53 protein-coding genes (2 of these 53 cut by a window edge) are annotated in these 57230 nt (G+C 70.3%); 23 read left to right on the plus strand and 30 right to left on the minus strand.

Annotation, left to right across the window (positions count from 1 at the left end; translation table 11 throughout):
* The 3 genes from QSK17_RS21920 to fbaA all read right to left on the minus strand — a co-directional run.
* Positions 1-921, minus strand: partial view of an adenylosuccinate synthase gene (locus QSK17_RS21920; RefSeq protein ID WP_285706898.1) — the 5' portion only. 363 nt of this gene lie to the left of the window's left edge; the window shows 921 of its 1284 coding nt (coding positions 1-921); it begins with the start codon at positions 919-921; its stop codon lies off the left edge, out of view.
* A 155-nt stretch (positions 922-1076) separates the two neighbouring features.
* Complete coding sequence (locus QSK17_RS21925) at positions 1077-1496, minus strand: DUF3151 domain-containing protein (RefSeq protein ID WP_285706899.1); 420 nt, start codon at positions 1494-1496, stop codon at positions 1077-1079.
* Positions 1497-1841: 345 nt separating this feature from the next.
* Positions 1842-2864: a class II fructose-bisphosphate aldolase gene (gene fbaA, locus QSK17_RS21930; RefSeq protein WP_285706901.1), complete on the minus strand. Its 1023-nt coding sequence runs from the start codon at positions 2862-2864 to the stop codon at positions 1842-1844.
* Between the two features lie 136 nt (positions 2865-3000).
* Between fbaA and QSK17_RS21935 the strand changes: the two genes are divergently transcribed.
* On the plus strand, positions 3001-3678 hold the full coding sequence (locus tag QSK17_RS21935) for a DedA family protein (protein WP_285706902.1): 678 nt from the start codon (positions 3001-3003) through the stop codon (positions 3676-3678).
* 79 nt (positions 3679-3757) lie between these two features.
* Complete coding sequence (locus QSK17_RS21940) at positions 3758-4195, plus strand: hypothetical protein (RefSeq protein WP_285706904.1); 438 nt, start codon at positions 3758-3760, stop codon at positions 4193-4195.
* Here the strand turns inward: QSK17_RS21940 and QSK17_RS21945 are convergent.
* Positions 4167-4709 (minus strand): orotate phosphoribosyltransferase, encoded by a 543-nt coding sequence (locus QSK17_RS21945; protein WP_285706906.1) that lies wholly within the window; start codon positions 4707-4709, stop codon positions 4167-4169. The two genes, QSK17_RS21940 and QSK17_RS21945, sit on opposite strands and share 29 nt — an antisense overlap.
* A 119-nt stretch (positions 4710-4828) precedes the next feature.
* On the opposite strand from QSK17_RS21945, the gene QSK17_RS21950 reads away from it, so the two are divergent.
* Together QSK17_RS21950 and QSK17_RS21955 are read left to right on the plus strand one after the other, a co-directional pair.
* Positions 4829-7597: a zf-HC2 domain-containing protein gene (locus QSK17_RS21950; RefSeq protein ID WP_285706908.1), complete on the plus strand. Its 2769-nt coding sequence runs from the start codon at positions 4829-4831 to the stop codon at positions 7595-7597.
* A gap of 207 nt (positions 7598-7804) precedes the next feature.
* Positions 7805-9205, plus strand: coding sequence for an NYN domain-containing protein (locus QSK17_RS21955; RefSeq protein ID WP_352231826.1), 1401 nt, complete (start codon positions 7805-7807; stop codon positions 9203-9205).
* Positions 9206-9240: 35 nt separating this feature from the next.
* On the opposite strand, the gene QSK17_RS21960 is transcribed toward QSK17_RS21955, so the two are convergent.
* Entirely contained in the window at positions 9241-9873 is a 633-nt protein-coding gene (locus QSK17_RS21960; RefSeq protein WP_285706910.1) for a response regulator, read from the minus strand.
* 3 nt (positions 9874-9876) lie between these two features.
* Positions 9877-14046, minus strand: coding sequence for a HAMP domain-containing protein (locus QSK17_RS21965; protein WP_285706911.1), 4170 nt, complete (start codon positions 14044-14046; stop codon positions 9877-9879).
* A gap of 156 nt (positions 14047-14202) precedes the next feature.
* Here QSK17_RS21965 and QSK17_RS21970 point away from each other — a divergent pair, with 156 nt between their 5' ends.
* Positions 14203-15774 (plus strand): SpoIIE family protein phosphatase, encoded by a 1572-nt coding sequence (locus QSK17_RS21970; protein ID WP_285706912.1) that lies wholly within the window; start codon positions 14203-14205, stop codon positions 15772-15774.
* On the opposite strand, the gene QSK17_RS21975 is transcribed toward QSK17_RS21970, so the two are convergent.
* On the minus strand, positions 15749-17464 hold the full coding sequence (locus tag QSK17_RS21975) for a S9 family peptidase (RefSeq protein ID WP_502889270.1): 1716 nt from the start codon (positions 17462-17464) through the stop codon (positions 15749-15751). The genes QSK17_RS21970 and QSK17_RS21975 overlap by 26 nt on opposite strands.
* A gap of 173 nt (positions 17465-17637) precedes the next feature.
* Entirely contained in the window at positions 17638-18462 is an 825-nt protein-coding gene (locus QSK17_RS21980) for a putative RNA methyltransferase (protein ID WP_285706915.1), read from the minus strand.
* Positions 18463-18714: 252 nt separating this feature from the next.
* Here QSK17_RS21980 and QSK17_RS21985 point away from each other — a divergent pair, with 252 nt between their 5' ends.
* Positions 18715-19452, plus strand: coding sequence for an MBL fold metallo-hydrolase (locus tag QSK17_RS21985; protein ID WP_285706917.1), 738 nt, complete (start codon positions 18715-18717; stop codon positions 19450-19452).
* A 109-nt stretch (positions 19453-19561) separates the two neighbouring features.
* Positions 19562-20437 (plus strand): TolB family protein, encoded by an 876-nt coding sequence (locus QSK17_RS21990; RefSeq protein WP_285706918.1) that lies wholly within the window; start codon positions 19562-19564, stop codon positions 20435-20437.
* 40 nt (positions 20438-20477) lie between these two features.
* On the opposite strand, the gene QSK17_RS21995 is transcribed toward QSK17_RS21990, so the two are convergent.
* Positions 20478-22733 carry an MMPL family transporter gene (locus QSK17_RS21995; RefSeq protein ID WP_285706919.1) on the minus strand — a complete coding sequence of 752 codons (2256 nt, stop codon included), beginning with the start codon at positions 22731-22733 and terminating at the stop codon, positions 20478-20480.
* A gap of 253 nt (positions 22734-22986) precedes the next feature.
* Between QSK17_RS21995 and QSK17_RS22000 the strand changes: the two genes are divergently transcribed.
* Both QSK17_RS22000 and QSK17_RS22005 read left to right on the plus strand, forming a co-directional pair.
* The gene (locus QSK17_RS22000; protein WP_285706920.1) at positions 22987-23448 is read left to right on the plus strand and encodes an NUDIX domain-containing protein; all 462 of its coding nucleotides are present in this window, start codon (positions 22987-22989) and stop codon (positions 23446-23448) included.
* Between the two features lie 40 nt (positions 23449-23488).
* Complete coding sequence (locus QSK17_RS22005) at positions 23489-23743, plus strand: hypothetical protein (RefSeq protein ID WP_285706921.1); 255 nt, start codon at positions 23489-23491, stop codon at positions 23741-23743.
* Between the two features lie 66 nt (positions 23744-23809).
* Here the strand turns inward: QSK17_RS22005 and QSK17_RS22010 are convergent, their stop codons facing one another.
* On the minus strand, positions 23810-24199 hold the full coding sequence (locus QSK17_RS22010) for an alpha/beta fold hydrolase (protein ID WP_285706923.1): 390 nt from the start codon (positions 24197-24199) through the stop codon (positions 23810-23812).
* 89 nt (positions 24200-24288) lie between these two features.
* Here QSK17_RS22010 and QSK17_RS22015 point away from each other — a divergent pair, with 89 nt between their 5' ends.
* Positions 24289-25698, plus strand: a complete 1410-nt coding sequence (locus tag QSK17_RS22015; RefSeq protein ID WP_285706924.1) for an ATP-binding protein — start codon at positions 24289-24291, stop codon at positions 25696-25698.
* Between the two features lie 113 nt (positions 25699-25811).
* Here the strand turns inward: QSK17_RS22015 and QSK17_RS22020 are convergent, their stop codons facing one another.
* The 6 genes from QSK17_RS22020 to pip form a co-directional block, all read right to left on the minus strand.
* Complete coding sequence (locus QSK17_RS22020; protein WP_285706925.1) at positions 25812-26360, minus strand: ATP-binding protein; 549 nt, start codon at positions 26358-26360, stop codon at positions 25812-25814.
* On the minus strand, positions 26357-26551 hold the full coding sequence (locus QSK17_RS22025; protein ID WP_285706927.1) for a DUF5999 family protein: 195 nt from the start codon (positions 26549-26551) through the stop codon (positions 26357-26359). Before QSK17_RS22025 ends, QSK17_RS22020 begins: the two co-directional genes overlap by 4 nt.
* A 143-nt stretch (positions 26552-26694) precedes the next feature.
* Entirely contained in the window at positions 26695-27879 is a 1185-nt protein-coding gene (locus tag QSK17_RS22030; RefSeq protein ID WP_285706929.1) for an acyltransferase family protein, read from the minus strand.
* A gap of 64 nt (positions 27880-27943) precedes the next feature.
* A complete protein-coding gene (locus tag QSK17_RS22035) occupies positions 27944-28687 on the minus strand; it encodes an SAM-dependent methyltransferase (protein ID WP_285706931.1) in 744 nt (247 codons plus the stop codon).
* A 66-nt stretch (positions 28688-28753) separates the two neighbouring features.
* A complete protein-coding gene (locus QSK17_RS22040) occupies positions 28754-29485 on the minus strand; it encodes an MOSC domain-containing protein (RefSeq protein WP_285706933.1) in 732 nt (243 codons plus the stop codon).
* A gap of 91 nt (positions 29486-29576) precedes the next feature.
* The gene (pip, locus tag QSK17_RS22045) at positions 29577-30539 is read right to left on the minus strand and encodes a prolyl aminopeptidase (RefSeq protein WP_285706934.1); all 963 of its coding nucleotides are present in this window, start codon (positions 30537-30539) and stop codon (positions 29577-29579) included.
* A 195-nt stretch (positions 30540-30734) separates the two neighbouring features.
* Between pip and QSK17_RS22050 the strand changes: the two genes are divergently transcribed.
* Positions 30735-31157, plus strand: coding sequence for a hypothetical protein (locus tag QSK17_RS22050; RefSeq protein ID WP_285706935.1), 423 nt, complete (start codon positions 30735-30737; stop codon positions 31155-31157).
* Positions 31158-31265: 108 nt separating this feature from the next.
* Here QSK17_RS22050 and QSK17_RS22055 read toward each other — a convergent pair whose 3' ends face one another.
* From QSK17_RS22055 to QSK17_RS22070, 4 genes are all read right to left on the minus strand, one after another.
* The gene (locus QSK17_RS22055) at positions 31266-31871 is read right to left on the minus strand and encodes a response regulator transcription factor (RefSeq protein ID WP_285706936.1); all 606 of its coding nucleotides are present in this window, start codon (positions 31869-31871) and stop codon (positions 31266-31268) included.
* Positions 31868-33160, minus strand: coding sequence for a sensor histidine kinase (locus QSK17_RS22060; protein WP_285706938.1), 1293 nt, complete (start codon positions 33158-33160; stop codon positions 31868-31870). The genes QSK17_RS22055 and QSK17_RS22060 overlap by 4 nt, the downstream gene beginning before the upstream one ends.
* Before the next feature lie 76 nt (positions 33161-33236).
* Positions 33237-34007, minus strand: a complete 771-nt coding sequence (locus QSK17_RS22065; RefSeq protein WP_285706940.1) for an ABC transporter permease — start codon at positions 34005-34007, stop codon at positions 33237-33239.
* A gap of 43 nt (positions 34008-34050) precedes the next feature.
* Entirely contained in the window at positions 34051-34944 is an 894-nt protein-coding gene (locus tag QSK17_RS22070; protein WP_285706941.1) for an ABC transporter ATP-binding protein, read from the minus strand.
* 127 nt (positions 34945-35071) lie between these two features.
* Between QSK17_RS22070 and QSK17_RS22075 the strand changes: the two genes are divergently transcribed.
* The 6 genes from QSK17_RS22075 to QSK17_RS22100 all read left to right on the plus strand — a co-directional run bounded on the left by QSK17_RS22075 (position 35072) and on the right by QSK17_RS22100 (position 41369).
* On the plus strand, positions 35072-36037 hold the full coding sequence (locus tag QSK17_RS22075) for a TIGR03557 family F420-dependent LLM class oxidoreductase (protein ID WP_285706942.1): 966 nt from the start codon (positions 35072-35074) through the stop codon (positions 36035-36037).
* A 266-nt stretch (positions 36038-36303) separates the two neighbouring features.
* Positions 36304-37188, plus strand: a complete 885-nt coding sequence (locus QSK17_RS22080) for an ABC transporter substrate-binding protein (RefSeq protein ID WP_285706943.1) — start codon at positions 36304-36306, stop codon at positions 37186-37188.
* Positions 37179-38129, plus strand: coding sequence for an amino acid ABC transporter permease (locus tag QSK17_RS22085; RefSeq protein WP_285706945.1), 951 nt, complete (start codon positions 37179-37181; stop codon positions 38127-38129). Before QSK17_RS22080 ends, QSK17_RS22085 begins: the two co-directional genes overlap by 10 nt.
* The gene (locus QSK17_RS22090; RefSeq protein WP_285706946.1) at positions 38126-38902 is read left to right on the plus strand and encodes an amino acid ABC transporter ATP-binding protein; all 777 of its coding nucleotides are present in this window, start codon (positions 38126-38128) and stop codon (positions 38900-38902) included. Before QSK17_RS22085 ends, QSK17_RS22090 begins: the two co-directional genes overlap by 4 nt.
* Positions 38899-40494, plus strand: coding sequence for an N-acyl-D-amino-acid deacylase family protein (locus QSK17_RS22095; RefSeq protein ID WP_285706948.1), 1596 nt, complete (start codon positions 38899-38901; stop codon positions 40492-40494). The genes QSK17_RS22090 and QSK17_RS22095 overlap by 4 nt, the downstream gene beginning before the upstream one ends.
* Before the next feature lie 14 nt (positions 40495-40508).
* Positions 40509-41369, plus strand: a complete 861-nt coding sequence (locus tag QSK17_RS22100; protein WP_285706950.1) for a serine hydrolase — start codon at positions 40509-40511, stop codon at positions 41367-41369.
* Positions 41370-41464: 95 nt separating this feature from the next.
* Here the strand turns inward: QSK17_RS22100 and QSK17_RS22105 are convergent, their stop codons facing one another.
* Together QSK17_RS22105 and QSK17_RS22110 are read right to left on the minus strand one after the other, a co-directional pair.
* Positions 41465-42376 carry a LysR family transcriptional regulator gene (locus QSK17_RS22105; RefSeq protein WP_285706951.1) on the minus strand — a complete coding sequence of 304 codons (912 nt, stop codon included), beginning with the start codon at positions 42374-42376 and terminating at the stop codon, positions 41465-41467.
* Between the two features lie 18 nt (positions 42377-42394).
* The gene (locus tag QSK17_RS22110) at positions 42395-43204 is read right to left on the minus strand and encodes an SAM-dependent methyltransferase (protein ID WP_285706952.1); all 810 of its coding nucleotides are present in this window, start codon (positions 43202-43204) and stop codon (positions 42395-42397) included.
* A gap of 583 nt (positions 43205-43787) precedes the next feature.
* Here QSK17_RS22110 and QSK17_RS22115 point away from each other — a divergent pair.
* Positions 43788-44318, plus strand: a complete 531-nt coding sequence (locus QSK17_RS22115) for a COG4315 family predicted lipoprotein (protein WP_285706953.1) — start codon at positions 43788-43790, stop codon at positions 44316-44318.
* Between the two features lie 191 nt (positions 44319-44509).
* Complete coding sequence (locus tag QSK17_RS22120) at positions 44510-45571, plus strand: quinone-dependent dihydroorotate dehydrogenase (RefSeq protein ID WP_285706955.1); 1062 nt, start codon at positions 44510-44512, stop codon at positions 45569-45571.
* Between the two features lie 14 nt (positions 45572-45585).
* Here the strand turns inward: QSK17_RS22120 and QSK17_RS22125 are convergent, their stop codons facing one another.
* The 4 genes from QSK17_RS22125 to QSK17_RS22140 all read right to left on the minus strand — a co-directional run bounded on the left by QSK17_RS22125 (position 45586) and on the right by QSK17_RS22140 (position 49683).
* Positions 45586-47217, minus strand: a complete 1632-nt coding sequence (locus QSK17_RS22125) for a beta-N-acetylhexosaminidase (protein ID WP_285706956.1) — start codon at positions 47215-47217, stop codon at positions 45586-45588.
* Positions 47218-47272: 55 nt separating this feature from the next.
* On the minus strand, positions 47273-48133 hold the full coding sequence (locus tag QSK17_RS22130) for an N-acetylmuramoyl-L-alanine amidase (RefSeq protein WP_285706957.1): 861 nt from the start codon (positions 48131-48133) through the stop codon (positions 47273-47275).
* A gap of 90 nt (positions 48134-48223) precedes the next feature.
* Positions 48224-48472, minus strand: a complete 249-nt coding sequence (locus QSK17_RS22135) for a hypothetical protein (RefSeq protein WP_285706959.1) — start codon at positions 48470-48472, stop codon at positions 48224-48226.
* A 107-nt stretch (positions 48473-48579) separates the two neighbouring features.
* Complete coding sequence (locus QSK17_RS22140; protein ID WP_285706961.1) at positions 48580-49683, minus strand: LacI family DNA-binding transcriptional regulator; 1104 nt, start codon at positions 49681-49683, stop codon at positions 48580-48582.
* Positions 49684-49883: 200 nt separating this feature from the next.
* On the opposite strand from QSK17_RS22140, the gene QSK17_RS22145 reads away from it, so the two are divergent.
* Positions 49884-50567, plus strand: coding sequence for a TetR/AcrR family transcriptional regulator (locus tag QSK17_RS22145; protein WP_285706962.1), 684 nt, complete (start codon positions 49884-49886; stop codon positions 50565-50567).
* A 199-nt stretch (positions 50568-50766) separates the two neighbouring features.
* Here QSK17_RS22145 and bldC read toward each other — a convergent pair whose 3' ends face one another.
* Complete coding sequence (bldC, locus tag QSK17_RS22150) at positions 50767-50970, minus strand: developmental transcriptional regulator BldC (protein ID WP_013133571.1); 204 nt, start codon at positions 50968-50970, stop codon at positions 50767-50769.
* A gap of 321 nt (positions 50971-51291) precedes the next feature.
* Entirely contained in the window at positions 51292-52164 is an 873-nt protein-coding gene (locus tag QSK17_RS22155; protein WP_285706963.1) for a DUF8083 family protein, read from the minus strand.
* A gap of 204 nt (positions 52165-52368) precedes the next feature.
* On the opposite strand from QSK17_RS22155, the gene QSK17_RS22160 reads away from it, so the two are divergent.
* The gene (locus tag QSK17_RS22160) at positions 52369-53523 is read left to right on the plus strand and encodes a Leu/Phe/Val dehydrogenase (RefSeq protein ID WP_285706964.1); all 1155 of its coding nucleotides are present in this window, start codon (positions 52369-52371) and stop codon (positions 53521-53523) included.
* A gap of 151 nt (positions 53524-53674) precedes the next feature.
* On the plus strand, positions 53675-53905 hold the full coding sequence (locus tag QSK17_RS22165) for a DUF3073 domain-containing protein (protein ID WP_084517936.1): 231 nt from the start codon (positions 53675-53677) through the stop codon (positions 53903-53905).
* 199 nt (positions 53906-54104) lie between these two features.
* On the opposite strand, the gene purM is transcribed toward QSK17_RS22165, so the two are convergent.
* Both purM and purF read right to left on the minus strand, forming a co-directional pair.
* A complete protein-coding gene (gene purM / locus QSK17_RS22170) occupies positions 54105-55130 on the minus strand; it encodes a phosphoribosylformylglycinamidine cyclo-ligase (protein WP_285706966.1) in 1026 nt (341 codons plus the stop codon).
* Between the two features lie 43 nt (positions 55131-55173).
* Positions 55174-56610, minus strand: coding sequence for an amidophosphoribosyltransferase (purF, locus tag QSK17_RS22175; protein ID WP_285706967.1), 1437 nt, complete (start codon positions 56608-56610; stop codon positions 55174-55176).
* Positions 56611-56775: 165 nt separating this feature from the next.
* Here purF and QSK17_RS22180 point away from each other — a divergent pair, with 165 nt between their 5' ends.
* Positions 56776-57230: the 5' portion of a hypothetical protein gene (locus QSK17_RS22180; RefSeq protein WP_285706968.1), read on the plus strand. 2002 nt of this gene lie beyond the right edge of the window; the window shows 455 of its 2457 coding nt (coding positions 1-455); the start codon lies at positions 56776-56778; the stop codon falls past the right edge of the window.

A 57230-nucleotide genomic window follows, 5' to 3' on the forward strand; every position in this document is an offset into this window, starting at 1 on the left:
GCCGCAGCGGCGGTTGCGGCCCGTGGTCACGCCGTACTCGCCGCCGGTGGAGCGCAGCCAGTCGCCCATCTCGTCGGTCAGCTCGGTGGGGAACGGCCCGGAGCCGACCCGAGTGGTGTACGCCTTGAGGATGCCGATGACGCGGGTGAGCCGCGACGGCGGGATGCCCGAGCCGATGCACGCGCCGCCCGAGGTCGGGGACGAGGAGGTCACGAACGGGTAGGTGCCGTGGTCGATGTCCAGCAGCGTGCCCTGGCCGCCTTCGAGGAGGACGACCTTGCCCTCGTCCAGCGCCTTGCTCAGCACCAGCGACGTGTCGGTGATGTGCGGCTTGAGCCGCTCGGCGTACGCGAGGTATTCATCCAGCACCGCGGCCGGGTCGAGCCCGCGCCGGTTGTAGATCTTGGTGAGGATCTGGTTCTTGTCGCCGAGCGCGACCTCGATCTTCTGCTTGAGGATGCCCGGGTCCAGCAGGTCCTGGACGCGGACGCCCATGCGGGAGATCTTGTCGCCGTAGGCGGGGCCGATGCCGCGGCCGGTCGTGCCGATCTTGGACTTGCCCAGGTAGCGCTCGCTGACCTTGTCGATGGCCTTGTGCTGCGGCATGATCAGGTGGGCGTTCGCCGAGATCAGCAACCGGTCGGCGTTGATCCCGCGCTGGGCCAGCCCGTCGATCTCGCTGAGCAGCACACCCGGGTCGATCACGACGCCGTTGCCGATCACGGGGACCACATCGGGAGAGAGCACACCCGTGGGCAGCAGGTGCAGGGCGTATTTCTGGTCGCCGATGACCACGGTGTGGCCCGCGTTGTTGCCGCCCTGGTAGCGGACGACGTAATGGACGTCGCCGCCGAGCAGGTCGGTGGCCTTTCCCTTGCCCTCATCGCCCCATTGGGCGCCTACGAGAACCACAGCCGGCATGGTCTGACTCCTGCACCACAAAACGAAAACCCCTGACGCAAGTACGACAGGGGCCTCTTGCAACCTGAGACTACCTGAGCCGGTCGGAAACCGGGATTCGCGGGTCCTGAACGGGCGGCCCGCCCCTCATGTACGGCTCCGCCGGCTCGGCAGGGTCAGTGTCCGGCGAGCGCCTGGGCGGCCTCGGCGCTGCTGTCGCGCAGGAACTTGGCGCAACGCTCGGCCTCGTCCTTCTCGCCGATGGCGTGTGCGGCTCGGCTCAGCGCGTGCAGGCAGCGGAGGAAGCCCTTGTTGGGTCCGTGGTCCCACGGGACCGGGCCGTGACCCTTCCAGCCGGCGCGGCGCAGCTGGTCGAGGCCGCGGTGGTAGCCGGTGCGCGCGAAGGCGTACGACGTGACGGCGTGCCCGGCCGCGAAGTAGTCCTCGGCCAGCGCCGCCCAGGCTTCGGAGTAGGCGGGGAAGCGCGCGGCCACGTCGGCCGCCTTGGCGCCGGACTCGATCATCTCTCGAGCCTCGGCGTTGTCCGGGAGGAGGGTGGGCGGCGGACCGGCCAGGAGGTTTTCGTGCGTTTCCATGAGCACAGTCTTACCCGTGGAAAGTCCGCACCATCATGAGGGGGCCGGGACAAGATTGGCGAAAATTCTCCGGCAAGCCGTCGCGTGGAACGGAAGGACCCGGTTTCGAGCGGCCGCACGGGCACAGTACGGGCGCAGTGCGTATGGGCACAGTGCGTAAGGGCACAGTGTGGAGCGCAGTGTGTGGAGCGCAGCCGCGCTGGGCGCGGGAACGCGTTCAGCGCGGCTACGTCCGGTTAAGCCGGGTCAAGCCCGGCCTGGTGCGGTCCGGCCTGGTGCGGTCCGGCCTGGTGCGGTCCGGCCTGGTGCGGTCCGCCGGCCCGGCTTGCCCTGGTCAGGATGCGTTCAGCGGAGCTTGGTGCCCGCCGACTTCAGGTGCCGGCAGGCCTCGGCGACCCGCGCGGCCATGCCCGCCTCGGCGGCCTTGCCGTACGCGCGAGGGTCGTAGGCCTTCTTGTTGCCGACCTCCCCGTCGACCTTCAGCACGCCGTCGTAGTTGCGGAACATGTGGTCCGCGACCGGCCGGGTGAAGGCGTACTGCGTGTCCGTGTCGATGTTCATCTTGACCACGCCGTACGCGATGGCCTCGTGGATCTCTTCGAGCAGCGAGCCGGAGCCGCCGTGGAAGACCAAGTCGAACGGCTTGTCCTTGCCGAACTTGGCGCCGACGGCCTCCTGGATGTCCTTCAGGACGGTGGGACGCAGCTTGACGTGGCCCGGCTTGTAGACGCCGTGCACGTTGCCGAACGTCGCGGCCAGGAGGTACCGGCCGCGCTCGCCCAGGCCGACGGCCTCGGCGGTGGCGATGGCGTCCTGGGCCGTGGTGTAGAGCTTCTCGTTGATCTCGCCGACGACGCCGTCCTCCTCGCCGCCGACGACACCGATCTCCATCTCCATGATGACGCGCGCCTCGGCGCACTTCTCGATGAGCTCGGAGGCGATGGACAGGTTCTCCTCCAGCGGTACGGCGGAGCCGTCCCACATGTGGGACTGGAACAGCGGCTCCTCGCCCCTGGCGACCCGCTCACGAGAGATCTCGATCAGCGGGCGCATGAAACCGTCCAGCTTGTCCTTCGGGCAGTGGTCGGTGTGCAGGGCGACGGTCACGGGGTACTTGGCGGCCACCACCCGGGCGTACTCGGCCAGAGCGACCGAACCGGTCACCATGTCCTTGACCGTCGTTCCGGAGAGGAACTCCGCCCCGCCGGTCGACACCTGGATGATGCCGTCGCTCTCGGCCTCGGCGAAGCCGCGAAGCGCCGCGTTCAGCGTCTGGGACGAGGTCACGTTGATCGCCGGGTAGGCGAAGCCGCCCTCCTTGGCCCGGTCGAGCATCTCGGCGTAGACCTCTGGAGTCGCGATAGGCATCGGAAATTCATCTCCTTCTGAGACAGTTACCGGCGGTCGCAAGTATCCCGAAGCGCGTGCCGATGTGTGAAGCAGGCTCCGGGCCACGCCCGTCTTCTATCAGTGTCGCCTCATATCCGACCGGTAAGCTCGAGGCGTGGACGTGATCCTGAATCTTCTTGACCCGCAGTGGTGGCTGACCATGCTCGGCGCCTTCGCGACGGTCGGCGTCATCGCGATCATCTTTGCCGAGACCGGGTTGCTCGTCGGTTTCTTTCTGCCGGGCGACTCACTGCTGGTCGCGGCCGGGATCTTCGCTTCGGGCAAGGTGCTCGAAGGTGTCGAGCCCTTGTCACTGCCCACCCTGCTGGTCGGGACGCCGCTGGCCGCGATCCTCGGCGCCCAGCTCGGGCATTTCCTCGGCGCGCGAGTCGGCCGCAAGCTTTTCGACAAGCCCGACTCCCGGCTGTTCAAAAAGGAACACGTCGAAAAGGCGGAGTACTACTTCGAGAAGTTCGGCCCCGCCAAGGCCGTGGTCGTGGCGCGGTTCATGCCGATCGTGCGCACCTTCATGAACCCCGTGGCCGGCGTTCTGCAAATGGACGCGCGCAAGTTCTTCCTGTGGAACGCCCTGGGCGGCGTGGTCTGGGTCGAGGCGCTGCTGCTGCTCGGGTACTTCCTCGGCAGCAAGGTCGAGGGCATCGACAAGTACATCCTGCCGGGCGTCTTCGTGATCATCGTGCTGTCGCTGGTGCCGATCGTTCGTGAGGTCCTGAAGAACCGGAAGGCCGGAGGCGCCCCCGCCCCGAGGGGCAAGCACCACGCGGGGCGTTGATCCCTTTAGCGCACCAAAGTGTGATTAATCCTCATTTGGGTGCTGTTGGCCTGTTCGCGGAACCGCTACCCTCCGGTATGTGGGACGCCACAGGTCTGATCCGATGGGGATCGCCCGGCTGGTACTCATCGGCCTGGTGGTCCTGCTCGCGCTGGCTGTCGTCGCCGTCGGAGCCAAATCGCTGATGACGGTCCTCGGCTCGGACGACGCCGGGGCCGCCGTCGCCACGCCCCGCGCATCCGGCGGGGCGTCCTCGTCCGCGAGCACGCGGACGGCGACCGTACAGATCGTGTGCAGCGCCGACCGGTGCCCGGTGTTCGTCCGCATCCCCGGCGGAGACGTGCTGATGGACCGGGACATGACCCGGGGCGAACAGGCCTCCTATTTCGAACCCGAGCTCGACGTGGTCCTCGGTGACGCGAGCACGGTCACGGTCCTGGAGAACGGAACCCAGCGTCCCCCGGGTGAGACCGGGGAACGCCAGACGTTCAAGGTGACGAGATCCCCAGATCGCTGAGGCCGTAGGCCGAGCGGTACGGCAGGCCGGTGGCGGCCAGGTTCTCGTCGCCACCGCGGTGCACGATCGTCGCGATGCCCACCACCTCGGCGCCGGCCTCGCGCAGCGCCTCCACGGCGGTCAGCACGGAGCCGCCCGTGGTGGTCGTGTCCTCGACCGCGAGCACGCGGCGTCCCTTCACATCCGGGCCCTCGATCCGGCGCTGCAGGCCGTGCGCCTTGCCCGCCTTGCGTACGACGAAGGCGTCCAGCACGCGTCCCCGGGCGGCGGCGGCGTGCAGCATCGCGGTCGCCACGGGGTCCGCACCCAGCGTCAGGCCGCCGACCGCGTCATAGCCGAGGTCCTCGGTCAGGTCGAGCATCACTCGCCCCACCAGCGGGGCCGCCACGCCGTCGAGCGTGATGCGGCGGAGATCGACGTACCAGTCGGCCTCCTTGCCCGAGGAGAGCACGACCCTGCCGTGCACGACCCCCTTCTTCCTGATCTCGTCAAGCAGCTTCTCGCGGTCGCTCATGGCGCCCAGCCTACGAGGTCGCGACCACCGCTTCGAAGGTAAGGACCCGTCACCGGTTTAGGCAGCGCACGGTCGGCGGAATCATGTGCTGGACGACTCAGCGTAATCGTGAGGTAACAATGAGTGCGGGAATCCGGCAAACCGATGCAGAACTCCTGGACGCGGTGCGGGGCGGCAACGTGTCGGCCTACGCCGCGCTCTTCGATCGCCACGTGGCCGCGGCCCGCTCCCTGGCCGGCCAGATGGTCGAGGGGGACGTCGAGGGGGACGTCGAGGGGAACACGGAGGCCGAGGAGATCCTCTCCGAGACGTTCGCGGCCGTGCTCAACGTGATCAGGAGCGGCGGCGGCCCGGAATCGGCATTCCGTCTCTACCTCCTGACGGCGCTCCGCCGCACGGCCGCGGGCGAGCAGGACGGGGACGAGCTCGGCACGCCCTACGTGGACCCGGCCTACGCCGGGCTGGAGCGCTCGCTGGTCGCCAGGGCGTACTTCTCGCTTCCGGAGCGGTGGCGGATGGTGCTGTGGCACACCGAAGTGGAGAACTGCGGCGCGGCCGAGATCGGCCCCATGCTCGGCCTCTCCGTGAAAGGCGTCGCGGCGCTCGCGTACCGGGCCCGCGAGGGGCTGCGCCAGGCGTTCCTGCAGATCCACCTCGACGGCGGGCCGCTTCCCGGCTGCCGGGCGATGACGGAGAAGATGGCGGCCTACGTTCGGGGCGGCCTCACCCGGCGCGAGACCCGCATGGTGGACGGGCACGTCGCCGACTGCGTCGACTGCCGGACCGTCTTCCTCGAACTCTCCGACGTCGTCCAGGGACTCCGGGTCGTCGTCGGGCCGCTCATCGCGGGGCCATTTCTCACCGGGTATCTCGCCGCGCTCCGCGGCGCCGCCGCCACTGGGCGCGGGGGACGGGCCGGCCTCGCTCGCTGGGTACGGCGGGTGCCCCTCGCGTACTGGGCCGTCGCGGGGGGCACGGCCGCGGCGGCGGCGGGCGGGCTGCTCCTGATCGACGCCATCACCGACGTCGTCACCGGCGGCGGGCATCCGGCCGCACAGGGCGTCCACGACGAGCGGGACGCGCACGGCGAAAGCGGCACTCGCGACGGTGTGCCAGACGGCGTGCCGGGCGGGCGCGGCGCAACCGGTGGGAACGGCGGTCATGACGGCCGCGCCCGGCCGCAGCCGGTGCCGTCTCCGCCGCCGATCTCTCCGCGCGTGATCTCCTCGCCGTTGCCCTCCGCGCTCGTGCCGTTCTCGCCCGGCCGGTCGCCGGGGGCGTCACCGGCGCGTCCTGCGGTGGTTCCGTCCCCTCCCGCCGCGGCGCCCTCGCCCTCGCCTTCACCCTCGCGATCGGCATCGCCTTCACCCTCACGATCGCCCTCGGGATCACCCTCGCGATCGGCATCGGGATCGGCTTCGCCGGAGCCGTCCGGCGGGACGGGCGACCTCGCGAAGGCGGCCCCGGAGCCGCCCGTCGAGCAGCCGCTGCTGTCCAGGAAGCCGGCTCAGGCGCCCGTCCCCAGGGTGGCGCGGCTCGCCGCGACCGTCGAGCCGGTCGGCGCGCTCGTGCGGGCCCGCCGGGGCATCGTCGCCGTACGGCTGCGCAACACAGGGAACGCCGCCTCCCAGGAGGTCGAGGCCGCGGTCGACCTGCCCCGTGGAGTCGTCCCGGCCGCCGCCGGAGGCAGTAAGGGGCGCGCCGCGGCCTCGGCCGAGACATCGGGCGGCTGGGCGTGCCGCACGAGCGGAAGGGGGGTGCGCTGCGCGCACGGCGCGCTCGCGGCGGGGGAGGCCACCTCGTTCTTCCTGCCGGTGACCGTGGCCGGGGACGCACCCGAGGATCGGGGCCCGGCGGTGCGGGTGCGGGCGGGCGCGCTGAAGGTGGCCGCGACCTCGGCCAAGGGGGTGCGCGCGTCCGGCGCCACCGCCCGCTTCGCCATCGACGGGCACGTGACCGGACAGGCTGTGGGGAGCACCCTGCTGGCCTGCCCGCCGAAGCGATCCACGTGCACGGAGAAGGTCCTGGTGGACCTCGACAAGGACCCTTCGACGCGGAGCTCCAGCTTCGCCCGCCTCGCTCTGCCCAGCAGCGGCCGGGTTCTCTGGGCCGGGCTCTACTGGTCGGCCGACGCTGAGGGGACCGCTCCTTCCGGGGACATCCGCGTCCGCGCGCCCCGCTCGCGGCACTACGTGACGGTGCACGCCGCCGAGGTGGCCCGGCGCACCCTTCCCTCGGGGACCGGCTACCTCGCTTTCGCCGACGTGACGCGGCTCGTCCGCGAGGGCGGGCCGAGCGGCGTGTGGTGGGTCGCGGACGCGTCCATCCGAACCGCTGCCGCAGGTTCCCAGGGCACTCCCGGGACTCCCGGCACCTCCGGAACTCTCCCTTCCAAGGGCACGCCCGCCGCGAAGGCCGCGCCCGATTCCAAGGGCACGCCCGCCGCCAAGGCCGCGCCCGATTCCAAGACCGCGCCCGATCCCAAACGAACGTCCGATCCCAAGGCCGCGCCCGATCCCAAACGAACGTCCGATCCCAAGGCCACTCCACGCGCTTCCGCCGACCCGACGGGAAGCGCCGGGTCCGCCGGTCGGGCCGGATGGACGCTGGTCGTGGTCGCCTCCGACCCGCGACAGCCGTTCGGGCAGGCGGCGGTGCTGGAGACGGCGTCGCTGCTCCGGGGCGGGCGGCCGCTGAACGTCACGCTCGGCGGGCTGTCGGCCGGGGGACCGCGGGCACGGCTGGAGGTCCTGACCTGGCCGGGGAAGGCCGGGCCGCGGCGCGACTCGGTGACGCTGCGTGGCGAGAGCCCGGTGCTCAACATCCTGACCAGGAGGGACGCGTTGCTCTTCGGAATCGCCGCGATCAGCGTTCCGGCCCTGCCATGACCCCCGCTTTATGTCGAATTGGGGGGAAGGCAAGACCAGGACAAACTGGTACGGTCTCCGTGAACGCCAAGGCATCGGGGCTGGGGCGCACGAGATCCCCATCGTGTCGGCGAGGCCTGAATCGTGGCGATTCACCCTCGCTGCTCCACCGGCTTGATTACCCTGAGAGCCACGTAGGAAGGGCGGTGTCGCGTGGATCGCTGCGCGTTGTTCGTTGACGCCGGCTACCTGCTGGCGGACGGCGCGCTGGCCGCGCACGGGACCCACCAGCGAGAGTCCGTCTCCTGGGACTACCCCGGGCTCCTCCACATGCTCACCGGCCTCTGCCAGGAGCGCACCGGACTTCCGCTCCTCCGCTGCTACTGGTACGAGGCGACGGTCGAGGGGCGCCGGACGACCGAGCATGACGCGCTGGCCGACCTGCCTGGCCTCAAGCTCCGCCTGGCCCGCATCCGCCCCGGTCGTCGTGAGGGCGTGGACGCCCAGGTGCACCGCGACCTGATGACGCTGGCGCGCAACAACGCGGTCTGCGACGCCGTGGTGCTCAGCGGCGACGAGGACCTCGCCCAGGTCGTCAGTGACGCGCAGGATCTCGGGATCCGGGTGACCGTCATCCACATCGCCGTCGAGGGCGGCTGGGCGGCCTCCCGCCCGCTGCGCCAGGAGTCCGACGACCTCATCGAGATCGGCGGCGTCCAGCTCCGGCCGTACACCACCCTGAGCGCGAGCGCCGATGCGGGGCCCGGCCACGCCAACGGGCAGCAGCCCGCCCTGAACGGCCAGCCCCTGCAGAACGGCTTCGGGCAGCTCGTCAACGGCACACCCGCCAACGGCGGATCGGGTGGCGGCTCGGGTGGCGGCTCAAACAACGGCGCATTGGGCGGTGGGGCGTTGGGGGGCGGTCATGCCGCGCCCACCCCCTCTTCCGGCGCTTCGCACGCCGGACCGGCGCAGCCCGCGTACGCGGGTTACTCGCCGGATCCGCAGCCCGCGCAGCTTCCCGTGCCTGTCCCGACCCCGACTCCGGTGACCGCCGCACCACCCGCGCAGATGCCGATCTCGGCCCAGACGCCCCCGTCCACCCACGGCTCGCCGTCGGTGGCCCCACCGGCTCAGGTCTCGCCGACCCCGATCTCCTCGCTCGCCCCGGTGTCGCCGCCTCCGCTTCCCGCGCCGATCGCGTCGCCGCCCGCGCAGGTGTCACCCGCGAGCCCTTCCACGGCGCAGAACCAGCATTCCGGCAGCTCCACGAACTACTTCGCGCCATCGGCGAGCGCGTACCCGTCGCCCGGCCTGGTGCCGCTGGGGCCGTACACGGGACCGCAGCCCACCCCGCCTCCGTCGCACAGCGCGGGGACCACGACGACCCTCGCGGAGTCGGTGCAGGCGGCGCACAAGGAGGGCTTCGACTTCGGTGAGTCCGTCGCCCGGGACGCTCCCGTCCTGTGGCTGGAGGCGGTGCTCGCCCGCAAGCCCCGGATGCCCTCCGACCTGGAGGCCCGGCTCCTCCAGGGCTCGTCCCTCCCGATCGACTTCCTCCTCCACGAGGAGGTCCGCCAGGCCCTCCGCCGCGGCTTCTGGGATGCCCTGGAGCGGGCGCGACGCTGAGCTGACCGACGAGCGAGTGGGCGGCGGTGAGGTGACTACGACAGCGCGTCGAAGCCGGCTCTGAGGCGGCCGACACGATCGGCGAGGTCGGTCATGGGGCCGATGAGGGGGGTTTCGCCGTTCTTTCCGACGAGTTCACGTACCCGGTCCAGCTCGTCCTCGACGGCGCTGAGCCGGCGTGACAGTTCGGGCAGCACCTCGGCCTGGTCGGCGCCGTTGCCTTCCGGCAGTTCGGAGGTAAGCCGTTCGCGGAGGAGCGCGGCCTGTTCGGCGAGTCGCCGGTTCATGTTGTGGAGCTCGACGAAGACGGCCACCTTCGCGCGCAGCACCCAGGGGTCGAAGGGCTTGGTCAGGTAGTCCACCGCTCCGGCGGCGTACCCCCGGAAGGCGTAGTCGGGGGCGCTGTCAACGACGGTCAGGAAGATGATCGGGATGTTGCGGGTGCGCTCGCGCCGCTTGATGTGGGCGGCGGTCTCGAAGCCATCCATTCCGGGCATCCGCACGTCGAGGAGGATGAGCGCGAACTCGGTGCCCAGCAGGGCCTTCAGCGCCTCCTCACCTGACCTGGCCCGGACGGGGATCAGGTCGAGTGAGCTGAGGATCGCCTCCAGGGCGATCAGGTTCTCTTCGCGGTCGTCGACAAGGAGGATCTTGGCGCGGTCCGACATCGATCAGGTTCCTTCGCGGGTTTCGGAGGTGGCCCCACGGCCGCGCATCAGCCAGCCGCGCAGCCGCTCGAGCAGCCGGTCGACGTCCACCGGCTTGGGCACGTAGTCGGAGGCTCCGGAGGCGATGCTCTTCTCCCGGTCGCCGCGCATCACCTTGGCGGTCAGCGCGATGATGGGCAGGTCGGCGAACTGGGGCATCTGCCGGATGGCCGTGGTGGTGGCCCAGCCGTCCATCTCCGGCATCATGATGTCCATCAGGACGAGGGCGACGTCCTCGTTGCGTTCGAGTTGCTCGATGCCCTCGCGGCCGTTCTCGGCGTAGACGACGGTGGAGCCGTGCCGTTCGAGGACGCTGGTGAGCGCGAAGACGTTCCGGATGTCGTCGTCCACGATGAGGATCTTGGCTTCGTTGAGCGGGTCGTCGCCCTGCCAGTCCTGGCCGTTCGGCATCGGCGCGAGCTGGGGCACCGGCAGGTCGGTCGGCAGCGGGATCTCGGGAAGGAACTCGTCCTTGTCCCTCTCGATGAGCTCGTCGCCCGCGTTGTACACGCCGTTGATCGTGGCGCCGCCGTCGCGGGCCGCGAGCGGCCCCGAGTACGCCATGGGCAGGTAGAGGGTGAACGTGCTGCCCTGGCCCGGCTCGCTGTCGACGTGGATCTCGCCGCCGAGGAGGCGGGCGATCTCCCGGCAGATGGACAGTCCGAGGCCGGTGCCGCCGTACTTGCGGCTGGTCGTGCCGTCGGCCTGACGGAACGCCTCGAAGATCACCTCAAGCTTGTCCGGCGCGATGCCGATGCCGGAGTCGATCACCGAGAAGGCGAGGATGTTGTCCGAGGCCTGGAGCGTCTCGTCGACGTACGGCACGCTCACGGGCGCGTGGCTGACCTTGAGCTTGACCTCGCCCTTGGGCGTGAACTTGATCGCGTTGGAGAGCAGGTTGCGCAGGACCTGCTGCATTCGCTGCTCGTCGGTGCGCAGCTCGCCGGGCACGGTCTGGTCGACCTCGACCGAGAACGCCAGCCCCTTGTCCTGGGCGAGCGGGGCGAAGGCGGCCTCCAGGTAGTCGACCAGCCGGGGCAGCGAGAGCTGCTGCGGGTGGATGTCCATGCGGCCGGCCTCGACCTTGGACAGGTCGAGGATGTCGTTGATGAGCTGGAGCAGGGACGAGCCGGCGCCGTGGATGGTCCTGGCGAACTCGACCTGCTGCGGCGTGAGGTTGCCCTCGGAGTTCTCCGTGAGCAGCTTGGCCAGCACGAGCAGGCTGTTCAGCGGCGTGCGCAGCTCGTGCGACATGTTGGCGAGGAACTCGGACTTGTAGCGCGAGGAGACGGCGAGCTGCCCCGCCCGCTCCTCCAGGGTGCGCCGGGCCTGCTCGATCTGGAAGTTCTGGATCTCGATCGCGCGGTTCTGCTTGGCCAGCAGCGCGGCCTTGTCCTCCAGTTCGGCGTTGGAGCGGCGCAGCTCCTCCTGCTGGCGCTGCAGCTCGTCCGAGCGCTCCTGCAGCTCGATCGCGAGGCGCTGGGACTCCTTGAGCAGGTCCTCGGTGCGGGAGTTCGCGATGATCGTGTTGATCGTGACGCCGATGGTCTCCACGAGCTGCGTCAGGAAGGCGAGGTGCACCTCGCTGAACTGGTTGAACGACGCCATCTCCAGGACGCCGAGCACCTGGCTCTCGAACAGGATCGGCAGGACCACGATCTGGGCCGGGGTGGACCTGCTGAGGCCGGTCTCGATCGTGATGTAGTCGGCGGGGACGTTCTCCAGGATGATCTGCTGGGCCTCCAGGGCGGCCTGGCCCGCGATCCCCTCGCCGAGGGCGAACCGATGACGGGGGCTCGACCCGGGCTGGATGCCGTACCCGGCGATCAGGGTGAGCTCGCCGTTCACCATGAGGTAGCACGCGCCGTGGCTGGCGGACACCAGCGGCGTCAGCTCGCTCATGATCAGCCGGGCGACCTCGATCAGGTCGCGGTGGCCCTGCATGAGGCGGGAGATCCTGGCCAGGTTGGACTTGAGCCAGTCCTGCTCCTGGTTGGCCGTGGTGGTGAGCCGCAGGTTGCCCACCATCGTGTTGATGTTGTCCTTCAGGTCGGCCAGCTCGCCCTCGGCCTCCGCCGTGATCGACTGGGTGAGGTCGCCCCTGGCGACGGCGCTGGTCACGGCGGCGATCGCGCGCACCTGTGTGGTGAGGCGGCCGGCCAGCTCGTTGACGTTCTCGGTGAGGCCTTTCCAGATGCCCTCGACGCCCTCGACCCGCGCCTGGCCGCCGAGCCGGCCCTCGGAGCCGACCTCGCGGGCGACGCGGGTGACCTCGGAGGCGAACGAGGAGAGCTGGTCGACCATCGTGTTGATCGTCGTCTTGAGTGCCAGGATCTCGCCCTGAGCGTCCACGTCGATCTTGCGGGTCAGGTCGCCGTTCGCGACGGCCGTGGTCACCTCGGCGATGTCACGCACCTGGTACGTCAGGTTGTTCGCCATCGAGTTGACGTTGTCGGTGAGGTCCTTCCAGACGCCGGAGACGCCGAGGACGCGGGCCTGGCCGCCGAGCCGGCCTTCGGTGCCGACCTCGCGGGCGACGCGGGTGACCTCGTCGGCGAAGGCGGAGAGCTGGTCCACCATCGTGTTCATGGTGTCCTTGAGCTCGAGGATCTCGCCCTGGGCGTCGACGGTGATCTTCTTGGAGAGGTTGCCCTGTGCGACGGCGGTGGAGACGGCGGCGATCTGGCGGACCTGCGAGGTGAGGTTGTTCGCCATGAAGTTGACGTTGTCGGTGAGGTCTTTCCAGACGCCGGAGACGCCGCGGACCTGGGCCTGGCCGCCGAGCCGGCCTTCGGTGCCGACCTCGCGGGCGACGCGGGTGACCTCGTCGGCGAACGACGAGAGCTGATCGACCATCGTGTTCATGGTGCTCTTGAGCTCGAGGATCTCGCCCTGAGCGTCCACGTCGATCTTGCGGGTCAGGTCGCCGTTCGCGACGGCGGTGGTCACCTGGGCGATGTTGCGCACCTGGTAGGTGAGGTTCTTGGCCATCGAGTTGACGTTGTCGGTGAGGTCCTTCCAGACGCCGGAGACGCCCTTGACCTCGGCGCGGCCGCCGAGCCGGCCTTCGGTGCCGACCTCGCGGGCGACGCGGGTGACCTCGTCGGCGAAGGCGGAGAGCTGGTCCACCATCGTGTTGAGGGTGTCCTTGAGCTCGAGGATCTCGCCTTGGGCGTCGACGGTGATCTTCTTGGAGAGGTTGCCCTGTGCGACGGCGGTGGAGACGGCGGCGATCTGGCGGACCTGCGAGGTGAGGTTGTTCGCCATGAAGTTGACGTTGTCGGTGAGGTCCTTCCAGACGCCGGAGACGCCGCGGACCTCGGCCTGGCCACCGAGCCGGCCTTCGGTGCCGACCTCGCGGGCGACGCGGGTGACCTCCTCGGCGAAGGCCGAGAGCTGATCGACCATCGTGTTCACGGTGTTCTTCAGCTCGAACATCTCACCGACCGCGTCGACCGTGACCTTGCGGCTCAGGTCGCCGCGCGCCACCGCGGTCGTGACGACGGCGATGTCGCGGACCTGCGCCGAGACACGGCCGGACATCGTGTTCACGGCCTCGGTGAGATCGCGCCAGCTTCCGGACATGCCGCGCACGTTGGCCCGGCCGCCGAGCTTGCCCTCGGTGCCGACGTCCCGGGTGACCCTCGTCACCTCCGAGGTGAAGAGGGCGAGCTGGTCCACCATGCCGTTGACGGCCTTGCCGAGCCGCCGCACATCACCGCGGGCGCTCCGCGAGATGTCGATGCGGCGGGAGAGATCACCCTTCGCGACGGCGTCGATGACGTCGGCCGCGCCGCTGACCGGGGTGACGACGGCGTCGAGCAGATCGTTGACGGACGTCACGTTGTCCGCCCACACGCCGACTCCCGGTCCGGGCAGGAGGCGCTCGGCGAACCGGCCCTCCTTCACGACCTCCCGCCGTACCCGTTCCAGCTCGTTCGCGAGATGCTCGCGGCGGTCGGCGATCTCGTTGAGAAGGAGACGAACCTCACTGAGGATCCCCGGAGGCGCGTGCGGGACGCGGCGGCGGAAGTCGCCGTCCCGCCATGTGAGGAGCGTGTCGAGCAACGGCCTGAGGTCGGATTCGGTATAGCACCGCTCCGATTCTGCGGCCTCACCGTTGGCACGCGACATCGAGCCTCCTTCCCCTGCGGGATTTCCCGGTCTGCGGGCACAGCGAGACCGCAGCCGTGCCGAGCACGAACCTCATGCCAGTCTGTCACGTTCCGTGGCATGTAGTCGTCTGGTTCTTTGACGAGGGTCAAGCGGAAGTGTGGTAACACGGAATCGGTGACAACTAACCCACGTGCCGTGCTCGCCGCGTCGTTCGCGCCGGGTGCCGAAGCCGTACCTGCCGCGAAGCGGTTCACGCGTGAAGTGATGACCGCGTGGGCCGCCATGTCCGTGAGCGATGACGCCGAGCGGCTCGCCGGCGACCTCGTCAAGGAGGCCGGCGACGGCCCGTTCGAGGTCATGTGGGTGCACCACGGCGACTCCGTGCAGGTCGAGGTGCGTGAAAGGGGCGACGCCCGCGACGCCGGGGGCGACGCCCGCGACGCCGGGGGCGCCGGGGGCGACGCCCCGCCCGCGAACGCGATCTCCTGGGGGTTCACGTTCACCGGTTCGAGTCGCACCCGCTGGGCGAGGATCGACCTGCCCGGGCGCGTCGGCCAGCCCAGCGAGGAGTGGGTGGGCGAGCCGATGCACGGGCCAGGGTGGCTCGGCTTCCTCGCGGACGCCAGCGACCTGCTCGCCGGAACGCTCGACCCCGACATGGTTCCGGCGATCATCGCCCAGATCGTGGTGCCGCGGCTCGCGACCTGGTGCGCCGTCTACACCGTGGAGCACGGCTCGGGCGACGTGGTGCCCGCCTACCTCTGGCACGCCGACGAGACCCAGCTGGACCTACTGCGTGACGAGCTTTCGGAGATGGTCATGCCGCCGGGTGAGGGACCGGCCGTGCTGCACGCGGGCGAGTGGCAGGCGCTGGCGTTCCCGCTGACCGCGCGCGGGCGGCGGCTCGGCGTCATGTGCGTGGGCCGCGGCGACCGCTTCCCCGACGAGGTCATGCAGCTCGCCGAGGACCTCTGCCGGCGCGCCGCCCTGGCGATGGACAACGCCCGCCTGTACGCGCAGCAGGCCGCGGCGAATCTGGCGCTCCAGCGCAGTCTCCTGCCGCCGGAGGAGCCGCATACGCCCGGCCTGGACTCCCACGTCATCTACGAGCCCGCCGGGGAGACCAACGAGGTCGGCGGGGACTTCTACGACCTGTTCCCGGTGGGGGACGGCATCTGGCGCTTCGCCATCGGCGACGTCTGCGGCACCGGCCCGGTGGCCGCGGCGGTGACCGGCCTCGCCCGGCACGCGCTCCGCCTGCTCGCCCGGGAGGGGTACGGCGTCGCCGCCGTGGTCGCCCGGCTCAACCAGGCGATCCTGGAGGAGGGCGACCGGGCCAGGTTCCTGACCCTGCTGCACGGGGAGATCACGCGCACGGACGGCGGGCTCGACATCAGCCTGGTTTCCGCCGGCCACCCCGAGGCGCTCCGGCTCCGGCCGAGCGGCGTGGTGGAGGCCGTCGCGTCGCCGCAGTCCCTGCTCGGCGTCTTCCCGGAGGCGGAGTTCCACGAGGAGAGCGTCCGGCTGGAGTCCGGTGACGTGCTGCTCGGCGTCACCGACGGGGTGACCGAGCGGCGGTGCGGCTCGCGGCTGCTCGACGACGACGGCGGGCTGGCCAAGCTGCTGGCCGAGTGCGTGGACCTGTCCGCCCGGGCGGTGGCCGAGCGGATCCGCCGTGCCTGCCAGGACTTCGCGCCCGAGCCGAGCGCCGACGACCTGGCTATTCTCGTTCTGCGAGCGCCCTGATCGCGAAGTCGATCTGGAGGGACATCTGCCGGATGTGCTCTTCCACCACGAGGGTGCCGTGTCCAGCGTCGTAACGGTAGACGTCGGTGTCGTGCCCCCGCCGGGCCAGGGCGTCGAGATAGTCCTCGATCTGCCGGATCGGGCACCGTGGGTCGTTGTCCCCGGCGAGGACCAGCAGCGGCGCCTGCACCAGATCGGCGTAGGTGATGGGAGAGGACGCGGCGTACCGCTCGGGCATCTCCTGGGGTGAGCCGCCGAGCAGCGCCCGGTGGTAGGCCCGGAGTCCCTCCGGCTCGTCCTCGTACGCGGCGGAGTGGTCGGCGATGGGCGCGGCGGCGATGCCCGCGGCCCAGATCTTCGGCTGGGTGCCGAGGCCGAGCAGCGTGAGGTAGCCGCCCCACAAGCCGCCGGCGAGGACGAGCCGTTCGGGGTCGGCGACGCCCCGGCCGACCGCCCACTCGCGCACCGCCGTCACGTCGGCCAGCTCGATGTGCCCGACGTCCCCGTGCAGGGCGTCGCGCCAGGCGGAGCCGTACCCGGTGGAGCCGCGGTAGTTGACGCGGACCACGGCGAACCCGTTGTCCACCCAGGCCGCGACGCCGGGCAGGAACGCGTCGTCGTCCTGCGCGGCCGGCCCGCCGTGCAGAAGGAACACCGTGGGGTACGGCGGGACGCCGGTCTCGGGCCGGGAGACGAGCGCGTGGATCCGGCCGCCGGGTCCCTCGACGTCGGCGTCCTCGACCGGCACCGACGCCGGGGCGGCCCGCCCGGGGTTCATGACCACGTGGCCGTTGCTCGACCTGATCACGGGCGGCTGGGACGCGCTCGACCAGGCGTACTCCACTGTGCCGTCGGGGCGCGGGGCCGCCGCCTCGATGACGCCGCGCGGGCTGTCGATCGGGGTCAGCCCGCCCCCGGCGAGGTCGTATTTCAGCAGTTCCGTGCGGCCCCGATGATTGTGCACGATGAGCAGGGCACGGCCGTCGTCGTACCAGTCCGCGGCGATGTCCCCGGGAACGCGGAGCCAGAGCTCCCGCAGTTCGCCGGTCGTGGGCTCCCAGATCAGCGGCTCGCGCCTCCCTCGCCGCTCGTGCAGGACGAGCAGCCGCCGGTCGCCGAGCGACGGGGCGAACCGGACGCCCGTCACGCCCTTGCCGGCGCCGTCGTCCAGCTCGCCGACCGTGTGGCCGTTCGCCCGGACGACCCGCAGGGCCGGATGCCGGGAGTCGCCGTGCTCGCTGTGGCCGATCGCGATGAGCGACCCGTCGAGGGACATCGCGGCCACGGAGGCGTGCTCGCCGTGCTCGTAGATCGTGACCGGGTCGTCCTGGTCGCGGACGAGGAGGACCTGGAAGCCGTCGCGGCCGGAGCGCCCGATCGCGGCGCCGCCCGCGACGGACAGCCCGAGCCCGCCGGGATGACCGGGCGGGGCGTTCACCGGAACGTCGGGGCCGCCGGAAAACTGCTGGCGCATCCAACGGCCGTACTCGTCGCCTTCGGTGTCGGCGAACCACCAGATCCACTGGCCGGTGGGGTCGATGGCCGCGTGCGTGGTGCCGCCGGGACGGTCGGTCACCTGGCGGGTGCGGCCGGTCGAGCGGTCCCAGGCGTGGATCTCCCAGGCGCCCGAGATATCGCTGCGGTAGACGGCGTGATGCGGTGCCTGCCGGGCCCAGATCGGCAGGGTCATGCGCGGCGCCCGGAACCTGGCCGGCCAGCGCTCCTCGGCTTTCAAGCAGCCTCCCCTGGATCGATGCCGGCGGCGTCGCGTCAAGTATGTCCCGCGAATCTGCGGAATCGCCGGAGAACCGGATGATCGTAAAGCGGAATTTCTGGCGAAATGCCCCTTTAGTAACTGCAGTATCAGGAGAGCTGTCGCGTCCATGTGGTGATCTGGAACGACGCGGTCACCCGTACCGGATCGGGCAGGGCGCGGACGCGGTCGGCCAGCGTGCCGGGATCGGTGTGCCAGGCGCTCGGACCCATCCCGACCACGGCCTCGACCGCGGGGTGGGGGAGGGCGAGCGTGATCTCCACATCGTCGCGGCCGGTTCTCGTGAACAGGTCGCCGAGCGCCGCTTCCAGCCGCCGCTCCTTGTCCTCGTCCACGGACAGCAGGCCCAGGCGCTCCACCAAGGGGCGCAGGTGCCCGGCCGCCGGCGTGACCACCACCAGCGTCCCCTCGGGCCGCAGTACGCGGGCGAACTCGGCGGGATTGCGCGGCGCGAACACGTTGAGCAGCACGTCCACGCTCGCGTCCCGCACAGGGAGCGGCCGCCACACGTCCGCCACCACGGCGCCGATCCGCGGGTGCGCCCGCGCGGCTCGCTTGATCGCGTGCCTGGACACGTCGAGCGCGATGCCGGCGGCCCGCTCGGGGAGGGCGTGGGCCAGGTAGTAGCCGGTTCCCGCGCCCGCGTCCGCCACCACGGCGGCGTCCGCGCAGAGGCGGGCGAGGCGGTCGGCGAGCGGCGCGTAGTGGCCGGCGGCGAGGAAGTCCGCGCGGGCCGCCACCATCGCCGGGGTGTCGGCCGTGCCCGGGACCGCCGACCCCGTCAGCATGCTGACGTAACCCTGCCGCGCGACGTCGAAGTTGTGCCCGCGCTCACACCGGACCGTGCCTCCGGCCAGCGTCAGCCGTTCCCGGCACACCGGGCAGATCAGGTGGTCGATCACATCGGCGAGCATGGGTCCCTTGACTTCCTCCCCACGGCTGAAGGCGGGGGATTCCAACCCGGGGGCCGGTGGTCGGCGCCGCACGGACCGCCCGACGGCGAGGTCTCCACGCCCTGTCACCGCAAGCCCGGCGGCGAGTCCGCTTGGTTATCGCGAGCGCCAAAACCCTACCAAGGGGTGGGCCGACCCCACGGCTGACACCGAGGATGCCCGCGCTGGTGGTAGGCGGGACAATCGGGGCGTTTCCTCCATATTGTGGGCGCCATGCCGCATGAGACGAGAATCGTGTCCGGTGTCGAGGTTGTCCCGCTGTGCGACGCCGTCGGGCCGATGGGGACGCACATCCGCAAGCCGCTGCCCGAGATGTTCCCCGGCGGGACGTTCGAGGAGGGCGAGGAGTGGATCCTCCACTTCCACTGCTACCTGCTGCGGACGGCCCGGCACACCGTCCTGGTGGACACCGGGATCGGCGGGACCGAGTCGCCCGCGGCGAGCTGGGCGCCCGTGCCGGGGCGGCTGCCCGAGGAACTGTCCGCCGTCGGCGTCGCCCCCGAGGATGTGGACCTGGTCGTCCTCACCCATCTGCACGGCGACCACGCGAGCGGCTGCGTCGGCGGTGGCGGCCCGGCCTTCCCCAACGCGCGCCATGCCGTACAACGGGCTGACCTGGACTGGGTGCGCGGGCCGATGCTCGACCAGGTCGTCGCCCAGCTCCGCGACTCGCTCCAGATCCTCGACGGGACGACGGAGCTGCTCCCCGGGATCACCGCCGTCCACACGCCCGGCCACACCCCGGGGCACCAGACGGTCGAGGTGGGCGATCTCGCGCTGAGCGGCGACGCGGTGCTCCACCCGATGCAGCTCCGCGACCCCGCGATCACGTACGTCTACGACGAGGACCCGGAGCTGGCGGTGCGGAGCCGGACGGCCCTTCTTGGGCGGGTCTCCGTCCTCGCCACCGGCCATTTTCCCGAGCCCTTCACGCCAACGTCCGCGCGCTGACTTCTCGCGCTCGGGAGAAATCCCCGCAAATCGCGATTTTTCTGGACAAGAGGTGATGTGGATTGCCGGTGGCAGCGGCGATCCGATAATCGTTACGCTTATGCGAATCATGACGGCTCTGTCCGCGTTGGCCCTCCCCCTCCTTGCGATCCCGGCGCCGGCTCAGGCGGCGGCCAAGCAGGTCGGCGGGGCGACCTTCGTGGGGTACGGGGGATCCGCCGCCACGGTCTACACGTACCTGCCGGGCCGGGGATTCACCACCACGACCCAGGTCCGCGGCGCGTTCCAGTTCTCCGCCGCGCCCGACGGCAAGAAGGTCGCCTGGATCGACGACAGCGGACGCCTGCACGTGACCCAGGGGGCGCAGGACACCGTGATCGCCAAGGGTGCGGTCGCCGGCGCTCCGTGCGCCACTCCGGTGTGGTCGGCCGACTCCTCCCGCATCGCGTACGCGATGACCGCCTCGGAGTCCATGGCCCCCATCGCGATCGTCGGCGCCGACGGCAAGAACCGCCGCAAGATCGGCAAGACGTACGGCGTGTGCCACCTCGCCTGGTCCGCGGGCGGCCGCTACCTGGCCGGTTACGCAGGGACCACCGACGGCGTCTTCCTCCTCGACACCACCGACGGGAAGTCCCGGCGGGCGGCGGGGATCAAGCTCGCGAACCACGTCCAGAGCCTGTCGCCCGACGGCCGCCGGGTGATCGTCAACAAGATCGGCGCGAACGCCCCCGGCGGCGACGGGACGTGGCCGCTCGCCTTCCGCCCCACGCTGGTGGACACCGTGACCGGCGCGACCATCAAGCTGCCGGTCAAGGGGAGCATCATCGGCGCCCTCTACCTCACGGACGGCCGGCTCGCGGTCCGCGTCAAGGGCGCCAAGAACAACACCATCGCGGTGCTCGACGGCAACCTGAAGGAGATCCAGCGGATCGCCGAGCCCGCGGAGTCCCGCAAGCTCGGCCTCCTCGGCCTGATCCCGTAGTGCACTGTCCGCTCACCGGGATCGAGGGAGCGGAGCGGTGTCAGCCGACCGGGACGGCGACGCGGTCCCGGTCGGGCGCCGACCGGTCCTCGTCCTCGCCGTGGGAGAGCCGGGGGAGCCACTGGAGCCAGCGAGGCAGGTACCAGTTCCAGTCGCCGAGCAGTTTCATGGTCGCGGGCAGCAGCACCGCCCGCACGATCGTGGCGTCGATCAGAACCGCCGCCGCCAGGCCGACCCCCAACTGCATGAAGGTCAGCAGCGACAGCGTGGCGAACGTCGCGAACACCGCCACCATGATGAGCGCCGCGCTCGTCACCACGGCGGCCGTGCTCTTGATGCCGTGCGCGACCGCGTCATCCGTGCGCATGCCCTTGTCGTACGCCTCGCGGACCCGGCTCAGGATGAACACGTGGTAGTCCATCGAGAGGCCGAAGAGGATCACGAACAGGAACATCGGCAGCCAGTCGGTGATCGTTCCCGTGGAGCGGAAGCCCAGCAGGCTCTCGCCGTATCCCTTCTGGAAGACCAGTACGAGCACGCCGTACGCCGCCGCGACGGACAGCAGGTTGAGCACGATGGCCTTGATCGCGACCACAAGCGAGCGGAACGAGGCCAGCAGCAGGACGAACGCGAACAGCAACACGAAACCGAACACGAGCGGCAGGCTCCGGGTGAGCTGGTCGTTGAAGTCCATCGACCCCGCGGTGTGGCCGGTGACGTGCGCGCCGGGGATGGTGGCGGGGATGACCTTCTCGCGCAGCGTGTGGACGGCGTGCTGGGACACGGCGCCGGTGCCGGTTCCCTTGATGCCGATGGCGATCCGGGCCACCGTCTTGTCCGGATTTATCGAGACGATGAATGGTTCGTTCGCTTCGCCGGTGGCGAATGCCCGCTCCTTGAACCGTGCGATCGCCGAGGTGACCTCGGAGGTCGTCACGTCGGCCGCCTTGAACACGACCACGGCCGGCTCGTTGCCGCCGGGGAACGCCTTGTCGATCCGCTTGAAGGTCTCCGCGATCGCGTAGTCGCCCTGGAGGTCGTCGATGCCCTGCGGGCCGGTCTTCAGGCCGATCGCGGGGACGGCCAGCGCCACGAGGAGGCCGCCGGCCAGAAGGGCGGAGATCGCCGGGTGGCGCAGGACCGGGCCGAGGACCGCGCCCCAGAAGCGGCTCTCACCGCCGCGCACGCCGAGGACGCGCCGCCAGGTGACCCGACCGCGAGTGACGGCGCGGACCGTGCCGTGGATGACGCGTGCGTCGATCTTGTCGCCGATCAGGGAGAGCAGCGCGGGGAGCACGGTCAGCGAGCCGACCACGGCGGTCAGAACCACAAGGATCGTGCCCTCGGCGAAGCCCATGAAGAGGCCGTTGCCGGTCAGGAACATCCCCGCCATCGCCACGATCACGGTGACGCCGGAGACCAGTACGGCCCGGCCCGACGTGGCCGCCGCGATCTCCATGGCCCGCAGCTTGTCCCGGCCCTTCGCCCGCTCCTCCCGCTCGCGCATGATGTAGAAGAGCGAGTAGTCCACGCCGACCGCGAGGCCGATCAGCAGCATCACGTTGGTCGTCATGCCGTCCACGTGCAGGACGTGGCTGGTGAAGGCCAGCAGGCCGGTTGCCGAGAAGATCGCCGTCATGGCCAGCGCGACCGGGACCACTGCGGCCAGCAGCGCGCCGAACGCGGCGAGCAGGATGCCGAGGGTGATCGGCAGCGAGAGCTGCTCGGCGCGGACGAAGTCCTTGTCGATCGCCTCGCCGATCAGCTTGTCGGAGCTCGCCCCGCCCGCCTGCTCGATCCGCAGGCCGGGATGGGCGGCGGCGACCCCTGCCACCGCGTCGAGCACCGGCTGGACCCGGTCCCCGGCGGTGCGGCCCTCGCCCTTCATGTCGAACTGGATCAGTGCCGTCTTCCCGTCCTCGGTGACCGGCGACGGCTCCTTGTCGTACGGCGTGCGCACGTGCTCGACCTGGCCGGTGGCCTCGACGGCCTTCTTCACGTCGACGACGGCATCGCGGAACCGCTGGTCCTTGATGGTCAGCGTGCCGCTCTGCAGGAGGACGACCTCGCTCGCCACATCCGTGAACCCGGCCCCGTCGAGGATCCGCCCGGCCTCGCGGGAATCGCCGTTCGCGTTCTCGTAAGGCTTCATCTTGGCGACGCCCACGGCGTTGCCGACGAAGACCGAGACGATGACGAACGAGGTCCAGATCAGCAGCGCCCACCATCTGTGGCGGGCGCTCCAGCCTCCGATGGAGGCGGCGAGGTTTCTACGGCGATGCGTCGGCGCTTTCACACCTCGAAGGTAGGTATCGATCAGGTCGGGAACCTCCGGCCGGAAGACCAATCGGCGCTACTGCTCCCGGCGGAACAGACGCCGTTCCGCTCCTGCTCAAGACCTACTGGACATCCCCGGGAGCCGGGTAGGGGACGCCCCGCCCCGGTCCGGGGTTCCGCCGCGAATCCGCAGCTCAGGAGTGGTCCACCAACCCCGAGAGGCGGACGACCTAAGCTCGTTCCATGCGTATCTCCTGCCGCGTGGCCCGCTCGTGATCCCGGCCGACGTGTTCTACGCCGGGCTGCACAAGGTGGTCCCGGCCGCCGCCGGGTTCATCACCGACCCCGCCGGCCGGGTGCTGCTGGTCAAGCCGAACTACCGCGATCACTGGGGCTGGCCGGGCGGGCACGTCGACGAGGGCGAGTCCCCGGAGGCGGCCTGCGGCAGGGAGCTGCGCGAGGAGCTGGGCCTGACGCTGCCGGTCGGGCCGCTGCTCGTCGTGAACTGGGTGGATCCGCTGGACGACCGCCCGTTTCCGCTGGTGCACTTCCTGTTCGACTGCGGCACGCTGGCCGACGGCGATGGGATCGTCCTCCAGAAAGAGGAGCTCGACGGCTTCGGGTTCTTCACCGCCGAGGAGGCCGACGCCCTGATGCCGTCCTATCTCTCCGCCCGGGTTCGGGCCGCGCAGACCGCCCGTACGGCCGGCACCGTCGTCTACCTGGCACCCTGAGTCCGATTAGTCCGGTGTGTCGGTGGAATGTCGTTGGAGAATGGTTGACAACGACGGGCGGGAATCGATGAGCGCACCGGAGTACAGAGAGCAACTGGAGCGGGTGGACGCGGATCTGGCGCGGCTGCGCCAGGAAGTGCGGGACATGCGCAGGGAGATCGGCGAGCGCGGGGCCGGCCCCACGGACGCCGCCGAGATGTCGTCGTTGATCACGAACGCCGAGCAGCAGGAGGCGTTGATCGAGGACCTCGAACTCAGGCGCCAGCAACTGCTCCGGCGCCTCGAAGAGGCGTGATCACGTCGATCGCAGACAGTATCGCCGGCGATTCCATCCCTCGACGTATCGCTCCCACCTTCGAATTCATCGGGTTGGATGCGCGGCGTGCCGGGTCAGGAACGCCTCGATGGCGGTCACGAACCCCTCGGCGTCGTCGAGCCACGGGAAGTGTCCGCCGCCCGGCTGCACGACGAGTTCGGCGTTCGGGAACAACGCGGCGTACTCGGCGATCACCTGCGGGGCGGCGCCCAGGTCCACCTCGCCGGCGAGCACCAGCACCGGCGCCGGGAACCCGGCCAGCGCCGAGCGGGTGGCGTCCGGGTCGAACGCGCCCTCGGCGGCGAAGGCCGCCGCGGCCTCCCCGTTCCGCTGCTCGTCCTCGAGAGCCTGATGGGCCTGCGCCACCGAGTCCCACCGGCCGTAGAAGAAGGGGGTGATGGCCTCCCAGTCCTCGTCCGCGGCATCGCCCGCCATGACCGCTTCGAGGGCGGCGGACGCCGCGCGTGAATGCTTCGATCGAAGATACTATCGCTAGCGATACTATTCCTTGCGATACTAACTGCATGGCCGACTTCATCGGGCGGGACGCGGAACTCGCCAGCCTCCAGGGTCTGCTCGACCGGATGAAATCCGGCATGGGCCACGCGAATCCGGGCCAGTGCGTGCTGATGCGAGGCCGGAGACGGATCGGCAAGTCGGCGCTCGCCGAGGAGTTCGTCCGCCGCAGCGGCCTGCCGCACGTGTACTTCACGGCGGCCCGGGGGAGCGCGGAACAGGAGCTGGAACAGCTGCTCGCGGACGTCGCCGCCTCGTCACTGCCCCGTCGCGACCTGTTCGCCGACGCCGCCCCGGCGAACTGGAACAGCGCGCTCCAACTCCTCGCGGACGCGGTCCCCGACGACGCTCCCTCGATCCTGGTGATCGACGAGGTCCCGTACCTCATGGAGCGGGTCGACGCCTTCGAGGGGCTGCTGCAACGCGCGTGGGACCGCTACCTCAGCCGCAAGCCCGTGCTGCTGATCCTCATCGGCTCGGATCTGGCCATGATGGAGGCGCTCAACAGTTATGAGCGGCCGTTCCACCAGCGCGGGACCGAGATGGTGGTGAAGCCGCTCAATCCGGCGGACATCCAGGACATGCTGGGCCTGGACGCGGCCGCCGCCCTGGACGCCGCCCTCGTCACCGGAGGACTGCCGCTGGTGTGCGCCGAGTGGAGACGCGGGGCGACGCTCTGGGAATTCCTCCATGGCGCGCTGACCAATCCTGTTTCGGCCCTGATCGTCTCCGCGGAGAGGTCGTTGGCGGCCGAGTTCCCTGGCCAGGCGATGGCGCGGGAGGTGCTGGGCGCACTCGGGAGCGGGGAGCGGACGTTCAGCAACATCGCCAGGGTGGCCGGCGGCATCGCGCACTCCACGCTCAGCAGGGCCGCCGACCTGTTGACAGCCAAGGGGATGGTCACGTCGGAGCTGCCGCTCTCGACCCGCCCCTCCAAGGAAAGCCGCTATCGCATCACCGACCCCTACCTCCGCTTCTGGCTCTGCTTCGTCGGCCCGCACATCCCCGAGATCGAACGCCGAAGGGGCGATCTCACGCTGCGGCGGATCGCCGCGGGCTGGAGCAGCTGGCGCGGGCGGGCGATCGAGCCCCTCGCACGCGAGGCACTGGCCCGGCTGCTGCCCGATGACCGCCTTCCGGCGGCTGAGGCGATCGGCGGCTACTGGACGCGCAGCAACGACGTGGAGATCGACATCGTCGGAGCCGATCGCGCGCCCATCGCCAGGGAGCTGCGCTTCGTCGGGTCCATCAAGTGGCTGGAAAGCCCCTTCGACGACCACGACCTCCATCGGCTGATCCGGCACCGCGCCGCGCTGACGGACCGGGCGCTCCCGCTGGTCGCGGTCTCCAGGAGCGGGGTCGCCTGTTCCGGCGTGGCGGGGTACGGGCCGGAGGAGCTGGTCGGCGCCTGGCGGTGAGATCGCCCCCGACGTTCCCGGTGAGCTCGGCCAGGCGGCCTTCCTCGGCTGAGCACCGCGGCGTCTCTTCGCGCCGAGGGCCGGGCGTTCTCCGCGCCGGTCCTCTCGGGTCGCTATCGCAGACCGACGTCTGAGCGCGCCGACAGCTCGAACCACACGATCTTGCCGGTGGGGGTGGGGTCGCTGCCCCAGCAGCAGGAGAGCAGCTCCAACATGCTGAGCCCGCGACCTCTCTCGTCGTCGGCGTCCGCCTCGCGGACGCGCGGCGGGTTCCGGTCGGCGTCCTCGACCTCGCAGCGCAGCATGCCCTCCACGTACGAGAGGGAGAGCTGGACCGGGCCGTGGGTGTGGCGCAGCGCGTTGGCGGTGAGCTCGCTGATGAGCAGCTCGGCCACGTCGATCGTGTCCTCCGCCAGGCCCCACGCGGTCAGGCGGGCGCGGGCCACGCGGCGCGCCATGCAGGTCGAGGACAGGCGCTGGGGCAGCTCCCAGGTGGCGGTCAGCTCCTGGGGCGCCGGCTTCGGGTCGGAGGAGGGAGGTGCGGCCACGACTTCGGCCCTGGCCCACTCCCGGTCCCAGTTCACGGCCCAGGTACGCCGGGAGGAGAACGCGGGAGCGGAGAGGGCGTTCCGAACGCCCGCTGCCGCGATGTCGATGGTCATGCCGCACACCCCGAAAGCTTCCGACCGGCCGGGACACTGCGCCCGTCGGGCAGCAGCTCACCGCTGTCATCGAAGACCACCACGCCGTTGCAGAGCAGCCCCCATCCCTGTTCCGGGTGGTAGGCCACCAGGAGCGCGGCCTCGTGGTCGGAGGCGTAGGCGGGAGGGCAGGAAGGCTGATGCTGGCACATGATGTCGTCCTTAGGGAGATCCTCGCTGGCTGTAGCGGCCGGTTGTCGTGGTTTTCTTCCACCATCAGGATGCCGAAGGGCGCACGCGGGTCGTGAGGGGATAAACCCCCGTATGGGTACGTATTCTCCGATACCCACCCGGGCTAAGTGATGGTAATGCGCTCCCGGGCGGGGGTAAGCACGGGAGGACGTCCCTTCGCCAGACGGCGGCCGAGCCGCTGCATCGGCAGCTCGACGAACCGGTACGTCAGCCAGCTCACGCCGCAGATGGCGGCGAAAACGCCGAGTCCCATGCCGAGCTGGACGAGTGGGGGGAACCTGCGCGGGTCGCCCACCATGAAGACGAACAGCCGCAGCAGCGGCATGTGCAGCATGTACACCGAATAGCTCACCAGCCCCAGCCAGGCCAGTGCGTACGGGATCCGGCGGTCCCGCAGGGCGTAGAAGAGCCAGAACGTGCCCCCGACCAGGGCGACGGTCATCAGGTTGGCCATGCCGTTGACCGTCACCGGCTTCATGAAGGGGGTCAGGCAGATCAAGAAGGTCACCCCCAGGACGGGCCAGATCCCCGATCCCTCGCCCCGCTCCCATCGGTAGATCACCGTGCCGGTGAACATGACCCCCAGGACCATCGCCCCCTGCCAGGGAACGCGGCTGCCGACCACGATGAGCACGATGGCGAGGGCGCCCAGGACGAACGCCCCCGCCGTACGGATCCACTTGGAGCCGAACAGCACGCCTCCGAGGCCGGCCAGGATCACGCCCAGCACGATGACGGGCACGACCGGGCCGGTGAGCAGCCCCCGGGGCGGCATGGTGAACGCCACCAGGACCGACAGCAGCGCGAACGACAGGGCGAACAGGCCGCTTCGCCGGTGCACGCCCACCACGAACAGCGCGGTGACGAGCAGGTAGAAGACCATCTCGTAGGAGAGCGTCCACATCGGCTCGGTGAACGCCCACGACCCGGTGACCTCCGTCAGCATCGTGATGTGCCCGATGAGGTTGATGTTCTTGCGCAGTGGCTGGATCGGCGTCATCGCCAGCACGACGGCGATGGTCAGGATGTACAGCGGGTAGAGGCGGAACACCCGGCCGATCCAGAACGCCCGCACGTCCCCCCTGCGCTCCAGTGAGGCGGGGATGATATAGCCGCTGACCAGGAAGAACACCAGGACACCGTAGTTTCCCAGGTTGAACCAGGTCGGCCGGACATCGGGCAGGAAGCGGTAGGTCATGTGCTCCAGGAGCACCGCCGTCGCGCCCAGCCCGCGCAAAGCGTCGAGCCACCTATATCGGGTTATGGGAGGCTGATTGTCAACTGACACTTAGGCCACATTAAACGATGCAGCATGCGCTCGTATAAGGAGTTCCCGGTTCGCTCGAACAGAGCTACCGGGTACGGCGGAGCAGGAGCGAGACGAAGCCGAGGACGCCCCGGTACCCCTTCAGCCACATGTCACGGTGGGCGAGGGCCGCTTCGCGTGCCGCCGCACCGTCGGGACCGGGGTTCTCCTCGGCCCAGCGGAGCAGGGTCCCGGTCCAGGACCACTCGTAGTCGTCCCACTCCCCGCGCTCGCTGGTGTGGGCGTACACGGTGACGTAGCCCGCGCTCTCGGCCCGGGCCACGGTCCCGGCGAGATCGGCGTAGTCGTCCGGATCGTCGACCAGCTCCGCGAGCGCCTCGGGGGTGGGCGGCACCTCCCAGAAGCCCTCGCCGACGAGGGCGAGACCGCCGGGGCGCAGGAACCGGGCGATGCCCTCCATGGTCGGGACGAGCCCGCCGAAGGCATGGGTGGCCCCCGAGCAGAACACCAGGTCGTACGGCTCCTCGCCGGTGAACTCCGTCGCGGACACCTGGTGCAGGCGGATCCGGTCGGTCACTCCCCGCTCCTCGGCGGCCTCGGCGGCGGAGCGCAGGGCGTGCGGGGAGATGTCCACGCCGTCGGCGGTCGCGTCCGGGTAGAGCGCGAGCGCCCGCAGTGTCCACGCCGCCTCGCCGCAGCCCAGATCGAGGATCCGCGCCCCCTTGGGCAGCTTGGCGCGGGTGAGCAGGCGGTCGATATGGGCTTCGCTGATGGGCGACGCGATGGGGTGGTCGCCGTGCGCGATGTGGCTGATCAGATCACGTTCCATGCGCAAACTGTTTCCTACGCCACGCCCGGAACGCCATCGAATATTCGTTGTGAGGCTGCTGCGAGGTTATCGCCGTATTTCGGCGGTATCGCCGGTGCGCACGGTGCCGGGACCGGTCACCCGCATGATCACCCCGAACTTGTTCTCGTGGGCCGTGATGAGCTGCTTCTGCAGCTCCGGCCAGCGCTCCCGGCCGTACGGGTCCCAGCTCGGCACGGCACAGCGGATGCACGGCCCCGTGTGGTCGCCCGTGACCTCAAGGACGGCCCCGCCCACCGTGATCACGGTGCCCTCGGTGAAGGACTCCTCCGCGAACGCGGGCGCGTTGGTGTCCAGATGGACGTTGGGCCGGAACCTGTCCAGCTCGACCCGCGCGCCCAGTTCCTCCTCCAAGCCGCGCAGGGACGCCTCGAAGGTCACCAGCACGGTCCGCCCCCGGTCCTGCTGCCCGTCCGCCGCCCGGAGCGAGAGCGGCACGCCGTACGACTCCGTCAACGTGGCGGGGAGATCGGGATCGTCCCACGCCCACGGCACGCCGCCGGGCGAGTAGAGCACCGGAGGGCCCGGCGGCTCGGGGGAGCCGTCGCAGGTCGCCGGGTACGCGGCCTCCCAGGCCAGCATCCCGGGCGACTGCCGTACCGTGAGCCGCTTGCCCGCGTGCGCCGGACGCTCGTCGACGAGCGCGTACGCCCGATCGCCCGCCACACCCCGATGGTCCAGCAGGAGAGCGGGAAGGCGCTCCCCGCGCAAGGACTTGACCGGCCAGCGGTACAGGCCGTTGACGGTTCCCCGATACATGACCTCGATCCTAGGGTCCGGGGTTGTCGCTGGAGGGTGGCTGGGCGTTGGATTTGTGCGGATTTATATGGATTTGTGCGAGTTGGTACGGCTAGTGCCGCTGGGCGAAGCGGTCGGTCGCCTCGATGAGGCGGTCCAGGATGCCCGGCTCGGTGTAGGCGTGCCCGGCGTCGTCCACGATGTGGAACTCGGCCTCGGGCCAGGCCCGGTGCAGATCCCAGGCGGTCGCCGCGGGAGTGCACATGTCGTAACGACCCTGCACGATGACGCAGGGGATGTGCCGGATCCTGTCGATATCACGGAGGAGTTGCCCGTCCGCGAAGAATCCGCCGTTCACGAAATAGTGGCTCTCGATCCTGGCGAACGAGACCGCGTAGTCGTCGTCGGCGTGCTTGGCGACGATCTCGGGATCACGACGCAGCGTGATGGTGGAGCCCTCCCACACGCTCCATGCCCGCGCGGCGGGAACCCGTACGGCGGGGTCCTGATCGTTCAGCCGCGCGTGGAAGGCGGCGATGAGGTCCCTCCGCTCGTCTTCCGGGATCGGCGCGACGTAGCTCTCCCACAGGTCGGGATAGACCATCGAGGCGCCCTCCTGGTAGAACCAGCGCAGCTCGAAGGGCCGCAGCAGGAAAATGCCGCGCAGCACGAGCTCGGACACCCGGTCGGGATGGCTCTGCGCGTACGCCAGGGAGAGCGCGCTGCCCCAGGACCCGCCGAACACCTGCCAGCGGTCGATCCCGAGATGCTCACGGAGCCGCTCCATGTCGCCGATGAGATGCCAGGTCGTGTTGTGCTCCAGCGACACCGCGGGGTCGGACGCGTGCGGGTGGCTGCGTCCGCAGTTGCGCTGGTCGAACAGCACGATGCGGTACGCCTCCGGATCGAACTGGCGACGATGGTCGGGGGTGCAGCCGCCCCCGGGACCTCCGTGGACCATGACGACGGGCTTGCCCTCGGGGTTGCCGCACACTTCCCAGTGGATCCGGTTGCCGTCGCCGACATCGAGCAGGCCGGAGTCATGGGGCTCGATCGGTGGATAAAGCGTCCTCATGAGCGGTCATTATGATCGCTCGACACCCTCAGACGGCGTTCGCCGCCGCTGAGACCACGCATGTCACGGAGTCCGGTTGCCGGTCGGTGGCACAACTGCCGCCTTGTGGCGATCAATAAACGTTCAAGCAGCGGATACCGACGACGCCACCGGGTAGGGCGAACAAACCGGATAAATCACTCTTCGGGGGAAGATATGAGGTTTCTTGTCCGGCCACACCAGATTCCCGTACGGCTGGCCACCGGGCTGTTCATGCTGAACTCAGGACTCAGCAAGGCGTCCGCCGACCGGGAGACCGCCGCCAGCCTGCACGGGATGGCTTCGGGGGCCTATCCCTTCCTCAAGGACATGGACCCGATGACCTTCGTCAACCTGCTGTCCAAGTCGGAGATCGCGCTCGGTGTGGCGTTGCTGCTTCCCGTCGTCCCCTCCGTTCTCGCGGGAGCCGCGCTCACCGCGTTCGCCGGCGGTCTGATGGGCCTTTACCTGAAGACGCCCGGCCTGCGCCAGGAGGACAGCCTGCGGCCTACGCCGGAAGGAATCGCCATCGCCAAGGACACCTGGCTCGTGGGCATCGGAGCCAGCCTTCTCTGTGAAGAACTCGGCCGCCGCGACTGACAGTGATGATGGAGGTGAGCACCTCCCGTCAGGGCTTGACCCAGCGACTGGCTGACCTTGGGTCCTCAATGGGATCTGTCGGTCCTGGTCGGGAGGCGGGATCGGCTGTCAGAGCCAGCCGGCGTCCTGGGCCACCCGGATGGCGTCGATCTTGTTGCGTGCGCCGGTCTTGGTGATCGCGCTGGTCAGGTAGTTGCGCACGGTGCCGGGGGAAAGGTGCAGCCGGGCCGCGATCTCCTCCGCCGCCGCCCCGTGGGCCGCCTCCTTGAGCACGGTCGCCTCCCGGGGAGTCAGCGGGCTGGCGCCGTACTCCATCGCGGACGCGACGAGCTCCGGATCCAGGACGCGCAATCCCTGGGCCGTGCGGCGGATCGCGTCCGCCAACCGGTCGCCGGGGGCGTCCTTCACCAGGAACGCCTCGATGCCGGCCTGCAGGGCACGCCGTACCTGTCCTGGCTGGCCCATCGCGGTGAGCACCAGGATGCGGCAGGAGGGCAGGAGGCCGCGCAACTCGGCCGCGGCGGTGATGCCGTCCACGACGGGGAGGTCGATGTCGACGACCGCCACGTCCGGACGGGTGCGGAGCGCCTCGGGGACGATCTCGTCGCCCCTGGTCACCTCAGCGACCACCTCGATGTCCGATTCGAGGCGCAGCAACGCCGTCAGGGCCGCTCTGATCATATGCATGTCCTCGGCCAGCAGGACCCTGATCACGGTGACACCTCCGGCCCGGAAAGTCCCGATATCCCCGGCTCGGAAAGCTCCGACGCGCCAGGTCCGGAATGTCCTGGCAGGCCCGGCTTGGCGAGCCCTGATGCCCCCGGCCTGGAACGTCTCGACACCTCAGTCCGAGACGTCTCGCCAGGCAGAGCAGACTCCGACCCGGACGCCGGCACGACCACGGGGATCTCCATGGCCAGGCGGAATCCGCTGTCGCCGGTGCGCTCGGCGATCAGGGACCCACCCGCCTGTCCGGCGCGTTCGCGCAGTCCCGCCAGCCCGCTGTCGCTGCCGTCGCCGTCCCGGCCGGGAGCGCCGTCGTTCACCACCTCAAGGCGTACGGTCCGACCTCGCCGGGAGGTGGTGATCGAGCAGGTCGTCGCGCGGCTGTGCCGTACGACGTTGGTGATCCCTTCGCGCACACCCCAGGCGAGGGTCTCCACGACGGCCTTCGGGAGGTCGATCTCGGCGAGGTTGACGTGGCATTCGACGCCGGAGGCCTCCAGCAGCGCGACGCCCCGGTTCACCTCCTGCGTCAGCGACATCTCCCTGAACCCGCGGGCCACCTGGCGTACGTCCTGCGCCGCGTCTCTGGCGACCCGGACCAGTTCGTCGAGCTCGCCGGAGGCCATGGCGGGGTCGCGTTCGATGAGCCTCCTGGCCAGGTCGCCCTTGAGCGCGATGGCGGACAGGCTGTGCCCGAGCCCGTCGTGCAGGTCACGGGAGATGCGCAGCCGCTCCTTCAGCACCGCCGCCTCGGCCAGGTCGGCGCGGGCCCGCTCCAGCTCCCTGGTCACGACCACGAGCCGGGTCACGGCGTAGATCACGAATCCGGTGACGAAAACGGTGATGGCGAAGTAGAACCCGTTCGACAGGTTCCCGCCCGGCGGCACGGTGGTGAACACCCAGGCGTGTACGGCCATCGCGCAGGCCACGATCGGCAGGGCCACCGCGAACCGCAGGCGGATCAGCACCGCGCCCATGAGGATCGGGACCATCGGGGCGATCCAGTAGCACCACATGTCGCCGAAGGCGAAGGACGGCGCGTAGGTGGCCACCGCCTGCACGAGGAGAGCCACCGGGAACCCTCGGAAGGCCTGTCCGCGCAGAGCCGTGCGAATGTGGAGGTAGTGGGGGACGAAGAACCCGGCCATCGCGGCGATCATGATCGCCTTGTGCAGCAGGGAGCCGTACATCAGGATCCCGGCGATCAGGTTGATTGTGAATCCCACCGAGATCGTGGCGACCACGGCGATGGCCAGGGTTTGCGAGCGTATACGCATGACGTCCCGATTATGACCGGCTCGATCAGGTTTGATCAGACGTGATCGGGCCAGCTTGATTACGACCGGGTCTTCATTACGACCGGCGCGGTTCCCAGCGGAACCGGCGGCTGATCACCAGGAGCGCGATGGCCGCCCAGACGCTCAGAATCAGCAGGGGCACCGCCGCCGCCTGCAGGTCGTCGACGAAGGTGCCGTCGGCGAAGGTCGCCCTGCCCACCCTGACCACCGCCGCGGTGGGCAGCAGGTCGAGCGCGGTCGTCAGCCAGCCGGGGAGGAGCTGGCCCATCGGCCCGAAGGCGCCCGCCCCCAATCCCGCGATCATGAAGAACGGAACGCTCATCGGGGCGGACACCTCGGCCCGGGGGATCACCACGGTCCAGGCGGCCCCGAGCAGTGTGAGCACGGTCGCGCCGAGTACCACGAAGACCGTGAACAGGAGCGGGTCGCGCGGTGCGGTGGCCGAGGTGAGGTTCACCACCGCCACCGTCGTGACCAGCGCGATCAGCACGCTCTGCGTCATGATGTTGAGCAGCTCGCCGCCCAGCACCGCCCCGTCGCTCAATCCGGCGGCCCGCAGCCGCTTGAGGATGAGCTGGTCCCGCCGGAAGGTCAGCGAGATGGCGCTCTGGTTGAACGCGCTGAGAGTGAGCACCACCGCCAGCATGCCGATCAGCTGGGCGACGACCAAAGAGGGGTCGCCGCTGCGCAGCCGGTCCATCAGGACGGGCAGGCCGATGCCGAGGCCGACCGAGGTCAGCACCGTCGCGGTCAGCGCCTGCTTGTCCCGCCAGTAGATCCGGCCACCGAGGCGGGCGGCCGCCAAAGTCTCACGCACCGTCGTCATCGCGCCGTCTCCTCGATCGCCAGGGTCTCGCGAACCGTCGTCATCACGCCTTCTCCTTGCCGGCCAGGTCGAGGAACAGGTCTTCGAGCGTCGCCGTACGGACCTCCAGGCCGCGCAGCCGCAGCCCGCGCTCGCCGGCCCAGCCGAGCAGCGTCTGCGCGGCCACGTCGGGGTCGGGCACGCGGCAGATCACCGTGGTCCCCTCCATGGCGGTGACGTCCACGGGCAGGTCCTGGACCTCGACCCCCGAGGGCAGTTCGAACGCCACCCGCCCGGTCTGGGCGGCCAGCGTCTCCGCCATGCCGCCGCTCGCCACGATCGCGCCCCTGTCCATGATCGCCATCGTGGTCGCGAGCCGCTGGGCCTCCTCCAGGTAGTGCGTGGTGAGCAGGACGGTGGTCCCGCGCTCGGCGAGGTCCGTGACGACGTCCCAGGTGGCCTTGCGCGCCGCGGGGTCCATGCCCGTCGTCGGCTCGTCGAGGAAGAGCAGGTCGGGACGGCCGAGCGTGGCCAGCGCGAGGTCGAGGCGGCGCTTCTCACCGCCGGAGAGCTGGCGCACCTTGGTCCCGGCCTTCTCGGTCAGGCCGACCAGCTCCAGCGCCTCCGCGCGGGGGCGGGCGGCCGGGACGAGATCCCGCCAGGAGTCGACGGTCCGCGCCACGGTCAGGTCAGGGAAGAACCCCGCCTCCTGCAGCATGATCCCGGTGCTCTTGCGCACCTTGGCGCGGTCCTTGACCGGGTCGAGACCGAGCACCCGTACGGTGCCGCCGTCAGGGCGCTGGAACCCCGCGAGGATCTCGATCGTCGTGCTCTTGCCCGCGCCGTTCCTGCCGAGCAGGGCGAATATCTCGCCTCGGGCGACGGTGAAGGAGATCTCCTTGACCGCCTCGAAGTCCCCGTAGCTCTTCCTGAGCCCGTCCACCTGGATCGCTGCCATACGTCCGATTCTTCGGATCAGTCCCGGACGGCGGCAGTGAAAAATTCATGACTTCGACGGGTGGCGCTGCCGGCAAAGAGACCGTCCGCCTCGGCGAGGCCCGAACCGAGGTGGGTAGTCGTGCCCTATGACGCAAATCGGGTACACGATGATGACCGAGCAGACGCCCGCCCGGCAGCTGGTGGACGACGTCGTCATCGCCGAGCGCGTCGGTTTCGACTATGCGGTCATCTCCGACCACTACTTCCCGTGGCTGGAGGAGATGGGGCACGCGCCGTACGCGTGGTCGGTGCTGGGCGCGGCGGCCGTCTCGACCCGGCGCCTGCCGCTCATGACGTACGTCACCTGCCCGATCATGCGTTATCACCCGGCGGTGGTCGCGCAGAAGGCGGCCACCATCGGCGTCCTCTCCGAGGGACGGTTCACGCTCGGCCTGGGCGCGGGGGAGAACCTCAACGAGCACGTGATCGGCCACGGCTGGCCGCCGGTGAACACGCGGCACGACATGTTCCGCGAAGCCATCGAGATCATCCAGGAGCTGTTCGACGGCGGGTACACGAGCTATCGCGGTGCGCACTTCGACGTCGACTCCGCCCGCCTGTACGACCTGCCCGACGAGCCGATCCCCATCGCGATCGCCGCCTCGGGCGACCAGTCCGGAGAGATCGCCGCCGAGTACGGCGACGGCCTGATCACGATTGAACCGGACGCCGATCTGGTCGCGAAGTTCGTCTCCGAGGGCGGCCGGGGCAAGCCGGTCTACGGCCAGCTGGCGATCGCCTACGACCCGGACCGGGAGGCGGCGGTGCGGCGGGCCCACCGGCTGTGGCGCTGGGCGGCGGCGGGTTGGAAGGTCATGGCCGAGCTGCCCGCGCCGGTGAACTTCGACGCCTACGCAGGGACCGTACGACCCGAGGACGTCGCGGAGAAGGTGCCGTGCGGCTCGGACGTCGACGCCGTGGTGGCGGCCGTACACCGGTTCGTCGACGCTGGTTTCACCCACGTCGCCCTCGTCCAGATCGGCCACGAGCACCAGAGCGAGTTCTTCGACTGGTCGCGCCGGGAGCTGCTGCCCGCGCTGCGCGGCATCTGACCGCTCGCCCCGGGGCTCAGGGGCGATCAGATGGAGCCCCACCCACGGCCCGGACACCGCCGCCACCTGCGCGGACATCGCCGCCACCTGCGCGGATCCCGACCCGACTGATCACGTGACCGTGCCGGGGACGGACACCGACGCCGTTTCGCCGCGGAACGACCATCGAAGGATTCGGTGCTCAGACCCGCAAGCGTTCACGACTCTTGGGCCTGTGACATGCCATCGCCAGCATATGCTCAATCGTTCGCAAATCAGGAGGATCCATGGCAAATCGCCTTTTTGTTGCCATTGCTGGCGCGCTGGTGGTGTCCGCGCTCGCGGGCGGCTGCGGGCGTTCGTCGTCGGGAACCACCGCGGGCGAGGGCGCGGCGGCGACGGCGGGCAAGTCCGCCAAGGATCTGGTGCCCGAGGCCGTGCGCAAGACCGGCGAGCTGCGGGTGGCCACGTCCGAGGGATACCCGCCGATGGAGATGTACAAGAAGGGCACCCAGGAGCTCACCGGAGTCGACCCCGACCTCGGCGCCGCCATCGCCGAGAAGCTGGGGCTCAAGTTCACCATCACCAACGCCGCCTTCGACGGCCTCATCCCCGGCCTCCAGGGCGGCCGCTGGGACATCGTGATGTCCTCGATGAGCGACACCGAGGCGCGGCGCGGCGCGGTCGACTTCGTCGACTACTTCAACGCCGGTGGCGCGATCATGGTCAAGAAGGGCAACCCCGAGGGCATCAAGACGCTCGACGACCTCTGCGGCAAGACGGTGGTCCTCGCCAAGGGCAGCTCCAACCTGGCCATCGGCGAGAGGCAGAACGAGAAGTGCGCCACCAAGATGAAGATCATGCAGAGTGAGGACGCTCCCACCGGCCTGCTCTCGCTGGACTCCGGCCGCGCGGTCGCGACCATCGTCGACTCCCCCGTCGCCCACATGTACGCCAATGAGACCGGCAACTATGAGGTGCTCTCCGAGCAGTACGACGCCGGTCCGTGGGGCATCGCGATCGACAAGCGCAACACCGGGCTGCGTGACGCCGTGGCCAAGGCCATGGGCGAGCTCCAGGCCGACGGCGGCTACAAGGCCGTCCTCGAGGAGTACGGCGTCGGCGCAAACGCCGTGTCCGAGGTCCTGGTGAACACGAAGCCGTGGAAGTGACGCCCGCCGGGGCCACCCCCGGATCGCGGGACGGGGAGCCGGCCGCCGAGCCGCCGGTCGAGCTGCCGATCAACGCGGTGCGGCCCCCGCGCCCGGGTCGGCTGATCGGCGGGGCGGTCGCCCTGCTCTTCCTGGCCTGGCTCGCGTACACGATCATCGTCAACGAGAACATCCACTGGGACGTGATCGTCTCGTTCCTCACCGACGGCCGGATCCTCGGCGGTCTGTGGGTGACGATCCAGCTCACCGTGTTCTCCATGGTGATCGGCCTGGTCCTCGGCGTGATGGCCGCGGTGATGCAGCTGTCCGACAGCCCCGTACTGCGCGGCACGTCGGCGCTCTACACCTGGTTCTTCCGCGGCACGCCCCTGCTGGTGCAGCTGATCTTCTGGTTCAACATCGGCCTCGTCTTCCCGTCCTTCGGCATCGGCGTGCCGTTCGGCGGCCCGAAGCTGATCGAGTGGCAGGCCAACGAGCTGATCACCCCGTTCACCGCGGCGCTGCTCGGCCTCGCGATCAACGAGGGCGCGTACATGGCCGAGATCGTGCGGGCGGGCATCCGCTCGGTGGACCCGGGCCAGCGCGAGGCCGCCGAGGCGCTCGGCATGTCGCACCGGCAGGTGCTGCGCCGGGTGGTGCTCCCGCAGGCCATGCGAGTGATCATCCCGCCCACCGGCAACCAGTTCATCTCCATGCTGAAGACCACGTCGATGGTCTCGGTCATCGCCGGGGCCGAGCTGCTGACCGTCGCCCAGCGCATCTACCTGGGCAACTTCGAGGTCATCGCGATGCTCATCGTGGCGTCGATCTGGTACGTCGTGCTCACCACGATCGCCAGCATCGGCCAGCACTTCATCGAGAAGCGGTTCGAGCGCGGTCACGCCGCGCTGGGGGCGCGGGTCCGCCGTAACCTGCGGCCGTTCGCGAAGGAGCCGGCATGACGAACGGGCACGCCGAGCCGATGGTCAAGATCCGCTCCCTCCGCAAGCGGTTCGGCGCGGTCGAGGTGCTCAAGGGCATCGACCTCGACGTCCCGCACGGCCAGGTGGTGTGCGTGGTCGGCCCGTCCGGCTCGGGCAAGTCGACGCTGCTGCGCTGCGTCAACCGGATGGAGACCATCGACTCCGGCCGGATCTGGGTGGACGGCGACCTGATGGGGTACGCCGAGCGCGGCGACCGGCTGCACCTGCTCCCCCCTGCGGAGCTGTGCCGGCAGCGGCGTCCGATCGGCATGGTGTTCCAGCGGTTCCACCTGTTCCCTCACCGCACCGCGATCGAGAACGTGATGGAGGGCCCGGTCACCGTGCTGCGCACGCCCCGGGCCGAGGCCCGGAGGCAGGCCGAGGAGCTGCTGGAGCGGGTCGGCCTGGCCGACCGCGCCGGCCACTATCCCGCCCAGCTCTCGGGCGGCCAGCAGCAGCGCGTCGCCATCGCCCGCAGCCTGGCCATGCGGCCCAAGCTGATGCTCTTCGACGAGCCGACCAGCGCGCTCGACCCCGAACTCGTCCAGGAGGTGCTCGCGGTCATGCGCGACCTCGCCGCGAGCGGCATGACGATGATGGTGGTGACGCACGAGATGGGCTTCGCCCGCGAGGTCGGCGACCAGCTCGTGTTCGTCGACGGCGGTGTGATCGTGGAGCGGGGCAACCCCCGCGAGGTCCTCGCCAATCCCAGTAACGACCGTTTCCGCGCCTTCCTCGGGCAGGTCCTGTGAGCCGTTTCGACCTCCTGATCCGCGGAGGCCTCCTGTTCGACGGTACGGCCCGGCCGGGCCGGGAAGCCGACGTCGCCGTGGCCGGCGGCCGGCTGACCGTGCTCCCTCCGGGTGCCGCGGCGGCCGCGGCCGAGGTGATCGACGCCCGCGGGCGGGCCGTCGCCCCCGGCTTCATCGACGTGCACACCCATTCCGACGGCGTCGCGCTGCTCGGCCAGGACGACCGGGAGCTGGTACGCGCCGCGGTGCTCCAGGGCGTGACCACGGAGATCTGCGGCAACTGCGGATCGAGCCTGTTCCCGGCGCTGCCGGAGCGGGTGGTCGCGATGCGGGCGGACGCCCGCGTCTCCTTCGGCGGCGACGTCGGCATATATCAGGACTTCGCGGGATTCGCCGAGGCGCACGCCCGGGTGCCCAGGGCCAACCACCTCGCCTCCCTCGTCGGCCACGGCACGCTCCGCGCCGGGGTACTCGGTCCCGTGGACCGGCCCGCCACCCCGGCCGAGCTGGCCGCCATGTGCGACCTGCTCGACCGTGCCCTGTCCCAGGGCGCCGCCGGGCTCTCCACCGGCCTCATCTACACCCCCGGCACGTACGCGAGCACCGATGAGGTGGTGGCGCTGGCCGCCGTCGCGGCCCGGCACGGCAAGCCGTACGTCACCCACCTGCGCGACGAGATGTCCCGCGTGGAGGAGGCGCTGGAGGAGGCGGTCGAGATCGCCCGCCGCAGCGGCGCCGCACTGCACGTCTCCCACCACAAGACCGCCGGCCGGTACGCCTGGGGCCGCACGGAGCGGACCCTGCCGAGGATCGCCGAGCTGCGGGCCGGTGGAATGGACGTGACCTGCGACGTCTACCCGTACACCGCGGGGAGCACGGCGCTGGCCGCGATGCTCCCGCCATGGGCGAACGACGGTGGCATGGCCGCGCTGACCCGCAGACTGGGCAGCCCGGAGGAGCGGGACCGGATGCGCCGCGCCATCGCCGAGGGTGTGCCCGGCTGGGAGAACACCGTCGGCAACGGCGGCTGGGACCGCATCTCGGTCGCCTGCGCCCCGCGCCACCCGGAGACCGAGGGCAGGACCATCGCCGAGCTGGCCGCGACCGCGGGCGCCGACCCCCTCGACACGGCCGCCGAGCTCCTCCTCGCGGAGGGCGGCGAGGTGACGATCATCAGCCACTCCATGATCGAGGACGACGTCCGGCGGGTCCTGGCCGCGCCGTACACGATGATCGGTTCGGACGGCGTGCCCAAGCCGGGCGGCCGGCCGCACCCGCGCTGGGCCGGGACGTTCCCCCGCGTGCTCGGGCACTACGTCCGGGACCTGGGCCTGCTCACCCTGGAGAGCGCGGTGCACAAGATGACCGGGATGGCCGCCGCCAGATTCGGCCTGACCGGCCGGGGCGTGATCCGGGACGGCGCGCTCGCCGACCTCGTGGTCTTCGACCCGGACACCGTGGCGGACGGCGCCACCTTCACCGACCCGCTGCTGCCTCCGGCCGGCGTGGACGCGGTGGTGGTCGGCGGCGCGCTCGTGGCCCGCGAGGGCGTGGAGACCGGCGCGCGGCCGGGCACGGTGCTGGCGCTGTGACAGTGGAGTGGAAATTGACCAGCGGGATCGATGAGGCCATGACGGTTGACGAGCGGGTGCGGGCGGCGGCCGCCCGGGTCGAGGAGGTCGCCGCGTCCTGCCCCGGGACGCTCGCCGCCTGCGTGCCCGGCCTGCTCGGCGTGAACGAGGACGTCGAGCTGCCGCTCGCCAGCACCGGCAAGCTGCTGCTGCTCGCCGCGGTCGCCCAGGGGGTGGCCGGCGGCGAGCTCGACCCCGGCGAGACGGTCGAGCTGGCCGAGGACGACTACGCGGCCGGATCCGGGCTGCTGATCGGTCTGTCCGCCCGGACCTGGACGATCGGGGACCTGGCGCTGCTCACCGCGTCGGTCAGCGACAACACCGCGACCAACGCGCTGCTGCGGCGGCTCGGCCTGGACCGGGTGGCCGCGATCGCGGCCGGTCTCGGGCTGGTCCGGACCCGGATCCTGGACCGGATCAGGGAGCCCCGGCTGCCCGTCCACCCGCCGGCCTTCGCCCTCGGCACGGCCCGCGAGCTGGCCGCCCTCGCCGCCGCCCTGGACGGCGAGGAGCCGTGGAAGCGGCTGATGCTCGGCTGGATGGCGCACAACACCGACCGGAGCCTGGTGCCCGCGCTGCTGCCGCACGAGCCCGAGGACCGGGAGATCCCGGAGGCCGTGCCGTACCCGGGGGTGTGGGTGGCCAACAAGACGGGCACCGACGCCGGGACCCGGGCCGACGTCGGCCTGCTCGTCGGGACCCGGCGGCTCGGCTACGCCGTGCTCGCCCACGGGCCGGACGGCAGCGAGCACGACCTGGTCCTGGCCATCCGCGAGGTCGGCCGCGCCATCGCCGCGCTCGTCCACTGCACCGCGAGGGGCGCGGCGGTGAAGTAACCGAGGAACGCCCGGAGCGAGGACGTGACGAGGGCACGAGCCGACTTCGGGCGCCCCGAGCCCGCGCGAGCGAAGCGAGCGCGAACAAACACGGTTCAGCGGAGCGCGAGGCGCAACCGGGCCGAGGCGTCGCGGAGATAGTCCAGGAAGGACCGGAGCGCGGGGTTCGGATTGGTCGGCCGAGACGCCGCGCCGATCCTCCGGTAGAGCTTGGGCGCGTCCACCTGGCAGACCTGGATGCCGCTGGCGCCGTGCGCGCCCAGGCTGGGCACCAGCGCCACCCCCAGCCCGGCGCGCACCAGGCCGAGCGTCACCTCGTAGTGGTCGCTCCGGCACCGGATGGTCGGGCTGAACCCCTCCAGCGCGCTGGCGCGTTCCAGCACCGATACGGGGGTGTCCGTGCCGTACGTCGTGATCCACGGCTCCTCGGCCAGGTCGGCGAGCCGTACCCGGGGACGCTGGCCGGCCGGGTGGCCGAGCGGCAGCACGAGAAGCTGCGGCTCGTCGAACAGGTGGGTGACCTCCACGCCCTTGGGCGGCTTCCACGGGTCGAGGGCGTGCTCGAAGACGACCAGCACGTCCAGCGCGCCCCGCTCCACGTCGGGCAGCAGCTCGTGCGGCTGGCCGAGCACGAGATCCAGCTCGACGGCGGGGTGCCGGGCGGTGAAGGTGGACAGCGCGAGCGGCAGCAGCCGGTAGCCCGCCGAGGCGAAGAACCCGATGCGGAGCTGCCCCGCGTCGGCCCGCGCCTGGGCGAGCAGGTCCTTCTCGGCGGCCTCGATGAGATCGAGCACCTCGTGCGCCCGGGTGGCGAGCCGCCGCCCGGCCGCGGTGAGCCGCAGGCTGTGCGCGGCGCGCTCCACCAGCCCCACGCCGGCCTCCTCCTCCAACCGGGAGAGCTGGTGGGACACGGCGGAGGGGGAGAGCCGCAGATTACGCGCGGCTCCGGCGATGCTCCCCGTCCTGAAGACCTCGAGAAGCACCCTCAGGCGGTGGCTGCTCAGCATCCACCAAGTATGGGCGCACTATCGAAGCAGCCCGACCCCGCTGAACCCGTCGACGCCGGGAAGCTTGGGCAGCGCGGGCTCGCCCGCCTCGGGACGCCAGTCGCCGGTCGAGACCAGGCCGGGCTCCACGAGCTCGAACCCGTCGAAGAACCGCAGGATCTGCGTCCGGGTCCGGGGCGTCGCGTTTCCGGCCGACGTCTGGGCGTACAGCTCGCGGCCTTCACGCAGCGCGTCCTCGTCGAGGTCGCCGAAGGAGAGGTGGCTGATCACCATGGCGCTCCCGGGGGCGAGCCGGCCGCGCAGGGTGGTGACCACCTGCCCCGCCAGCTCGTCCTCGGGGATGAAGTGCAGCACGGCGAGCATGAGCAGCCCCACCGGGCGGTCGAAGTCGAGGTGGCCCCCGACCCGCGGATCGTCGAGGATGGCGCCGGGCTCCCGGAGGTCGCCGTCCACGACGATGGTCTGCGCGCTGTCCGCCAGCAGGGCCCGCCCGTGCGCGAGCACGATGGGATCGTTGTCGACGTAGACGACGCGTGAGTCGGGCGCCGCGCGCAGCGCCACCTGGTGCACGTTCTCCTGCGTGGGCAGGCCGGCGCCGATGTCGAGGAACTGGCGGATCCCGGTCCCGGCCAGGAACCGTACGGCACGGCTGAGGAAACGCCGGTTGGCCTGGACGCCCTCCCGGACGTTGGGCGTGAGCTCGATGACCTTCTCGGCGGCGGCCCGATCGGCGGCGAAGTTGTCCTTCCCGCCGAGAAGATAGTCGTAGATCCGCGCCACGCTCGGAATGTTCGGATTGATTCCCGGGGGCGCCTGCTCCGTGCTCATCTGTCCCGTCCCGTAGTGCTTCGTGGTGATCGCCAACGCTACCGATAGATCATGATTTACGCATGTAAAACACGCAGCATCGTTACATTTCGGCGCAGGAGTCGCACAGCATGACCGATCTCGCGGCGCTGCCCGAAGGCGTGCTCCGCTTCGCGAACGGGGTGCCGGTCGCCCTGCACGCCCCCGGCCGAGGGCTGACCTCGGTGCCGCCCGCCATCGGCGAGCTGACGTCGCTGCGCCGCGTCGACCCGGACGGCAACGCGCTGACCGCGCTGCCCGCCGCCCTCGCGCGCTGCCGCGGCTGGAGGTTCTCACGGTCTACGGCAACCGGATCACCGAGATCCCGCCGGAGCTCGGCCGGCTCACCGCAGCTCACGGATGCGGCCGGAGAACGTGAGCTTCCCGATATATCCGCCCTGTACGGCCGATCAGTGCCGACTCGGCGCCCCGTACGGAATGGCTCGGGGCCGCAATTCAAAAGACTTGTAAAGGCATCTCTCAGTACTTCGTGTCTAGCCGGTGAAAAGGCCCGGCGACGTGTCTCCTAGATAGCCGTATTCGCCTACTGCCTTGGAGGCCGAACATGAAGAAACTGCTATACGTGGGTGCGCTCGCGCTCGGCGTTCTGGCGACCGGCTGCGGCGCCGGCACCGATGCCGACACCAGCGAAGCCAGCCCCGTCTCCGCCGGTGAGGAGACGTCGCCCGGCATGATGTCTCCCTCGGAGATGATGACGCCGATGCCCATCGAGACCGGTCCCGCCAAGCTCTCGGTCATGCCCTCGGGAATCGGCAAGATCGTCGTCGGTACGAACCAGCACACGGCCTACCTCTTCGAGAAGGACAAGAACGGCAAGTCGTCCTGCACGGGCGCCTGCGCGGAGGCCTGGCCTCCGGTCCTCTCCGAGGGCAAGCCCGAGGCCGGCGAGGGCGTCAAGGCGAACCTGCTCGGCACGCTCAAGCGCGCCGACGGCAAGATGCAGGTGACCTACAACAAGCACCCGCTGTACTACTTCGCCAAGGACGAGAAGCCCGGCGACACCAAGGGGCAGAAGCTCAAGGAGTTCGGCGCCGAGTGGTACGCGGTGAACCCGGATGGCAAGAAGGTGGGCTAGAACCGTTGGCCTCGGTTTCGAGGTACCGGCTCCACGCGTCACCACATCCGCCGTACGGCCGGATCACTCGTCGCCCTGGGCTCACCGGCCCGGGCGGCGAGCTCTGCGGCGTCGTCCTGGCCGCGGTGGGCCGGCGCCGCGGGCCCGCCCGCGGACCAGCGGCCAGGGGTGAACCGATACCCTGACCGGTGATGTATCGATTCGTGTTCACGCTGGTCCTGAGCCGCCTCGACGCGGAGGACGTCCATCACCTGACGATCAGGGCGCTCCGCCTGCTGGCGGCCCTCCCGATCGCCAAGCGGGTGTTGCACCGGCGGCTGGCCCCCCGTGACGAGGCGCTCCGTGTCCCCGCCTTCGGAGTGCACTTCCCCGGCCCCTTCGGTCTGGCCGCCGGATTCGACAAGAACGCCGAGTGCTTCGAGGCGCTCGCCGCCTTCGGGTTCAGCCACGTCGAGGTGGGGACCATCACCGCGCGGCCCCAACCGGGGAACCCCCGGCCCCGCCTGTTCCGGCTGGTCCGCGACCACGCGATCATCAACAGGATGGGCTTCAACAACGCCGGAGCCCGCGCCGCCGCGGCACGGCTGCGTCGGCCACGAGGGCTTCCCGCGGTCGTCGGCGTGAACATCGGCAAGACCAAGGTGGTGCCCGAGGAGCAGGCCGCCGAGGACTATATGGCCAGCGCCAAGGAGCTCGCGCCTCTCGCCGACTACCTCGTCGTCAACGTCAGCTCGCCGAACACTCCCGGTCTGCGCAACCTGCAGGCCGTCGAGCTGCTGCGCCCCCTCCTGGAGAGCGTCAAGAGCGTGGCGGGCCGCACCCCGCTGCTCGTGAAGATCGCCCCCGACCTGGCAGACGAGGACGTCGACGCGGTCGCCGACCTGGCGGTCGAGCTCGGCCTCTCCGGCATCATCGCCACCAACACCACGATCGGACGGCCCGGCGTCGTCAGCGACGAGACGGGCGGGCTGTCCGGCCGTCCGCTCAAGGCCCGGTCACTGGAGGTGCTGCGCCGGCTGCACGCCAGGGTGGGAGACCGGCTGACGCTGGTCTCCGTCGGCGGCGTCGAGGACCTCGACGACGTGTGGGAGCGCATCCTGGCCGGGGCGACCCTCGTCCAGGGATACACCGGCATGATCTACGCCGGTCCGCTGTGGGCGTCGCGGATCCACCGGGGGCTCTCCCGGCGGCTTCGTCGTCACGGCTACAGCTCGATCTCCGAGGTCGTCGGGGCCGCCGACCGCATCGGCTGACCGGCCGCGACCGGTCACATGCTGGGCCGGGTGGAGTCCGCCGTGAGCGACAGCTCGTCCAGGTGCTGCATCACATCGTGGATCTCGATGACACCCGGCCGGTGCCGCCGCGTCTCGCCGCCGCGCTGCCACGGCCGCGGCCCCTCCAGCGGTCGGTACTCCACGCCGAAGGCGTCCAGCCGTTCCAGATGGCGGGCGAGCCGGTCGAGGAACGGCGGCAGCGCCGGCCCTCCCGTCCAGCCGATCTCCGCCGCGGCGCAGCCGCGCGGCCAGGCACGGTAGTCGAGCGTCCGCCCGTCGGGGATGCGCTCGCTCCAGAGCTGGAACTGCAGGCCGGCGACCCGGGCGCGCTCGCCCTCCTCCCACGCGGCCGGGGCGGGTTCGAACGCCGCCACGTCCGCGACCGTGATGGTCTCGCCGATGGCCAGCGGCTCTTCGGCCGAGGCCGCCTCGGCGTAGTCGAAGTACATCGGGAAGACCGGGGTCGCGATCACGTCGTGCCCGGCGGCCGCCGCGCGGCGGCCCACCCCGGCGCCCCGCCACGGCATGACCAGCGTGTCCGCGCGCAGCATCCCGCTGACGAACGCCTCGTCCCAGACGACGGCGCGGCTGCCGCGCTCGGCGAGCAGGTCGGCCAGCCGCCGCAGGAACCAGGCGTGCAGGTCGGCGGGCGAGTCCAGGCCCAGCTCCGCCTGGTAGGCCGTGATCTCCGCGGACGCCTCCCAGGCGTCCAGCACGCACTCGTCCCCGCCGATGTGCAGGTACGGCACGGTGCCCAGCGCGTCGATGATCTCGTCGAAGACGGTGGCCAGGAAGTCCACGGTGGCCGGAAGCGGCGAGAGGATCGCGGGCGAGATGCCCCAGCGGTCCAGCACCCGATGCCGCTCGCCAGGTGTCGCGCCCAGCGAGGGGTACGCCGCCAGGATCGCCGACGCGTGGCCCGGAACATCGATCTCGGGGACCACGGTGACCGCCCTGGCCCGGGCGTACGCGCCGATCTCGGTCAGATCCCGCAGCGTGTAGTAGCCGCCGTGCGGCACGCCGTCATAGGTGGGCTCCTCGCCGTAGTAGCTCGTGATCGTCTGCGGCCGGTGCGCGCCGACCTCGTGCAGCAACGGGAAGGCGCGGCTCTCCAGCCGCCATCCCTGATCGTCCACCAGGTGCAGGTGGAGCCGGTTGAGCTTGTGCAGAGCGAGCAGGTCGATCAGCCGCAGCACTTCCCGCTTGGGCAGGAAATGTCGGGACACGTCGAGATGCGCCCCACGCCAGGAGAACGCGGGGGAGTCCTCGATCCGCCCGCAGGGAACCCGCCACTCCGTCCCCGGAAGCGCGTGCGACCGGAACGCCTCCACCGGCAGCGACTGCCGGAGGGTCTGCCCCGCGTAGAACGCCCCCGCCGCGTCCGCGGCGGCGATCCGGACCTCCTCCGGCGTGATCGTGATCGCGTACGCCTCGGCGCCCAGGCCGGGGGCCCGCGCCACCCGCACCGCCCCTGACGCGTCCCCGCGCCCGAGGTCGAGGACGGCGAGCGCGAGCCGTACGGGATCGACCAGGTCGGCGGGACCCGACACGGCGGTCCCCGGAGCGAACGTGAACGATCCGGGCGCGGTCTCGGCCAGCCGTGGGCGGGGGAGGAGCTGATCCATGCGTTGAATCATGCCAAATCGCTCATCCCGCGCCCATCGGCCGGGAGTAACCGGATCAGGACACGTAGTTCGTGATCCCCTTGGCCAGGGACTCCGCCGCCTGCTGGCGGAACTTCGAGCTCTGCATCTTGGCCGCGTCGCCGGGGTTGCGCATGTTCCCGACCTCGATGAAGACCTTCGGGACGGTCGAGAGGTTCAGCCCGCCGAGGTCGTTCCTGAAGTCCAGCGCGTCCTTGCCGATGTAGGTGGAGTATCCCTGCCCGGTCCCCGAGCGGAACGCGTTCCTGACCGCGATGCCGAGCTTCCTGGAGTCGTCCACCACGGGATCCACCGGCCCGTTGATCTTCTTCGGCATGATGATGTGGAAGCCGTGGCCGCTCGCGGGCGCGCCGTCGCCGTGGATCGAGATCGCCGCGTCGGCCTTGACCTGGTTGCCGATCGCCGCGCGCTGCGTGATGCACGGGCCGACGCTGCTGTTGTCCTTGCGGGTCAGCTTGACCGTCGCGCCCTCGGCCCGCAGGATCTTGGCCAGCCGGGTCGAGACGTCCCAGGTGAAAGATGCCTCGCTGTACCCGTCGTTGGTCGCGGTGCCGGTCGTGTCGCAGGGCTTGCGCTTGGTGAGGACGTCCACCTGCTTGTTGATGATCTCGGGATGCTTGTAGTTGCCGCCGTTGTGACCGGGGTCGATCACGATGACCTTGCCCGCGAGGGGCTTTCCGGTCGGGCTGGGCGCCGCGGCGACCCGCTCGGAGGCCTGTCCGGCGGTGACGGCGGCCCCGGCCGTACGGCTCTGCGGCGCGCCGGGGGCGGCCGCACTGGCCGGGCCGGCGGTGGTCGAGCTCGTCGTGCCACCGCACGCGGCGACTCCCAGCCCGCAGCAGGCCAGAATCGTGGCGGTAAGTGGTCGTCTGATCACGCTCGAATCCCTTCGCAGAAGTCAGCTCACCAACTTACGCGAGCGTCGGCGTGATCAGACCGTTATGTCGGTGATATGCCGCGGAAGGGGTCACCAGGCGGGCTCAGCGACCTCCTGCTTCTCCAGAAGGGCGGCCAGCTCGCGGGCGTCCTCCGCGTCCAGTCCGAGGACCACGCGGGGACGCCCCCACGGATGGTCGATCGAGTGGGCGACGTAGCTGGCCACGGACTCGCCACCGACCTCGCCGCTTCGCCCTCGCGCCTCCAGCCAGTGCGCCCAGGCCCGTTCCAACTCGGCAGCGGCACGCTGCGCGCAGGAGACCAGTTCCGGATCACGCATGAATCCCCCCGTTGTCGCCTCTCTGGCCGCCCACCGAGCGACCCGCCGGGGGTCGGCGTCATGCGCAGAGTCAACACCCTCCGCGCGTCGACGCCACGCCGGTTGACCTAGCTTTGGGCATCGCTTGGAGCGGGTCCGGTGCTGTGCCGTACGACGATCTGGGGCGTGACCTCGCGCAGCCGGCCGACCTTCCCCGGCTCGGTGATGCGCTCGCTCAGCAGGGTCGCCGCCGACCGGCCCATGGCCCGGCGCGGCTGGTCGACGCTGGTCAGCGACACGTGGTTCACCGCGGCCAGGTGGGTGTTGTCGTACCCGACGACGGACAGGTCCTCCGGAACGCGCAGGCCCAGCTCGCTGGCGGCCGTGAGCACGCCCAGGGCGACGATGTCGTTGGCGGCGAAGATGGCGGTGGGCCTCGGCTCGCGCTCCAGCAGCGCCCTGGCCGCCTGCCGCCCGCCCTCCTCCGTGAAGTCGCCGTGCTCGACCATGATGTACGGCGCGAGCGCGTGACGGCGCATGGCCACCAGGTAGCCCTCGCAGCGGCACCGGGCCGCCGAGGACGGTGTGCCCTCGATGTGCGCGATGCGGCGGTGTCCCAGCTCGACCAGGTGATCGACCGCGAGCCTCGCGCCGAGCTGGTCGTCGTCCACGACGATGTCCACGCCGTCGAGCTCGACGTCGCGCTCGCCCACCACCACGGTCGGCGTGTAGGCGGCGGCCTCGGCGAGGGTGTGGCTGGACGGGGCCACGCCCAGCAGGACCAGGCCGTCCACGCGGAGTTCCAAGAACGCCTCGACGGCCTCGTCCTCGAACGCCGGATCCCAGCGGCCGCTGCCGATCAGCAGCCGCAGGCCGTCGCCGTGCAGGCTCTCCTGCAGGCCGTCGAGGAATTCGGCGTAGAACGGGTTGTGCAGATCGGCGACCAGGGCGCCGACGAGGTGGGTACGGCCCTCGACAAGGCTGCGCGCCACCGCGTTCGGGCGGTAGCCGAGCTCCCTGGCGGCCTGCAGCACCGCTTCCCTGCGGTGTTCGCTCACGTGCGGCGATCCCCGGAGCACGAGCGAGACCAGCGACTTCGAGACGCCGGCACGCTCGGCCACGTTTCGGATCGTCGGCCGTGGCCGCGGGCTGAAGCCATCGGGTAAATCGGCGTCGGGTACGGACACCTCGATGGCGTGCCGGGCGTTGGTCTGTATGGACGGTCCTGACATGGTTCTCCCCACGATGCGCGGACGTGCACCTGTCTGACCAAACGATCGAGAAGCCGTAAGGGTACGGGTTCCTCTCCGTAACGCGCATACTTCCGCCTTCTCCGGCCCCCGGAGGGCGAAATGGGCAGGAGCCGGCGACATCCGCCGAACATGATCAAATCCAACGATCGCCCGGGCCGTGCTCCGCTAGTCTGCGGGGTGTGGGCGTGATATCCCGGGCCGAAAGCGGTCAGAAGATCCCAGACAGGGCGGGCACGCGACCGGTGCGCCGTCGGCTCAGTGTCGATCGGCGCCGCGAGGAGCTCATCACGGCCGCGCTGGAGCTGTTCAGCAGGCGCGAGGCCGAGGACGTCTCGATCGACGACGTGGCCACCGCCGCTGGGGCCTCCCGGGCGCTCGTCTACCACTACTTCGGCGGTAAGCAGGAGCTCTATGTCGCGTCATTGCGCAGCGCGGCGGAGGAGCTGGAGGCCAGGCTCCGTACCCAGGGCACCGGACAGCCCCTGGAACGGCTCTCTCAGGGACTGACCCGATATTTCGACTTCGTCGAGGAGCACGCGGCCGGCTTCGCGGCGCTGCTCAAGGGAGGACCCGCCAACAGAGCGGGAGAGGTCGGTGAGATCGTCGAGGGTGTACGACGGCGCCTGCTCCGGCTGATCACGGACGAGATGCGGGTCGGCGATCCCGGTCCGGTGCTGCGGATCACGCTCAGGTCGTGGATCGCCTCGGTGGAGACCGCGGGGCTCGACTGGCTGGAGCACCGCGACATTGAGCGGTCCGAACTGGAACGCATGCTGGTGGACCACATGGCCGCACTGCTGGAGGTCGCCGGTCGGCACGATCACGCCGTACGGGGGCTCATCGAGGTGGAGCCGGCGTCCTGAACATTCTGTGACGCTCTCACTGCGACGGCGTGCCAGCTGCCGGGGGATGGTGGCGCCGGGCGGGCGGCGCCGGTACGACACCTCCCGTGGCCCGTACCGGCCACGGGCGTGTGGTGCCGTGATGGACGCGCTCACATCGCTGGCGTTCCTGACGCGAGCGCGCCGTCTCCCCCCTTGACTGGCGGATGACGTCCGGCCCCTATTCGGAGCGCTGCTGCGGAATCCCCGCCAGCAGCGCCCGGACCTCGGTCTCCCGGTAGCGGCGGTGCCCCCCGAGGGTGCGGATGGACGTCAACTTGCCCGCCTTCGCCCACCGAGTGACGGTCTTGGGGTCGACGCGGAACATGGTGGCGACCTCCGCCGGGGTGAGCAGTGGCTCGGCCTCGGGTGTACGAGCTGACATGTGTGCGGCCTCTCCTCCGTGTGGACCGGCGACAGCGATCCTGCGACTTAACTTGGCGCTTGTCACGGATGTCCCCAAATGATCCATAAGTGCGGTTTTGTGGATCATTTTCGGTATCACCCGATGTGACCATACAGCCACGTAACGCGATTGGCGAGCCCTCTGGGAGCAACGCCACGACTACGTGGTGATGTCACGCTCGGTGATTCTAGCGACACGCTTCGTGGTATCGCAGTGAAAACGGCAAACTACTCAGTTCGCAGATGTGAGATCGAACATCCCATGACCCAATAGTGCAGGTCGGGGGGTGCGATATGGGGTTTAGTTGGCAGACTGGAGAGCCTGGATCGACCTCCAGCGGACGACCACACGCTGGTACATCGCGAAAGCAAGTTCTTCCTGACCGTTGTCCAAACCGGTGAGCGAGGCGGACAGTTCGGCGACCGACTGGTCCGCCTCCAGCGTCTCGTCGTCCATGAGATGGACCAGCCCGCCGTAGTCCAGCTCCACCAGCGAGTGGGGGTGGAACTCCTCCAGCCACCTGCCGACCTCTTCGAACTCGTGGAAGGCGGCCGTGTCCGGCGCGTGCCGTTTGATCACCCCGAGTGCCTTGGCCGCCCGCCTGCGCGCCTGCGCCATCGAGGTGACGTACAGCATGTTGCGAGCGGGGGCGGCCACAGTGTGCGCGCCCGGGTCGGCGCCCTCGGCCGGCGCCCCGCCCAGGACGAGCCACCGCTCCGTCGAGTCGAAGGGGGTGAACCACGACGTCGGCACGTGCCATGTGCTGGTCCGGATGTGCGTGCGCAGCGACGTGCCGGAACGCTTGAAACGGTCGAAGTCGTCGGCTGTCCGCTCGGCGATCGCCTGCGGCACGAACCGGTCGGCCAGTTTCACCGGGGTGCCGCCGCGGAACGAGGCGAACGCCAGCCAGGATCGCAGCCTGGTCTGCCAGGGGCAGACGTAGAGCACGTCCTCGACGCGGCGCAGGTAGGCGTTCGAACTCTCCTGCTCCGGGGCGGGCGCCGGCGGAACGCCCACGATCCTGCGGACGGCCTCGCCGTGTTCTATCTCCAGCGCCCCCGCCCGGCGCGGCCGGTCTGGTGACTCGGCGTAGGCGGCCCAGATCTTCTGATCCCGTGGGGAGAAGGCGGCCAGCGGCTCATAGACGCGGAGGTAGGCGGCATAGGGCAGCACACCTGAATCGTGCCACGAGGCCGGGGGCCATGGGGAGGCCGGTCTCGACTTTTCATGATCATATGGCTGTCTCGCGGATAGGCTGTGATCGGCCCGCTCGCGAACTCGGCGTCGCCCTACCCGGCACGACGGCGAACCCCCTGGGCGGACCGAGCGGATCCGCCGTGACAGCGCGGCGGACAGAGGCGGTCAGGAGTCACCACCGTGATCGACGTCTTCGGGCTCTCCCACAAGGACAGCAGGCCCATCAACGTCACGACCGGCGCGGACCGGAACGAGTCCACGACGGAGTCCCCCACCAAGCAGGGCCCGCGGCATGAGCAGGTCGTCTTCTGCTCGGACGAGCGCAGCGGCCTCTACGCGATCATCGCCATCTACAGCACGGCCCTCGGGCCCGGGCTCGGCGGCACCCGGTTCTACCCGTACGAGAGTGAGCAGGCGGCGCTCGTCGACGTGCTCAACCTCTCCCGCGCCATGGCGTACAAGAACGCTCTGGCGGGGCTCGACCTCGGGGGCGGCAAGGCCGTGATCATCGGCGACCCGTCCACCGACAAGACCGAGGCGCTCCTCCGCGCGTACGGACGGTTCGTGGAGTCGCTCGCCGGGCGGTACTACACCGCCTGCGACGTGGGCACCTACAGCGAGGACATGGACGTCGTCGCCCGCGAGTCGTCCTACGTGACCGGGCGGACCCCGGCGCACGGCGGCGCGGGAGACTCCTCGATCCTCACCGCGTTCGGTGTCTTCCAGGGCATGCGCGCCGCCGCCGAGCACACCTTCGGCGCGTCCACGCTGCGCGGCAGGCGGGTGGGCGTCGAGGGGGTCGGCAAGGTGGGGCGCCGGCTCATCGACCACCTGATCGAGGACGGCGCCGAGGTCGTGATCTGCGACGTCAACGAGGAGGCCGTCGAGCTCGTACGGCGGCGCCACCCCTCCGTCGACGTCGTCGCGGACACCGCGACGATGATCGCGTCCGACATCGACGTCTACGCGCCGTGCGCGCTCGGCGGCGTGCTGAACGACACGACGGTCCCGCTCGTGCGCGCCCGGATCGTCTGCGGCAGCGCCAACAACCAGCTCGCCCACGGCGGCGTCGGGAAGCAGCTCGTGGAACGCGGCATCCTGTACGCGCCGGACTACGTGGTGAACTCCGGCGGCGTCATCCAGGTGGCCGACGAGATCGAGGGCTTCAACATGGAAAGGGCCAGGGCAAGGGCCGCTCAGATCTTCGACACGACCGCGAAAATCTTCGCCTCGGCCGCCGAGGAGGGCGTCCCGCCGGCGGCGGCAGCCGATAGGCTGGCTGAGCGCAGAATGTCGGAAGTCGGGCGGCTTAGGGGCATCTGGCTCCGCCGCTGACCATCGACGCCCATACGACGTACCGAGCGGCGCACAAAACAGGTACGGTTATAGGCGAACGAGAGACTGGCGCCTAAAGTCAGGTGGCGCCAGTGCGCGGTGCGTTAGCGACGAGGGGTCCGGTGCGACCCCGCATGAGGGGGTCGAGCCAATGGGGCGCGGCCGAGCCAAGGCCAAGCAGGTCAAGGTCGCCCGCCAGCTGAAGTACAACAGCGGCGGCACTGATCTTGAGCGTCTGCGCGCGGAGCTCGGAGTCGTGGACGAGGGCGATTCCGGCCACAGTGACGAGCATGACCCTTACGACGAGTTGGCTGATCGGTACGCCGATTACGCCGTCGACGATGACGAGGGCGACGGCAAGGACTCGTCCCGACGCCGTTAGCCGTTCCTGACAGCAGACGAGGTGAGAGCACCCGGCGGGGAGTGAGACCACGCCGGGTGACTTCGCATTGTCCAGGATCCGATCGAGCGCCCCGGTCCCGCCGGGGCGCCTTTTGGCGTGTACGGAAGGTTTTCGCGCGTGGTAATCGGGGTGCCCGGCCAGGCGTGCTGCCTGACCAGGGCATCCGGCTGGACGGGAATCAGCGGTAGCGCGCGGCGCCGGTGCCGGGGACGACCTCTCCGAGCACCCAGGCGGGCACGTCCCGCTCGGACAGCACGGCGAGTGCCCGGTCGGCCTGATCGGCCGGGACGACCGCGCACATCCCCACACCGAGGTTGAACGTCCGGTCCATCTCGGCCTGCGGCACGCCGCCGTGCCCGGCGAGCACCTCGAAGATCGCGGGCGGAGTCCAGGAACCCCGGTCCAGCAGGGCGTCCGCCGTATCGGGCAGCGACCGGGCCAGGTTGGCCTCCAGGCCGCCGCCGGTGATGTGCGCGAAGGCGTGCACCTCGACCTCCCGGATCAGCGCGAGGCAGTCCAGGGAGTAGATGCGGGTGGGTTCGAGCAGCTCCTCGCCGAGCGTCCGCGACAGCTCGGGAAGCTGCCGCTCAAGGTCCAGGCCGGCGGTCGCGAGGACATGCCTGACCAGGGAGTATCCGTTGGAGTGCACCCCGCTCGACGCCAGGGCGAGCACCACGTCGCCGGGCCGCACGCGGTCCGGCCCGAGCAGCTCGTCCGCCTCGACCACGCCCGTGCCGGCACCGGCGAGGTCGTACTCGTCAGGACCCATGGCGCCCGGGTGCTCGGCGGTCTCGCCGCCGACGAGCGCGCAGCCGGCGAGCCGGCACCCCTCTGCCACGCCGCCCACGATGTCGGCGATGCGCTCGGGCACCACCTTGCCGCAGGCGATGTAGTCGGTCATGAACAGCGGTTCGGCGCCGCACACCACCAGGTCGTCGACGACCATGCCGACGAGGTCGATGCCGATCGTGTCGTGCTTGCCGAGGCGCTGCGCCAGCATGACCTTGGTGCCGACACCGTCCGTGGAGGTCGCCAGGAGCGGACGGCGGTAGCGCAGGAAGGCCGAGGCGTCGAACAGCCCGGCGAATCCGCTGGCGTCGTCTACCACCTCGGGACGCCGGGACCGGGCGACCCGGGACTTCATCAGCTCGACGGCCCGGTCACCCGCCTCGATGTCCACACCCGCGGCGGCGTAGCTGGTCATGTGTTCCCCTTCGTCAATCGTGCCCGGCCGGTCTGGCGACCGGTCACAGCTGCCCTTCCAGGACGTACTTGCCGACCTGGTCCTGGTCGATCGCGATGGGGTACTCGCCGGTGAAGCAGGCGCGGCAGAGACGCTCGGCCGGGATCGTGGTCGCCTGGGTCAGCCCCTCAAGGGAGATGTAGCCGAGAGAGTCGGCGCCCAGCGAGGAGCGGATCTCCTCGACGGACAGCGACCCGGCGATCAGCTCCGCCCGGGTGGCGAAGTCGATGCCGTAGAAGCACGGCCACGCGACCGGCGGCGAGGAGATCCGCACGTGGACCTCCGTGGCGCCCGCCTCGCGCAGCATCTTGACGATGGCCCGCTGGGTGTTGCCGCGCACGATCGAGTCGTCCACCACGACCAGCCGCTTGCCCTGGATGACCTCGCGGAGCGGGTTCAGCTTGAGGCGGATGCCGAGCTGGCGGATGGTCTGCGACGGCTGGATGAACGTCCGGCCGACGTAGGAGTTCTTCACCAGGCCCTGGCCGTACGGGATGCCGCTCTGCTCGGCGTAACCGATGGCCGCGGGGGTGCCGGACTCGGGCGTGGGGATGACGAGGTCGGCGTCGATCGGGTGCTCGCGGGCGAGCTGCCGGCCCACCTCGACCCGGGTCGCCTGCACGCCGCGGCCGGCGATCGTGGTGTCCGGCCGGGCGAGGTAGACGTACTCGAACAGGCAGCCCTTCGGCTGGGCCGCGGCGAACCGGCGGGACCGGACCCCGCGCTCGTCGATCGTCAGCAGCTCGCCGGGCTCGATCTCGCGGATGAACGACGCGCCGACGATGTCCAGCGCGGCGGTCTCGGACGCGACCACCCATCCGCGCTCGAGCCGGCCGAGCACCAGCGGCCTGATGCCCTGCGGATCGCGGGCGGCGAACAGGGTCGTCTCGTTCATCCAGACCAGGGAGTAGGCGCCCTTGACCTGGGGAAGCAGCTCGGCCGCCGCCTCCTCGATCGACTGCGAGCGGTCCTGCGCCAGCAGCGCCGTCAATACCTCGGTGTCCGTCGTCGCCCTGGTGGCGTCCGGCGGGAGGCGCAGCGCGAGCTCGCCGGTGTTGATGAGGTTGCCGTTGTGGGCGAGCGCGAGGCCGCCGTGTTCGGTGGAGCTCAGCGTGGGCTGCGCGTTCTCCCAGACGCTCGATCCGGTCGTGGAGTAACGGCAGTGCCCGATCGCCACGTGACCTCGGAGCGTCCCGAGGATGGACTCGTCGAAGACCTGGGACACCAGGCCCATGTCCTTGTAGACGAGGATGCGGCTGCCCTCGCTGACCGCGATGCCCGCGGACTCCTGGCCGCGGTGCTGCAGCGCATACAACCCGTAATAGGTGAGTTTGGAGACATCTTCCCCGGGGGCCCACACGCCGAAGACGCCGCAGGCGTCCTTAGGTGCGCGATCCAGGGAATCGAGGTCATGGCTCAGTCGGCCGTCGCCTTTCAGCACGTGCTTGAGTCTATTTCGGCCTTCTCCCTGCTCGTGCACGCGGGTACGGAAAGTCTCGGGGAAACGATCGACTGGGCTTTGCCGTGTCGTCCGGGTTCCGCCGCGGCTGTCCGGGAGAGCCTTGGGTCTCCGGCATGCCCAACTCTGGTCGGGGAGAGATCGACCGTGACGACACCTGACAACCACGCGTGGGAACCCCCGCGTGACCAGCGGCCCGAGAACGAGACCCGCCCGGATGAGCAGCGGCTGGTCCTTCCGGTGAACTCCTGGGACGAGCCCGATCTGGAGGGCTCGTGGTGGGAGCCCTCCGGATACCGCGAGCCCGCCGTCCCGGCTCGGCCGGGTGAAACTCGGCCGTCAGCTTTCGGCGAAATCGCCGGCGACGCGGCGCGTACGGACGACCGGCCGGTCGTCGACCCCGGAAGCGGAGACCTGGGTGCCTTCGGCGACCGAAGTGGCCCAAGTGACTGGCGACGCGCGGAGCCCGGCGAGCCGGACCTCGGTGAGTGGACCGACTGCGGATTCTCCGACGATCTCGCGACCACCGATCCGGGCTACCGGTCCTGGGCGGAGCCCGAGACCACGTGGGAGAGCCTCAAGGCGTGGGCCGCACAGGATCC

This window comes from Microtetraspora sp. NBRC 16547, from assembly GCF_030268965.1.
Classification (GTDB): Bacteria; Actinomycetota; Actinomycetes; order Streptosporangiales; family Streptosporangiaceae; genus Microtetraspora.

Bases quoted from the DNA above. Each gene is read 5' to 3' on its own strand.
- QSK17_RS22015 (WP_285706924.1), top strand. From the start codon at position 24,289: ATGGCCGACTTCATCGGGCGGGACGCGGAACTCGCCAGCCTCCAGGGT.
- QSK17_RS22040 (WP_285706933.1), bottom strand. From the start codon at position 29,485: ATGTATCGGGGAACCGTCAACGGCCTGTACCGCTGGCCGGTCAAGTCC.
- QSK17_RS21975 (WP_502889270.1), bottom strand. From the start codon at position 17,464: ATGACCCTGCCGATCTGGGCCCGGCAGGCACCGCATCACGCCGTCTAC.
- QSK17_RS22165 (WP_084517936.1), top strand. From the start codon at position 53,675: ATGGGGCGCGGCCGAGCCAAGGCCAAGCAGGTCAAGGTCGCCCGCCAG.
- QSK17_RS21990 (WP_285706918.1), top strand. From the start codon at position 19,562: ATGACGGCTCTGTCCGCGTTGGCCCTCCCCCTCCTTGCGATCCCGGCG.
- QSK17_RS21960 (WP_285706910.1), bottom strand. From the start codon at position 9,873: ATGTCGGACCGCGCCAAGATCCTCCTTGTCGACGACCGCGAAGAGAAC.
- QSK17_RS22070 (WP_285706941.1), bottom strand. From the start codon at position 34,944: ATGGCAGCGATCCAGGTGGACGGGCTCAGGAAGAGCTACGGGGACTTC.
- QSK17_RS22110 (WP_285706952.1), bottom strand. From the start codon at position 43,204: ATGAGCACGGAGCAGGCGCCCCCGGGAATCAATCCGAACATTCCGAGC.
- QSK17_RS21980 (WP_285706915.1), bottom strand. From the start codon at position 18,462: ATGCTCGCCGATGTGATCGACCACCTGATCTGCCCGGTGTGCCGGGAA.
- QSK17_RS21950 (WP_285706908.1), top strand. From the start codon at position 4,829: ATGAGTGCGGGAATCCGGCAAACCGATGCAGAACTCCTGGACGCGGTG.
- QSK17_RS21985 (WP_285706917.1), top strand. From the start codon at position 18,715: ATGCCGCATGAGACGAGAATCGTGTCCGGTGTCGAGGTTGTCCCGCTG.
- QSK17_RS22140 (WP_285706961.1), bottom strand. From the start codon at position 49,683: ATGTCAGGACCGTCCATACAGACCAACGCCCGGCACGCCATCGAGGTG.
- QSK17_RS22090 (WP_285706946.1), top strand. From the start codon at position 38,126: ATGACGAACGGGCACGCCGAGCCGATGGTCAAGATCCGCTCCCTCCGC.
- QSK17_RS22065 (WP_285706940.1), bottom strand. From the start codon at position 34,007: ATGACGACGGTGCGTGAGACTTTGGCGGCCGCCCGCCTCGGTGGCCGG.
- QSK17_RS21965 (WP_285706911.1), bottom strand. From the start codon at position 14,046: ATGTCGCGTGCCAACGGTGAGGCCGCAGAATCGGAGCGGTGCTATACC.
- QSK17_RS22120 (WP_285706955.1), top strand. From the start codon at position 44,510: ATGTATCGATTCGTGTTCACGCTGGTCCTGAGCCGCCTCGACGCGGAG.
- QSK17_RS22080 (WP_285706943.1), top strand. From the start codon at position 36,304: ATGGCAAATCGCCTTTTTGTTGCCATTGCTGGCGCGCTGGTGGTGTCC.
- QSK17_RS22135 (WP_285706959.1), bottom strand. From the start codon at position 48,472: ATGCGTGATCCGGAACTGGTCTCCTGCGCGCAGCGTGCCGCTGCCGAG.
- fbaA (WP_285706901.1), bottom strand. From the start codon at position 2,864: ATGCCTATCGCGACTCCAGAGGTCTACGCCGAGATGCTCGACCGGGCC.
- QSK17_RS22005 (WP_285706921.1), top strand. From the start codon at position 23,489: ATGGTTGACAACGACGGGCGGGAATCGATGAGCGCACCGGAGTACAGA.
- QSK17_RS22020 (WP_285706925.1), bottom strand. From the start codon at position 26,360: ATGACCATCGACATCGCGGCAGCGGGCGTTCGGAACGCCCTCTCCGCT.
- QSK17_RS22010 (WP_285706923.1), bottom strand. From the start codon at position 24,199: ATGGCGGGCGATGCCGCGGACGAGGACTGGGAGGCCATCACCCCCTTC.
- QSK17_RS21925 (WP_285706899.1), bottom strand. From the start codon at position 1,496: ATGGAAACGCACGAAAACCTCCTGGCCGGTCCGCCGCCCACCCTCCTC.
- QSK17_RS22025 (WP_285706927.1), bottom strand. From the start codon at position 26,551: ATGTGCCAGCATCAGCCTTCCTGCCCTCCCGCCTACGCCTCCGACCAC.
- pip (WP_285706934.1), bottom strand. From the start codon at position 30,539: ATGAGGACGCTTTATCCACCGATCGAGCCCCATGACTCCGGCCTGCTC.
- purM (WP_285706966.1), bottom strand. From the start codon at position 55,130: ATGACCAGCTACGCCGCCGCGGGTGTGGACATCGAGGCGGGTGACCGG.
- QSK17_RS22125 (WP_285706956.1), bottom strand. From the start codon at position 47,217: ATGGATCAGCTCCTCCCCCGCCCACGGCTGGCCGAGACCGCGCCCGGA.
- QSK17_RS22075 (WP_285706942.1), top strand. From the start codon at position 35,072: ATGACGCAAATCGGGTACACGATGATGACCGAGCAGACGCCCGCCCGG.
- bldC (WP_013133571.1), bottom strand. From the start codon at position 50,970: ATGTCAGCTCGTACACCCGAGGCCGAGCCACTGCTCACCCCGGCGGAG.
- QSK17_RS22105 (WP_285706951.1), bottom strand. From the start codon at position 42,376: ATGCTGAGCAGCCACCGCCTGAGGGTGCTTCTCGAGGTCTTCAGGACG.
- QSK17_RS22050 (WP_285706935.1), top strand. From the start codon at position 30,735: ATGAGGTTTCTTGTCCGGCCACACCAGATTCCCGTACGGCTGGCCACC.
- QSK17_RS22035 (WP_285706931.1), bottom strand. From the start codon at position 28,687: ATGGAACGTGATCTGATCAGCCACATCGCGCACGGCGACCACCCCATC.
- QSK17_RS22060 (WP_285706938.1), bottom strand. From the start codon at position 33,160: ATGCGTATACGCTCGCAAACCCTGGCCATCGCCGTGGTCGCCACGATC.
- QSK17_RS21945 (WP_285706906.1), bottom strand. From the start codon at position 4,709: ATGAGCGACCGCGAGAAGCTGCTTGACGAGATCAGGAAGAAGGGGGTC.
- QSK17_RS22115 (WP_285706953.1), top strand. From the start codon at position 43,788: ATGAAGAAACTGCTATACGTGGGTGCGCTCGCGCTCGGCGTTCTGGCG.